The organism is Streptomyces sp. CB01635, assembly GCF_002803065.1.
Lineage (GTDB): Bacteria > Actinomycetota > Actinomycetes > Streptomycetales > Streptomycetaceae > Streptomyces.
Genome location: NZ_NNBL01000002.1, coordinates 627,252 through 681,979, shown reverse-complemented (window position 1 = coordinate 681,979; position 54,728 = coordinate 627,252). Strand labels below are relative to the sequence as shown.

At 71.5% G+C, this 54,728-nt stretch carries 56 protein-coding genes (1 of these 56 only partly in view); 23 read left to right on the top strand and 33 right to left on the bottom strand.

Annotated elements, in window-relative coordinates:
- Positions 1–143 precede the first annotated feature (143 nt).
- The 4 genes from CG723_RS07130 to CG723_RS07115 form a co-directional block, all read right to left on the bottom strand.
- Complete coding sequence (locus tag CG723_RS07130) at positions 144–2,135, bottom strand: TerD family protein (protein WP_100592370.1); 1,992 nt, start codon at positions 2,133–2,135, stop codon at positions 144–146.
- A gap of 48 nt (positions 2,136–2,183) precedes the next feature.
- Positions 2,184–2,786, bottom strand: coding sequence for a TerD family protein (locus tag CG723_RS07125; RefSeq protein ID WP_100592369.1), 603 nt, complete (start codon positions 2,784–2,786; stop codon positions 2,184–2,186).
- Positions 2,787–2,976: 190 nt separating this feature from the next.
- Positions 2,977–5,124, bottom strand: a complete 2,148-nt coding sequence (uvrB, locus tag CG723_RS07120; protein ID WP_100592368.1) for an excinuclease ABC subunit UvrB — start codon at positions 5,122–5,124, stop codon at positions 2,977–2,979.
- Positions 5,125–5,164: 40 nt separating this feature from the next.
- A complete protein-coding gene (locus CG723_RS07115; protein ID WP_100592367.1) occupies positions 5,165–5,971 on the bottom strand; it encodes an MHYT domain-containing protein in 807 nt (268 codons plus the stop codon).
- Positions 5,972–6,238: 267 nt separating this feature from the next.
- Here CG723_RS07115 and CG723_RS07110 point away from each other — a divergent pair, with 267 nt between their 5' ends.
- The 3 genes from CG723_RS07110 to CG723_RS07100 all read left to right on the top strand — a co-directional run bounded on the left by CG723_RS07110 (position 6,239) and on the right by CG723_RS07100 (position 9,169).
- Positions 6,239–7,114 carry a glycerophosphodiester phosphodiesterase gene (locus tag CG723_RS07110; RefSeq protein WP_100592366.1) on the top strand — a complete coding sequence of 292 codons (876 nt, stop codon included), beginning with the start codon at positions 6,239–6,241 and terminating at the stop codon, positions 7,112–7,114.
- A 73-nt stretch (positions 7,115–7,187) separates the two neighbouring features.
- A complete protein-coding gene (locus CG723_RS07105) occupies positions 7,188–7,787 on the top strand; it encodes a methylated-DNA--[protein]-cysteine S-methyltransferase (protein ID WP_100592612.1) in 600 nt (199 codons plus the stop codon).
- Positions 7,788–7,894: 107 nt separating this feature from the next.
- Positions 7,895–9,169, top strand: a complete 1,275-nt coding sequence (locus CG723_RS07100) for an MFS transporter (RefSeq protein WP_100592611.1) — start codon at positions 7,895–7,897, stop codon at positions 9,167–9,169.
- A gap of 68 nt (positions 9,170–9,237) precedes the next feature.
- Here the strand turns inward: CG723_RS07100 and CG723_RS07095 are convergent, their stop codons facing one another.
- Positions 9,238–9,603, bottom strand: a complete 366-nt coding sequence (locus CG723_RS07095; RefSeq protein ID WP_100592365.1) for a cupin domain-containing protein — start codon at positions 9,601–9,603, stop codon at positions 9,238–9,240.
- A 150-nt stretch (positions 9,604–9,753) separates the two neighbouring features.
- On the opposite strand from CG723_RS07095, the gene CG723_RS07090 reads away from it, so the two are divergent.
- Positions 9,754–10,053, top strand: coding sequence for a GlsB/YeaQ/YmgE family stress response membrane protein (locus CG723_RS07090; protein WP_100592364.1), 300 nt, complete (start codon positions 9,754–9,756; stop codon positions 10,051–10,053).
- A gap of 73 nt (positions 10,054–10,126) precedes the next feature.
- Here the strand turns inward: CG723_RS07090 and CG723_RS07085 are convergent, their stop codons facing one another.
- On the bottom strand, positions 10,127–10,561 hold the full coding sequence (locus CG723_RS07085; RefSeq protein WP_100592363.1) for a VOC family protein: 435 nt from the start codon (positions 10,559–10,561) through the stop codon (positions 10,127–10,129).
- Positions 10,562–10,702: 141 nt separating this feature from the next.
- On the opposite strand from CG723_RS07085, the gene CG723_RS07080 reads away from it, so the two are divergent.
- Together CG723_RS07080 and CG723_RS07075 are read left to right on the top strand one after the other, a co-directional pair.
- Entirely contained in the window at positions 10,703–11,608 is a 906-nt protein-coding gene (locus CG723_RS07080; protein WP_100592362.1) for a pseudouridine-5'-phosphate glycosidase, read from the top strand.
- Positions 11,605–12,504 carry a carbohydrate kinase family protein gene (locus CG723_RS07075; protein WP_100592361.1) on the top strand — a complete coding sequence of 300 codons (900 nt, stop codon included), beginning with the start codon at positions 11,605–11,607 and terminating at the stop codon, positions 12,502–12,504. Before CG723_RS07080 ends, CG723_RS07075 begins: the two co-directional genes overlap by 4 nt.
- A gap of 38 nt (positions 12,505–12,542) precedes the next feature.
- On the opposite strand, the gene CG723_RS07070 is transcribed toward CG723_RS07075, so the two are convergent.
- On the bottom strand, positions 12,543–13,340 hold the full coding sequence (locus CG723_RS07070) for a class I SAM-dependent methyltransferase (RefSeq protein ID WP_100592360.1): 798 nt from the start codon (positions 13,338–13,340) through the stop codon (positions 12,543–12,545).
- Between the two features lie 165 nt (positions 13,341–13,505).
- Here CG723_RS07070 and CG723_RS07065 point away from each other — a divergent pair, with 165 nt between their 5' ends.
- On the top strand, positions 13,506–14,651 hold the full coding sequence (locus tag CG723_RS07065) for a magnesium and cobalt transport protein CorA (RefSeq protein ID WP_100592359.1): 1,146 nt from the start codon (positions 13,506–13,508) through the stop codon (positions 14,649–14,651).
- A gap of 127 nt (positions 14,652–14,778) precedes the next feature.
- On the opposite strand, the gene CG723_RS07060 is transcribed toward CG723_RS07065, so the two are convergent.
- Together CG723_RS07060 and CG723_RS07055 are read right to left on the bottom strand one after the other, a co-directional pair.
- The gene (locus CG723_RS07060; protein ID WP_100592358.1) at positions 14,779–15,198 is read right to left on the bottom strand and encodes a CBS domain-containing protein; all 420 of its coding nucleotides are present in this window, start codon (positions 15,196–15,198) and stop codon (positions 14,779–14,781) included.
- A gap of 128 nt (positions 15,199–15,326) precedes the next feature.
- Positions 15,327–15,977, bottom strand: coding sequence for a uridine kinase (locus CG723_RS07055; protein WP_199841677.1), 651 nt, complete (start codon positions 15,975–15,977; stop codon positions 15,327–15,329).
- Between the two features lie 84 nt (positions 15,978–16,061).
- Between CG723_RS07055 and CG723_RS07050 the strand changes: the two genes are divergently transcribed.
- The 3 genes from CG723_RS07050 to CG723_RS07040 all read left to right on the top strand — a co-directional run bounded on the left by CG723_RS07050 (position 16,062) and on the right by CG723_RS07040 (position 18,945).
- Positions 16,062–16,784, top strand: coding sequence for a DUF2293 domain-containing protein (locus tag CG723_RS07050; RefSeq protein ID WP_100592356.1), 723 nt, complete (start codon positions 16,062–16,064; stop codon positions 16,782–16,784).
- A gap of 97 nt (positions 16,785–16,881) precedes the next feature.
- Positions 16,882–17,361 (top strand): anthrone oxygenase family protein, encoded by a 480-nt coding sequence (locus CG723_RS07045; RefSeq protein WP_100592355.1) that lies wholly within the window; start codon positions 16,882–16,884, stop codon positions 17,359–17,361.
- 93 nt (positions 17,362–17,454) lie between these two features.
- Complete coding sequence (locus CG723_RS07040; RefSeq protein ID WP_100592354.1) at positions 17,455–18,945, top strand: glutamate synthase subunit beta; 1,491 nt, start codon at positions 17,455–17,457, stop codon at positions 18,943–18,945.
- 27 nt (positions 18,946–18,972) lie between these two features.
- On the opposite strand, the gene CG723_RS07035 is transcribed toward CG723_RS07040, so the two are convergent.
- Positions 18,973–19,467 (bottom strand): carboxymuconolactone decarboxylase family protein, encoded by a 495-nt coding sequence (locus CG723_RS07035; protein ID WP_100592610.1) that lies wholly within the window; start codon positions 19,465–19,467, stop codon positions 18,973–18,975.
- Between the two features lie 47 nt (positions 19,468–19,514).
- Here CG723_RS07035 and pdxR point away from each other — a divergent pair, with 47 nt between their 5' ends.
- The gene (pdxR, locus tag CG723_RS07030; protein ID WP_100592353.1) at positions 19,515–20,936 is read left to right on the top strand and encodes a MocR-like pyridoxine biosynthesis transcription factor PdxR; all 1,422 of its coding nucleotides are present in this window, start codon (positions 19,515–19,517) and stop codon (positions 20,934–20,936) included.
- Positions 20,937–20,979: 43 nt separating this feature from the next.
- Here pdxR and CG723_RS07025 read toward each other — a convergent pair whose 3' ends face one another.
- Together CG723_RS07025 and CG723_RS07020 are read right to left on the bottom strand one after the other, a co-directional pair.
- Positions 20,980–21,252: a DUF397 domain-containing protein gene (locus tag CG723_RS07025; protein ID WP_100592352.1), complete on the bottom strand. Its 273-nt coding sequence runs from the start codon at positions 21,250–21,252 to the stop codon at positions 20,980–20,982.
- Positions 21,253–22,122, bottom strand: a complete 870-nt coding sequence (locus CG723_RS07020; protein WP_100592351.1) for a helix-turn-helix domain-containing protein — start codon at positions 22,120–22,122, stop codon at positions 21,253–21,255.
- A 321-nt stretch (positions 22,123–22,443) separates the two neighbouring features.
- Between CG723_RS07020 and CG723_RS07015 the strand changes: the two genes are divergently transcribed.
- Both CG723_RS07015 and CG723_RS07010 read left to right on the top strand, forming a co-directional pair.
- Positions 22,444–23,121 (top strand): ATP-binding protein, encoded by a 678-nt coding sequence (locus tag CG723_RS07015; RefSeq protein ID WP_442802527.1) that lies wholly within the window; start codon positions 22,444–22,446, stop codon positions 23,119–23,121.
- Positions 23,109–23,561 carry a hypothetical protein gene (locus tag CG723_RS07010; protein WP_100592349.1) on the top strand — a complete coding sequence of 151 codons (453 nt, stop codon included), beginning with the start codon at positions 23,109–23,111 and terminating at the stop codon, positions 23,559–23,561. Before CG723_RS07015 ends, CG723_RS07010 begins: the two co-directional genes overlap by 13 nt.
- 19 nt (positions 23,562–23,580) lie before the next feature.
- Here CG723_RS07010 and CG723_RS07005 read toward each other — a convergent pair whose 3' ends face one another.
- Both CG723_RS07005 and CG723_RS07000 read right to left on the bottom strand, forming a co-directional pair.
- Positions 23,581–23,760: a hypothetical protein gene (locus CG723_RS07005; RefSeq protein ID WP_199841676.1), complete on the bottom strand. Its 180-nt coding sequence runs from the start codon at positions 23,758–23,760 to the stop codon at positions 23,581–23,583.
- Between the two features lie 152 nt (positions 23,761–23,912).
- Positions 23,913–24,596 (bottom strand): DUF899 domain-containing protein, encoded by a 684-nt coding sequence (locus tag CG723_RS07000; RefSeq protein ID WP_100592348.1) that lies wholly within the window; start codon positions 24,594–24,596, stop codon positions 23,913–23,915.
- 211 nt (positions 24,597–24,807) lie between these two features.
- Here CG723_RS07000 and CG723_RS06995 point away from each other — a divergent pair, with 211 nt between their 5' ends.
- Positions 24,808–25,647, top strand: coding sequence for a S1 family peptidase (locus tag CG723_RS06995; RefSeq protein WP_100592347.1), 840 nt, complete (start codon positions 24,808–24,810; stop codon positions 25,645–25,647).
- 37 nt (positions 25,648–25,684) lie between these two features.
- Here the strand turns inward: CG723_RS06995 and CG723_RS06990 are convergent, their stop codons facing one another.
- Positions 25,685–27,535 (bottom strand): FUSC family protein, encoded by a 1,851-nt coding sequence (locus CG723_RS06990; RefSeq protein ID WP_100592346.1) that lies wholly within the window; start codon positions 27,533–27,535, stop codon positions 25,685–25,687.
- Between the two features lie 198 nt (positions 27,536–27,733).
- Here CG723_RS06990 and CG723_RS06985 point away from each other — a divergent pair, with 198 nt between their 5' ends.
- Positions 27,734–28,345, top strand: a complete 612-nt coding sequence (locus tag CG723_RS06985; protein ID WP_234374176.1) for a 2'-5' RNA ligase family protein — start codon at positions 27,734–27,736, stop codon at positions 28,343–28,345.
- On the opposite strand, the gene CG723_RS06980 is transcribed toward CG723_RS06985, so the two are convergent.
- The 3 genes from CG723_RS06980 to CG723_RS06970 form a co-directional block, all read right to left on the bottom strand.
- Positions 28,300–29,079: a nucleotidyltransferase family protein gene (locus tag CG723_RS06980; protein ID WP_234374175.1), complete on the bottom strand. Its 780-nt coding sequence runs from the start codon at positions 29,077–29,079 to the stop codon at positions 28,300–28,302. The genes CG723_RS06985 and CG723_RS06980 overlap by 46 nt on opposite strands.
- Before the next feature lie 61 nt (positions 29,080–29,140).
- The gene (locus tag CG723_RS06975) at positions 29,141–29,353 is read right to left on the bottom strand and encodes a DUF397 domain-containing protein (protein WP_100592343.1); all 213 of its coding nucleotides are present in this window, start codon (positions 29,351–29,353) and stop codon (positions 29,141–29,143) included.
- Entirely contained in the window at positions 29,350–30,180 is an 831-nt protein-coding gene (locus CG723_RS06970) for a helix-turn-helix domain-containing protein (RefSeq protein ID WP_100592342.1), read from the bottom strand. The genes CG723_RS06975 and CG723_RS06970 overlap by 4 nt, the downstream gene beginning before the upstream one ends.
- A gap of 267 nt (positions 30,181–30,447) precedes the next feature.
- Here CG723_RS06970 and CG723_RS06965 point away from each other — a divergent pair, with 267 nt between their 5' ends.
- Both CG723_RS06965 and CG723_RS06960 read left to right on the top strand, forming a co-directional pair.
- Positions 30,448–30,879 carry an ATP-binding protein gene (locus CG723_RS06965; RefSeq protein ID WP_199841675.1) on the top strand — a complete coding sequence of 144 codons (432 nt, stop codon included), beginning with the start codon at positions 30,448–30,450 and terminating at the stop codon, positions 30,877–30,879.
- A gap of 82 nt (positions 30,880–30,961) precedes the next feature.
- The gene (locus tag CG723_RS06960) at positions 30,962–31,375 is read left to right on the top strand and encodes a (2Fe-2S) ferredoxin domain-containing protein (RefSeq protein WP_100592340.1); all 414 of its coding nucleotides are present in this window, start codon (positions 30,962–30,964) and stop codon (positions 31,373–31,375) included.
- Between the two features lie 72 nt (positions 31,376–31,447).
- Here the strand turns inward: CG723_RS06960 and CG723_RS06955 are convergent, their stop codons facing one another.
- On the bottom strand, positions 31,448–32,980 hold the full coding sequence (locus CG723_RS06955) for a YfcC family protein (RefSeq protein ID WP_100592339.1): 1,533 nt from the start codon (positions 32,978–32,980) through the stop codon (positions 31,448–31,450).
- Positions 32,977–34,338 (bottom strand): M20/M25/M40 family metallo-hydrolase, encoded by a 1,362-nt coding sequence (locus CG723_RS06950; protein WP_100592338.1) that lies wholly within the window; start codon positions 34,336–34,338, stop codon positions 32,977–32,979. Before CG723_RS06950 ends, CG723_RS06955 begins: the two co-directional genes overlap by 4 nt.
- A 132-nt stretch (positions 34,339–34,470) precedes the next feature.
- On the opposite strand from CG723_RS06950, the gene CG723_RS06945 reads away from it, so the two are divergent.
- Positions 34,471–35,013 (top strand): RNA-binding S4 domain-containing protein, encoded by a 543-nt coding sequence (locus CG723_RS06945; RefSeq protein WP_100592337.1) that lies wholly within the window; start codon positions 34,471–34,473, stop codon positions 35,011–35,013.
- A gap of 38 nt (positions 35,014–35,051) precedes the next feature.
- On the opposite strand, the gene CG723_RS06940 is transcribed toward CG723_RS06945, so the two are convergent.
- The 3 genes from CG723_RS06940 to CG723_RS06930 all read right to left on the bottom strand — a co-directional run bounded on the left by CG723_RS06940 (position 35,052) and on the right by CG723_RS06930 (position 37,238).
- Entirely contained in the window at positions 35,052–35,510 is a 459-nt protein-coding gene (locus CG723_RS06940; RefSeq protein ID WP_100592336.1) for a DoxX family protein, read from the bottom strand.
- Positions 35,511–35,607: 97 nt separating this feature from the next.
- Positions 35,608–36,285 carry a class I SAM-dependent methyltransferase gene (locus CG723_RS06935; RefSeq protein ID WP_100592335.1) on the bottom strand — a complete coding sequence of 226 codons (678 nt, stop codon included), beginning with the start codon at positions 36,283–36,285 and terminating at the stop codon, positions 35,608–35,610.
- Positions 36,286–36,293: 8 nt separating this feature from the next.
- Positions 36,294–37,238 (bottom strand): acyltransferase domain-containing protein, encoded by a 945-nt coding sequence (locus CG723_RS06930; RefSeq protein ID WP_100592608.1) that lies wholly within the window; start codon positions 37,236–37,238, stop codon positions 36,294–36,296.
- Between the two features lie 248 nt (positions 37,239–37,486).
- Here CG723_RS06930 and CG723_RS06925 point away from each other — a divergent pair, with 248 nt between their 5' ends.
- Positions 37,487–37,783, top strand: a complete 297-nt coding sequence (locus CG723_RS06925) for a DUF6343 family protein (RefSeq protein WP_100592607.1) — start codon at positions 37,487–37,489, stop codon at positions 37,781–37,783.
- 29 nt (positions 37,784–37,812) lie between these two features.
- Here the strand turns inward: CG723_RS06925 and CG723_RS06920 are convergent, their stop codons facing one another.
- The 5 genes from CG723_RS06920 to CG723_RS06900 form a co-directional block, all read right to left on the bottom strand.
- Positions 37,813–38,181, bottom strand: a complete 369-nt coding sequence (locus CG723_RS06920; RefSeq protein ID WP_100592334.1) for a tetratricopeptide repeat protein — start codon at positions 38,179–38,181, stop codon at positions 37,813–37,815.
- A gap of 101 nt (positions 38,182–38,282) precedes the next feature.
- Entirely contained in the window at positions 38,283–38,666 is a 384-nt protein-coding gene (locus CG723_RS06915) for a DUF3592 domain-containing protein (protein WP_100592333.1), read from the bottom strand.
- A gap of 13 nt (positions 38,667–38,679) precedes the next feature.
- A complete protein-coding gene (gene coaE, locus CG723_RS06910) occupies positions 38,680–39,282 on the bottom strand; it encodes a dephospho-CoA kinase (protein WP_100592332.1) in 603 nt (200 codons plus the stop codon).
- Between the two features lie 41 nt (positions 39,283–39,323).
- A complete protein-coding gene (locus CG723_RS06905; RefSeq protein ID WP_100592331.1) occupies positions 39,324–40,262 on the bottom strand; it encodes a PAC2 family protein in 939 nt (312 codons plus the stop codon).
- 110 nt (positions 40,263–40,372) lie between these two features.
- Positions 40,373–41,983: a flavin monoamine oxidase family protein gene (locus tag CG723_RS06900; protein WP_100592330.1), complete on the bottom strand. Its 1,611-nt coding sequence runs from the start codon at positions 41,981–41,983 to the stop codon at positions 40,373–40,375.
- 216 nt (positions 41,984–42,199) lie between these two features.
- On the opposite strand from CG723_RS06900, the gene CG723_RS06895 reads away from it, so the two are divergent.
- Complete coding sequence (locus CG723_RS06895) at positions 42,200–43,165, top strand: right-handed parallel beta-helix repeat-containing protein (RefSeq protein ID WP_100592329.1); 966 nt, start codon at positions 42,200–42,202, stop codon at positions 43,163–43,165.
- A gap of 86 nt (positions 43,166–43,251) precedes the next feature.
- On the opposite strand, the gene rpsA is transcribed toward CG723_RS06895, so the two are convergent.
- Positions 43,252–44,760, bottom strand: coding sequence for a 30S ribosomal protein S1 (gene rpsA, locus CG723_RS06890; RefSeq protein WP_100592328.1), 1,509 nt, complete (start codon positions 44,758–44,760; stop codon positions 43,252–43,254).
- A 224-nt stretch (positions 44,761–44,984) separates the two neighbouring features.
- Between rpsA and CG723_RS06885 the strand changes: the two genes are divergently transcribed.
- Together CG723_RS06885 and hrpB are read left to right on the top strand one after the other, a co-directional pair.
- Positions 44,985–45,926, top strand: coding sequence for a class I SAM-dependent methyltransferase (locus CG723_RS06885; protein WP_234374173.1), 942 nt, complete (start codon positions 44,985–44,987; stop codon positions 45,924–45,926).
- 68 nt (positions 45,927–45,994) lie between these two features.
- Positions 45,995–48,538 carry an ATP-dependent helicase HrpB gene (gene hrpB, locus CG723_RS06880; protein ID WP_100592327.1) on the top strand — a complete coding sequence of 848 codons (2,544 nt, stop codon included), beginning with the start codon at positions 45,995–45,997 and terminating at the stop codon, positions 48,536–48,538.
- Here the strand turns inward: hrpB and CG723_RS06875 are convergent.
- The 3 genes from CG723_RS06875 to CG723_RS06870 form a co-directional block, all read right to left on the bottom strand.
- Positions 48,528–49,529: a DUF3068 domain-containing protein gene (locus CG723_RS06875; RefSeq protein ID WP_100592326.1), complete on the bottom strand. Its 1,002-nt coding sequence runs from the start codon at positions 49,527–49,529 to the stop codon at positions 48,528–48,530. The two genes, hrpB and CG723_RS06875, sit on opposite strands and share 11 nt — an antisense overlap.
- A gap of 21 nt (positions 49,530–49,550) precedes the next feature.
- Positions 49,551–49,685, bottom strand: a complete 135-nt coding sequence (locus CG723_RS45870; RefSeq protein ID WP_107489191.1) for an SPW_0924 family protein — start codon at positions 49,683–49,685, stop codon at positions 49,551–49,553.
- A 174-nt stretch (positions 49,686–49,859) separates the two neighbouring features.
- Positions 49,860–51,566, bottom strand: a complete 1,707-nt coding sequence (locus CG723_RS06870; protein WP_100592325.1) for a lytic transglycosylase domain-containing protein — start codon at positions 51,564–51,566, stop codon at positions 49,860–49,862.
- A 214-nt stretch (positions 51,567–51,780) separates the two neighbouring features.
- Here CG723_RS06870 and CG723_RS06865 point away from each other — a divergent pair, with 214 nt between their 5' ends.
- On the top strand, positions 51,781–52,680 hold the full coding sequence (locus CG723_RS06865; RefSeq protein ID WP_100592324.1) for a DUF4184 family protein: 900 nt from the start codon (positions 51,781–51,783) through the stop codon (positions 52,678–52,680).
- Positions 52,681–52,765: 85 nt separating this feature from the next.
- Here CG723_RS06865 and polA read toward each other — a convergent pair whose 3' ends face one another.
- A protein-coding gene (polA, locus tag CG723_RS06860; RefSeq protein WP_100592605.1) for a DNA polymerase I crosses the window boundary here: on the bottom strand, positions 52,766–54,728 show its 3' portion. It continues 764 nt past the right edge of the window; 1,963 of the gene's 2,727 nt are visible here — the last part of the coding sequence; the start codon falls outside the window, past its right edge; it ends in the stop codon at positions 52,766–52,768.

Below are 54,728 nucleotides of genomic sequence, written 5' to 3'. Positions count from 1 at the left end.
ACGCCCCGGGACCGGTGTCGGTCCGTATTGACGGGAACGCCGCGTTCGGGAGTACTCCCCTCCGCTCGTCGGAGCCTACGGGAAACACCCATGAAACGTAAAGGGTTCAGTAAAGATACGTTCAAAACCGGTGCTCAGAGGGGTCAGATGCCTTGCTCCCGTCGCGCTCTGGCGACCTCTTCGAGGACCTGCTCCAGGATCCGGCTGCCCGGCGGGACACTCGGCGGCTCGTACGTCCACGCGTGCCCCACCCAGGGGTCGGCGAGGTGGTCGTCGGGCACCGGCGTGAGGCGCAGCAGCGCGCGCCAGAGCGGGTCGAGGACCGGTCCGTACTCGGCGGCGTCCTCACGGTCGGCGACCATCAGGAGGTGGACGCCGACGGCGGGGCCCTCGTCGGCGAGGTAGCGCAGCCGGGTCACCGCGCGGTCGTCGAAGCCGTGCGGGAAGTCATTGACGATCAGCAGCTGCTCGGCGGTGTCCAGGTCGGGCGGCAGCGCGTCGGCCGCTCCGCCGCGGACCGCCATCTGCACGAGGTCCACGCGCTGGATGAGCCGCGCGAGCACCTCGGAGACGCCCGCCATCCCGGCGGCCGGCGGCCCGGCGAGCACCCCGGCCCGCACGAGCGGGGCGAGCGCCCCTGTGGCCGATCCGGCCGGGTCGATGACGTGCACGGCGAACTCGCCCGCCGGGTAGACCGCGAGGAGCCGCGCGGCATGCTCGACGGCGCTCCGCATGGCGCGGCGGCGCAGCTCGTCGGGCTCGGTGAGCGCGTCCGCCCCGGAGCGGCCGCTGTCGATCCACATGCCGCGCTCCAGCGGCAGCCGTACGAGCATCGGGATGCGCAGGCCGAGGCCGCGGGACTCGGGCAGCTGGAGGTCGCCCAGGCGCAGGGCCATCGGGATCTCCATGGGGCTGCGGTACGCGTGCCAGACCGGGTTGTCCCAGCCCGCGTAGGCCGGGGGCAGGGCGGGCTCGACGACGGCGGACTCGGCGGCCAGCTGGGCGAGGTCGCGGTCGAGTGCCTCTCGCGCCTGATCGACAAGTCGGCCGTGCTTGGTGCGGGCGGCCTCCCGCGCGGCGTCACCCTGGCCGCCGATCCTGCTGCGCGGGTCGGACAGGGCCTTGTCGAGCTCCTGCTCCATACGGGAGTCCGCGAAGTCGACGGCGCTGCGGTACGCGGCGACGCAGCGGGCGAGGTCCTCGAACATGCCCCACACCTGGTTGTAGAGCCGCTCGTCCATGGACCAGCCGGTCGCGTCTCCGGCGACGGGGACGGCGGGCTGCCCCGGCGCGCCGGGGGACGAGGTGGGCGCGGGGGCGGGTGGTGCGGGGGCCTGGCGGCCGGGGTGCGTGTAGTTGACCGGGCCCGTGCCGTCCGTCTGGGTGGAGGCGTGGGCCTGCGGCTGAGGCTCGTGCGTCGGCCGCGGGGCGGGGGGTGACTGGGGTTCGGGGGGCTGATGGGAGCGGGGCGGGGTGGTGCTCGGCAGCGCGGCGCCGGCGACGGACGCCCCCGCTCCGGTGTCCACCATGGCGCTCGCCCCGGAGGCCGCCGTCCGGGGCGGAGGCGGCGCCGCCGTACGCGCGAGGCCCCGCGCCACCGCTTCGCCGATCTCGCCGGCGAGAGCTCCCGCGTCGGGGAGCCCCTGGTCCGTCAGGAGTGCTCCGAGGCCGCCCGCGTACCCCTGGCCCACCGCGCGCACCTTCCACGCGCCCTGGCGGCGGTACAGCTCCAGGGCTACGACGGCGGACTCGGCGTCGAGGTCGGTGATGGTGTAGCTGGCCACCTCGGAGCCGTCGAGTCCGGTGACGGCGACGAAGGGGGCCGCGACGGCGCCGAAGCGGTCGGGGTCACCGGGTCCGGTGGGCAGCGCGAGCAGCACGCTGACGCGGTGGGCGGACTCGGGCACGGCGTCCAGGTCGACGGCGAGGCGATGGTCGGCCGCCGCCTGCCGAGGGACCTCGAGCCCCGGCAGCGCGGGGGCGCCGGGGTGCGCGACCCAGTCGCGGCCGTGCACCTTGCCCTGGTCGTCGCTGAGCGTCGCGCCCGCCACGATCGGCGCTCCCGCCGACACACGGATCTCCAGACGGTTCTGGGTGAGGGGGTGGTTCTGCCCCCGGACCAGCTCGGCCGTCATCGCCTTCTCCCCCTCGTCCCGTCCGTCTGCTCTCGCGTCCCCGCTACCTCACAGGCCCGGCAGGATCGCCGGCATGAGGTCCTGGAACGTGCGGCCGTTGGCCGGCGCGCCCAGGGCGGTCATCTGCCAGCCGGCGCCCGCGCGGTGCACCTTCGCCATGATCTGGGCGGTGTACTGGCCGCCGCCGTCGAGCGTGTAGCGGGCCAGCTCCTGGCCGTTGGTCTCGTCGACCAGGCGGCAGAACGCGTTCTGCACCTCCTGGAAGGTCTGGCCGGTGAACGAGTTCACCGTGAAGACGATCTGGTCGATGTGGACCGGGACGCGCTCGAGGTCGACGAGGATCGCCTCGTCGTCGCCGCCCTGGCCGGCGCCGCCGACGAGGTTGTCACCGGTGTGGCGCACGGAGCCGTCGTCGCTGACGAGGTGGCGGAAGAAGACGACGTCCACCGGCTGCTTGTCCGCGAACAGAACCGCCGAGGCGTCGAGGTCGATCTCCCGCGTGCGGGTCCCGAACAGGCCGCGGCGCGGGGCGGCCTGCCAGCCGAGTCCCATCCGGACGGCCGTGAGGTTGCCCCCGTCCTGCTTCTGCAGGCTGATCGCCTGGCCCTTGCTCAGGTTGACACCAGGACCCTTGGAAAAGTTGGCCGTCACGCGTCCGTCCCCTCTCGAACTGTGCTCTTCACCGCCCGTCCGGACGGTTGAGGGAACCCTACGCAGGGCCACTGACAACGCCGCACACGGACAAGGACTTTGTGTCGGTCTTGCAACACACCGTGCGGCATGCCGGATCCGTCCGGCATGCCGTGGGGCGTGCGGGGTGCCGTGAGGCGTGCGGGGTGCGTCAGGCCAGCCCGGCCTCCTTCATCTGGCGCAGCTCCCTCTTCATCTCCGACACCTCGTCACGCAGGCGCGCGGCGATCTCGAACTGGAGGTCCGCGGCGGCCGCACGCATCCGGTCGGTCATCTCCTCGATCTGCCCGGCGAGTTCGGCCGCGGGACGGTCGGTGGGCACCGTCTGCGCCGTCTTGCCCTTGGCGGCCTTGCCACCGGTCTTCTTGGCGCCGGCCTTGGCGAGCGCGGGCACGGGCGCCTTGGCACCCTTGCCGTCCTTAGCGCCCTTGCGATAGCCGGAGCCGAGGAGTTCCTCGGTGTCGACGTCCTCGCGCGCGATGGACGCGACGATGTCGTTGATCTTCTTACGGAGGGGCTGGGGGTCGATCCCCTTCTCCGTGTTGTACGCGATCTGCTTCTCCCGGCGGCGGTTGGTCTCGTCGATGGCCTTCTCCATCGCCGGGGTGATCTTGTCCGCGTACATATGGACCTGGCCGGACACGTTGCGCGCTGCGCGGCCGATGGTCTGGATCAGGGAGGTGCCGGAGCGCAGGAAGCCCTCCTTGTCGGCATCGAGGATCGCCACCAGGGAGACCTCGGGCAGGTCGAGGCCCTCACGGAGCAGGTTGATGCCGACGAGGACGTCGTACTCGCCCGCGCGCAGTTCGCGCAGCAGCTCGACGCGGCGCAGTGTGTCGACGTCGCTGTGCAGGTAACGCACCTGGATGCCCAGCTCCAGGAAGTACTCGGTGAGGTCCTCGGCCATCTTCTTGGTGAGCGTGGTGACGAGGACGCGCTCGTCCTTCTCGGTGCGCTTGCGGATCTCGTGCACCAGGTCGTCGATCTGGCCCTCGGTGGGCTTGACCACGACCTCGGGGTCGATGAGGCCCGTGGGGCGGATGATCTGCTCCACGAAGCCGTCGCCGCGCGCGAGCTCGTACTTGCCCGGAGTGGCCGACAGATAGACGGTCTGGCCGATGCGCTCCTGGAACTCCTCCCACTTCAGCGGGCGGTTGTCCAGGGCGGACGGGAGCCGGAAGCCGTGGTCGACGAGGGTGCGCTTGCGGGAGGCGTCGCCCTCGTACATGGCGCCGATCTGCGGCACGGTCACATGCGACTCGTCGATGACGAGGAGGAAGTCGTCCGGGAAGTAGTCGAGCAGCGTGTTCGGCGGGGAGCCGGGCGAGCGGCCGTCGAAGTGCATCGAGTAGTTCTCCACGCCGGAGCAGGAGCCGATCTGACGGAGCATCTCGAGGTCGTACGTGGTGCGCATGCGCAGCCGCTGGGCCTCGAGCATCTTGCCCTGCTTCTCCAGCTCCGCGAGGCGCTCCCCGAGCTCCTTCTCGATGTCGTTGGCCGCACGCTCCAGGCGCTCGGGGCCCGCCACATAGTGCGTGGCCGGGAAGACGTACAACGACTCGTCGTCGCTGATGACCTCGCCGGTGAGGGGGTGGAGGGTGGAGAGCGACTCGATCTCGTCGCCGAACATCTCGATGCGGACGGCGAGCTCCTCGTAGACCGGGAAGATCTCGATGGTGTCGCCGCGGACGCGGAATGTGCCGCGACTGAACGCCACGTCGTTGCGCGTGTACTGGATGTCGACGAAGCGGCGCAGCAGATCGTCCCGGTCGATCTCGTCGCCGACCTTGAGAGACACCATCCGGTCGACGTACTCCTGCGGCGTGCCCAGGCCGTAGATGCACGAGACGGAGGCGACCACGACGACGTCACGCCGGGTGAGCAGCGAGTTCGTCGCGGAGTGGCGCAGGCGCTCCACCTCCTCGTTGATCGAGGAGTCCTTCTCGATGTAGGTGTCCGACTGCGGGACGTACGCCTCGGGCTGGTAGTAGTCGTAGTACGAGACGAAGTACTCGACCGCATTGTTCGGCAGCAGCTCGCGGAACTCGTTGGCCAGCTGGGCGGCCAGCGTCTTGTTCGGCGCCATCACGAGAGTGGGGCGCTGGAGCTTCTCGATCATCCACGCGGTGGTGGCGGACTTACCTGTTCCGGTCGCACCGAGGAGGACGACATCCTTCTCACCTGCGGTGATGCGCCGCTCCAGGTCGGCGATGGCTGCCGGCTGGTCGCCGCTTGGCTGGTAGGGACTGACGACCTCGAAAGGCGCCACCGTGCGTTCGATCTTGGATACGGGCCGCATGGAATCCACCGTACGACCCCGCACTGACAACGGGGCCGGATCAGCCTGCCCGCCGCAGGGGGCGGACGGTCCGGCCCGCCCTGCTCGCGGCCTCGACGGCGTCCCTCCGGTCGGGCCTGCCCGTCATCATCATCGGGTCGAACACCACCACGACACCGGCCAGCAGCAGGAAGCACAGGGGGCCGATCATGAGCGGCGCGAGGAGTTCGGCGGGGGCGTCACCGGGAGGGGTGCCGCCGCTCGCGTGCGTGTGGACCCTGAGGGCGGCCATTCCGGTGTAGTGCATGCCGGTGACCGCGAGGCCCATGACGAGGCTCGCGCCGACGCTCCAGCTGAACCCCCTGACCTGGACCGCGGCCCAGAGCGCGGCGGTGGCGGCGGCCATGGCGATCACCACGGAGACGCCGACAGTGAAGGTGTTGTACTGGAGCGTCCCGTGCAGGCGCATGCCGGCCATGCCGAGGTAGTGCATCGACGCGACGCCCAGTCCGGTGACCGTGCCGCCGGTGAACAGGGCCGTCCCTGTAGCGCCCCGGTAGCCGACGATGAAGATCCCTATCCCGACCATGACGATGGCGACGCCCAGGCTCGCGAAGGTCGTCGGTTTGTCGTAGTGGATCGGGGTGCCCTGCACGCGGAAGCCCATCATCGCGATGAAGTGCATCGTCCAGATTCCGGACCCGATCGCCGCCGAGCCGAGCGCGAGCCAGCCGGGCCGCCAGGACTGGGTGACGAGCAGCGATCTGGTGGTGCAGCGCAGGCCCAGCGCCCCGCCGAGGCAGGCCATGAAGAACGCCACCAGCGGCGTGACCAGTCCATAGCTGAATCCGTCGACCGTGCCCTGCATCCGCTGCAGCCCTTCCGCCCTGATGTTTCTGATGTGTTCCGTTTGAGCCTCTGGCAACGGCTGCCGGAGCGACCGCGATTGGAGCAGAGATTAAGGCTCCCGCAGGAACGTCTGAACGATTTTCCGGCAAAGCCTCACGACACCCACCCTCGGGGTGCACGTCCTCCCACCACTCCGTTCAGTGTGTGGCCATCCTTCACCTGTCTTCCGTTGGCAACCGACTGTCACCGTCGTTCAGTCCTTGATCCCTCGACGCGAGGAGTACACGTGTCCGCACGCGCAGCCACCGCGACCGCCGCCCTGGTGGGATTCGTCGGCGTCCTGGTCCTCCCCACCACCGCCGAGGCGGCACAGAAGCACGGCGGCCCCGCCGTCGTCGCACACCGCGGCGCCTCCGGGTACGCGCCCGAGAACACCCTCAAGGCCATCGACAAGGCCGACAGGCTCGGCTTCGACTGGGTCGAGAACGACGTGCAGCGCACCAAGGACGGCCGGCTCGTCGTCATCCACGACACGAATCTGGCGCGCACCACGAACGTGGAGCAGGTCTTCCCCGGCCGCGCCCCGTACAACGTCCGCGACTTCACCGCCGCGGAGATCGCCGAGCTCGACGCCGGCGCCTGGAAGGGCGCCGAGTTCACCGGCGCCCATGTCCCGACCCTCACCCAGTACCTGGACCGGATCGACCACAACCACCAGAAGCTCCTCATGGAGATCAAGGCACCGGAACTCTACCCGGGCATCGAGAAGGACATCCTGCGCGTGCTCGGCAAGGAGGGCTGGCTCAACCGCGATCACGTCAGGAACCGCCTGGTGATCCAGAGCTTCAGCGCCGACAGCGTACGGACCGTGCACAAGCACCGCCCGGACATCACGACAGGTTTCCTCGGCACCCCCGCCAAGAGCGACCTGCCCCGGTACGCCCAGTTCGCCGACCGGATCAACCCCAGCAACGGGACGATCTCGGCCGGATACGTCGCCGCGGTGCACGCCTTCAGGGGCCCGCACGGCAAGCGCCTGAAGCTCTTCACCTGGACCGTGAACGACGCGGCGACCGCGCGGCGCGTGGCCGGCCTCGGCGTGGACGGCATCATCTCGAACTTCCCCGACGTCGTGCGCAAGGCGGTGGGCGGCGGCCGGTAGAGCGGACGACGGGCAGGGGGAGGCCGGCGGACGGCTCGGGCCGTTGTCAGTGGCTCCCCGTACGGTGGTCGGCATGAACGCCACTGGGCAGAGAGCCACTGGGGAAAGCACCGCCGGGGACAGGGCCGGAGACGGGGCCGGGCTCACGGCCGTCTGGGCCGTCGTCGGCACGGACATCGGGCCGCTGTTCCTCGCCGCGACGGACGCCGGCCTGGTGAATGTCGTCTTCCACGCCTCCCCCGCCGTGCGTGACTCCGCGGTCGAGCGGCTCGGTTCCCGGCTCGGGACCGAGCCGGTCGAGGCCCCGGACTCGCCGCTCCTGGCCGAGCCCATACGCCAGCTGAAGGCCTACTTCGCCGGTGAGCGACGCGACTTCGAGGTGCCGCTCGACTGGTCGCTGATCTCCGGGTTCAACCGACAGGTCCTGCGCGAGCTGGCGTCCGGCGTCCCGTTCGGCTCGGTCGTCGGTTACGGGGATCTGGCGGGCCGCGTCGGACAGCCGGGGGCGGCGCAGGCGGTGGGCATGGCCATGGGTGCCAATCCGCTGCCGGTCGTGGTGCCGTGCCACCGCGTAGTGGAGAGCGACGGCGGCATCGGCGGATTCGGCGGCGGCCTGGAGACGAAGCGGCAGTTGCTCGCGCTGGAGGGTGTCCTTCCGCAGCCGCTGTTCTGAGGCGCGGGAGCGGCTGTTTCGAGCCCCAGGCGCTGGTCGGCGCCAGGCCGCGCGGGGATGCCCGGTGTTCGAGGGTGGGTGCCGGCTGGCACACTGCGCCGGTGCTCATACCCGATTCCGCCGCGCGCCGCCGCCCTTCCGTCCCCCAGACGCCCCAGGACCTGGCCGGGCTGCGCCGCCGTGTCACCGCCGTACTCGTCGCGAGCCAGATACTCGGCGGGCTCGGCGTCGCCACCGGTATCGCGCTCGCCGCCGTGCTCGCCAAGCAGGTCAGCGGGGACGAGGCACTCTCAGGGCTCGCGCCGACCGCGACGGTCGCCGGGACCGCCCTGCTGTCCGTTCCGCTCGCCGCCCTGATGACGGTGCGGGGGCGCCGGCCCGGGCTCGTCCTCGCGTATCTGATCGGCGCGCTGGGGGCCGGGGTCGTCGTGCTGGCCGCCGCGGTGGGGAGCTTCCCGCTGCTGCTCATCGGCATGGCCGGGTTCGGCGCCGCCTCGTCGGCCAATCTCCAGGCGCGGTTCGCGGCCGCCGACCTGGCCGAGCCGCAGCATCGGGCGCGGGCGATCTCGAATGTCGTGTGGGCCACGACGATCGGCGCGGTGCTCGGGCCCAACATCGCGGCGCCCGCGGGCCGCAGCGTCGCCGGACTCGGCATCCCCGCGGCGGCGGGCCCCTTCCTGTGGGCGGCCGGGGTCTTCCTCGTCTCGGCCGTCATGGTGCAGCTCCTGCTGCGTCCCGACCCGCTCCTTACCGCCCGTGCCCTGGATCCCGAGGAGGAGAAGTCGGCCGGAGGGCGGTCGATCCGTGCCGGGTTCGCCGCAGTCGCCGCGTCGCCGCGCGCCCGGCTCGCCCTCGTGACCGTCGCCGTCTCGCACACCGCGATGGTGTCGATCATGTCGATGACGCCTGTCGACCTCGGCCATCACGGTGCGAGCATCGACCTCATCGGCCTGGTCATCAGCGGGCACATCGCGGGCATGTACGCGTTCTCGCCGGTGATGGGCCGGCTGTCGGACCGGCTCGGGCGGCTCTCCGTAATCGGCCTCGCCGTGGGCCTGCTCGCCTGCGCGGCGCTGCTCGCGGGCACGGCGGGCGGCAGCCACGGGCAGACCGCCGCGGGCCTGTTCGTCCTGGGGCTCGGCTGGTCCGCGGGCCTCGTCTCCGGTTCGGCCCTGCTGACCGACTCGGTGCCGCAGGCGGCGCGGGCCGCCGCGCAGGGCCTGTCCGACCTGACCATGAACACGGCGGCGGGCGTCGGCGGCGCGGCAGCGGGCCTGGTCGTGGCGACGGCGAGCTACGCCTGGCTCAATCTGGCCGCGGCCTGCCTCCTGCTGCCACTCGCCGCGCTCGCCCTCTTCAGCCGGCGGCCCTCGACGGCGTGATCAGGGCGGCGTGGCGGTGGTCGGTGATCGGTGATCGGTGATCGGTGATCGGGCCACCATGACGCCGGTCAGGGCAGCGTGATGTGGTACGCCTTCCGCAGGGTCTCGTGCACGGTCCACGTCGTACGGTCGCCCTCGCGCAATACGGCCGCGTCGCCGGGGCCCACCTCCAGCGTCTGCCCGCCCTCGACCTCGACCGTGGCGCGACCGGAGACGACCACGAACAGCTCGTTCGCCTCGGTGTCCGTCACCACGCCCGGCGTGATCTGCCAGATGCCCCGCAGCTGCTTGCCGTCGACGGACTCCCAGAGCACCTTGCCCGTGACGACAGGGGCGCCCGAGATGACCTGCTCAGGATCGAGGGGCTCCGGTTCGAGTTCAGCGTCCGGGATGTGTACGGCAAAAGAAGCAGTGGCCTGATCATTCGTGGTCATGAACGGTCACTCTAGGCAGCGCGGACCCCTCTGTTCACTGGACGACCCGTACCTCGGTCACGGCCCGGACTGGACGGCTCGTCAAGGGGAAGAGACGTTGAGACAACGTCCCGGGCGCCGCGTGCCCGGGTTCTAGGGAGTCGTGGGGACATGGAGATTTCCGGCGTCATCAGCGCGATCGTGATCGGCATCGTCATCGGCGTCCTGGGCCGGCTCGCCCTGCCGGGCCGTCAGCGCATCGGCATCCTGGCGACGGTCGTCGTCGGCATCGTGGCCGCGCTGCTCGGTTCGGCCATCGCCGCGGGCATCGGTGTCGCGGACACCAAGGGGGTCGACTGGGTGGAGTGGCTGATCCAGATCGGCCTGGCCGCCCTGGGCGTGGCCCTGCTCGACCGCGGCCGGACAGGCGGCCGGTCGCGCGGCCGTGCGTGGGGCCGCGCGCGCCGCTGAACCACAACCCCGGTACGGCCGGCCCCGTACAGCCAGCCCCTGTACGAGCAGCGCCGCGCCCGTATCCGGCCTTTCAGGCCTCTTCGTAGTAACGCGCTTCGAAGACGTTCCCGTCGGGGTCGCGGAAGTAGAAGCTGCGGACGGCCGGGCCGCGGGCGCCGTACGAGTGCCTGCCGTGGTCCGAGACCGGCACCTCGCGCTCCTCCAGACGGGCGCGCAGGCTGTCGTAGCCGCCTTCGGTCAGGGCGATGCACACGTGGTTGACCGGGTGGCCGGCGCTCTTGTCGCCGCCCGGCACCATGTTCATGCGGGCCGCCATGGGCAGCGGCGCGAGGTCGAGGATGGTCTCCTCGTTGAGCCGCACCGAGGGGAACGAGACCGTGCCCTCCTTGAACTCGGCGACCCTGAGGGGTTCGAGGCCGACGGCCTGCTCGTAGAAGTCCGCCGCGGCCACCGGGTCGCTGACCCAGAGCACGACATGGTCGAGGCGTGCCGTGTTGTCCGTCATGCGCTCAGGCTGCTCGGCCGGCCGCCGCGCCGCAAGTGTTTGCCGGTACACCGTGAATGTCTACCGTCGTGCCGCTGGGGTTTGGGCGTGCGCGCCGCCCGCCATGGATGAGGGGAGACCCGACAGGCAGGAGGCAGGCGCGTGGTGCTGGTGTCCGATGAGGTGCGGGAAGCGGTGGCGGCGGGCCGGCCGGTCGTGGCCCTGGAGTCGACGATCATCGCGCACGGGCTGCCGCGCCCGCGCAATCTGCGGGTGGCGCTCGAACTCGAAGAGCTCGTACGTGCCGAGGGAGCGGTCCCCGCGACGATCGCCGTTCTCGACGGAAACCCCCAGGTCGGCCTGGACAAGGGCCAGTTGGAGCGGGTCGCGACCCAGGACGGCGTCCGCAAGCTGAGTCACCGCGATCTGCCGCTCGCCGTGGCGACGGGTGCGAGCGGGGCGACGACCGTGTCGGCGACAGCGCTGCTCGCGGCGCGCGCGGGGGTACGGGTGTTCGCTACGGGTGGGCTGGGCGGGGTGCACCGGCGGTGGACTGAGACGCAGGACGAGTCGGCCGACCTCGGGCTGCTCGCGCGGACGCGGATCACCGTGGTGTGCGCGGGCGTCAAGTCGATCCTGGACGTACCGGCGACCCTTCAGCGCCTGGAGACCCTGGGAGTGTCGGTGGCCGGGTACGGGACCGGCCGCTTCCCCGGCTTCTATCTGTCCGACTCGGGCCATCCGGTGGACTGGACACTGCGCGATCCGGCCGAGGTGGCCGGGGTGATGCGGGCTCAGGACGCACTGGGCGGGCCCGAGACCGCGCTGATCGTGGCGAACCCGGTGCCCGAGGCGGAGCAGCTCGATCCCGCGCTCCACGCGCGCGTGCTGGACGATGCGCTGCACGCGTGCGACGCCGAGGGCGTCACGGGGCAGGCGGTCACGCCGTTCCTTCTGGACTACCTGGTACGGCACACGGACGGCGCCTCACTGGAGGCCAACCTCGCGGCGGTACGTGGCAACGTACAGCTCGCAGCGCGCATCGCGGCGGCCTGGGCGCGGCCGTGAGCGGAACACTCCTGGTCGTCGGGGACGTCGTCACGGACATCGTGGCCCGGCACGACGCCCCGCTCGCGGCGGGCACGGACACGGCGGCGGAGATCCGTACGCTGCCGGGGGGCGCGGGGGCGAACGTGGCGTGCTGGGCGGCCCATTCGGGCTGCCCGGACGTGGCGTTGCTCGGGCGGGTCGGCGCGGACTCGGCGGCCTGGCACGAGGAGGCGCTCACGCGCGCGAGGGTGCGTCCCCGGCTCGTCGTCGACCCGGAGGCGGCGACCGGCACGGTGATCGCGCTGGTCGACACGGGAGCCGGCGCAGAGCGGACGTTCCTCACGGACAGCGGGGCCTCGCTGCGTCTCTCCCCCGCCGACTGGTCCGCGGACCTGCTCGGCGGGGTCGCGTGGCTGCATCTGTCCGGGTATCTGTTCTTCTCCGCCGAGGGGCGCGGTTTGGTCGCGGCGGCCCTGGCCTCGGCACGCGCGCGTGGGGTGCCGGTGAGTATCGATCCCGCTTCGGCGGGCTTCCTCAGGGAGCTCGGGCCCGACCGGTTCCTGGCGCTCGCCAAGGGCGTGGACATCCTGCTGCCCAGCAGGGACGAGGCGGAGCTGCTGAGCGGCGTCGGAGACGCGGAGGTCGCGGCGGCGAAGCTCAGTGGATGGTTCCCGCTGGTCGTCGTCACGTCGGGGGTCGCGGGAGCGGTGGTGGCGCAGGACGGAACGGTACGCGCGCGCGTGCCGTCGCTGCCGGCGGTGGCGCGGGACTCGACGGGGGCGGGCGACGCGTTCACGGGCGCGTTCCTCGCCGCGTGGGTGCGGGGTGCCGGGCCACGGGAGGCGGCGACCGACGGTTGCCACGCGGGGGCGCTGGCAGTGGCGCGGGTGGGGGGCCGACCGCCGCAGCGCTGAGAGCGCCCCGGCCGCCCGCAAACGGGACGGCGGACGTCCTAGGCCCGCTTCCGTCCCCAGGCCGAGATCAGCGGCGCCGTCGCCAAGTCCATCGTGCCGGTCGCGACATCGGCCAGGTGGCGGTCGATCTCCTCGTCCGTGGCGTGGCCCGCGCGGACCAGGGACTCGCGGATCTGCTGGAACGTGGCCGTCTCCAGGGCTCCGCACGCCTCGGACGTCAGCGGGAAGTACGCGTCGGCCTCCACCTGGTGCAGGCCCGCCTCCCGCAGCAGCCTCAGCAGCCTGCGGCCGTACGACAGGTCGGCGCCGCGCTCCGCGAGCAGCTTGCGGAAGCCGCGGCGGAGCCGGTTCGCCAGCTCCTCGGCGGGGCCGTGCTCGTCGGGGCAGGCGAGCGGCTGGAGCGCGGGATCGGCGTCCTCGACTAGCAGCCGTCCGCCGGGCCGCAGCGCGCGCAGCATGGACTTCAACGCCCGCTCCCTGTCGGGCACATGGACCAGGACGAGCCGGGCGTGGACCAGGTCGAAGCCCTCGGCGGGCGGCTCGTCGGCGGCCACGTCGTGGCGGCGGACCTCGATGGGGGAACGGGCGGCGGACGTCTGCCACGAGGTGTCGATGTCGGTCGCGAGGACCCGGCCGGTCGGGCCGACCTTCTTGGCGAGCCAGGAGACCACGGAGGTACCGCCCGCGCCGACCTCCCAGCAGCGCCAGCCGGGGCCGATGCCCAACTGCTCGATGTGCCGGAACGTCGTGGGGTCGAAGAGGGTCGAGAAGGCGTCGAAGCGCCGGCCGGCCTCTTGCTGCTGGTTGTCCAGGAGATAGCCCTCGGGTCGCGTCATGGTGCGATCATCCCAGTTGTCCGGCCCGGTCCCGGGAAGCGGTTCCGCGCGTTCCGGAGGGGAACCTTCCGTTCCCCCAGGGGCCGTGGGCGTTGTCGCCGCGAGCTGGCAGACTGGCCCGCCGAGTCACCGAAACACGATGTCACCCCGCGCGAGGAGCCCCGCATGTCGATGGCAGGCAACCTGCGGAAGGTCGGAGATCTCCGAAAGGTGTCCGACCTGCGCAAGGTCGGACGCCTGAGAAGAGTGGCGCGCCTGGCCCGGCGGCACCCCCGCGTCGACCTGAGCCACCCCGCCCGCTCGCCGCTGGGTTCCGCGGTCGTCAAGTGCGTGACGTACCGGGACGGGGTCCGTGAGCAGGCCGGGCGCGATCTCGTGGACGCGGTCGACCGGGTCCGCAAGTCCGACGACGGCTTCGTCTGGCTGGGGCTGCACGAGCCGACGGAGCTGGAGTTCGCGGACATCGCCGAGCTGTTCGACCTGCACCCGCTGGCCGTCGAGGACGCGGTGCACGCGCACCAGCGGCCGAAGGTCGAGCGGTACGGCCAGACGCTGTTCGCCGTGTTCAAGACCGTCTGTTACGTGGAGCACGCGGAGCTGACCGCGACCAGCGAGGTCGTCGACACCGGCGAGATCATGGTGTTCATCGGCCGGGACTTCGTGATCACCGTGCGGCACGGGAGGCACGGCTCGCTGGGCCCGGTGCGCGAGGGCCTGGAGGCGGACCCGGAGCAGCTCGCCAAGGGCCCGGCCGCTGTGCTGCACGCGATCGCGGACCATGTGGTCGACGACTATCTCACCGTGATCGACGCCGTCCAGTCCGACATCGACCAGGTCGAGGCGGATGTGTTCGCCGAGGACGGGGCGCGTGCCGACCCGGGCCGGATCTACCAGCTCAAGCGCGAGCTGCTGGAGCTGAAGCGGGCCGTGGTGCCGCTCGCCCGGCCGATAGAGGAGCTCTCGGGCCGCCCCTTCCACGTGGTGGCGCCGGAGATACAGGCGTACTTCCGGGACGTCTCCGACCATCTACTGAGGGCCGCCGAGCAGATAGCGTCCTTCGACGAGCTGCTGAACTCGATCCTGCAGGCCCATCTCGCCCAGGTGACGGTGGCTCAGAACGAGGACATGCGCAAGATCACGGCCTGGGCCGCGGTCGTGGCCGTGCCGACCATGGGCTGCGGCGTGTACGGGATGAACTTCGACCATATGCCGGAGCTGCACTGGCAGTTCGGGTATCCGCTGTTCCTGGGCGTGATCGCGAGCATCTGTTTCGTCCTGCACCGCGCCTTCCGGCGCAACGGGTGGCTGTGACCCGTACCGCCGGGCACCAGTGTGCACTGTCCATGTCAACCAAGTGACCGAGGACGGACAGCGGGCCGTTCTCGGTGGCGGCGGGCAGCTCCTAGGGCAGCGGCCCGCCGGATCGTGATCTCAAAGGTCAGCTGCTGGCGTAGACGCTCTCGACCCAGGACGACATCTGGTCGTCGGACAGATGCGCCGCAAGGTCGGCCTCGCTGATCATGCCGACGAGGCGCTTGTTCTCGATAACGGGGAGCCGACGGATCTGGTGCCCCTGCATCTCCTGGAGGACCTCGTCGACATCGGCGCCCGAGTCGATCCAGCGGGGCGTCCCCTGGGCGAGGTCACCGGCGACGATCTTGGAAGGGTCGTGGCCCATGGCAACACAGCCGACCACGATGTCGCGGTCCGTGAGGATCCCGCAGAGGCGTTCGTTCTCGTCGCTGATGGGCAGCGCGCCCACGTTCAGCTGGCGCATGAGCTGGGCGGCGCGGTCCAGGGTCTCGTGAGCGGGGATCCACTGCGCACCGCGGTGCATGATGTCTCCGGCGGTGGTCATGAGTACCTCCCGGTGCCGGTGGCCGGCGCGGCACGGGAGGCGCCGCAGGTCCCGGCACCATCCATTCTCTCCGCGCTGCCCTGGGCCCGCACCTGGGTACGGGCCCGTACGGAAGCGGGAGCAACCTGTTACGAGGGCAACCCGCCCCAGGCCGGATGCCGGGGGTCGTCCGCCCGTACGACCACGTCCGCCGTGCCGGCCGGGTCGGTCTCGCTGTCGTAGCGCTCGAAGGCCGGCAGCGTCCACTGCTCGCCCTCGGGCGTACGGCGTCGCAGCGCGCCCGGCGACAGCTTGAGGTGCACGGTCAGGTCGAACGGGAACCAGTGCCCCATGAGCAGGGGCCCGTGCAGCAACAGGACGCCGCCGGGCGGCAGTTCGACGTAGGAGCTGCGCGTCGCGCGGTCGGCCGCCGGGTCCCACAGGTCCGGCAGGACGCGTCCTGTGCCGCCCGGTTCGAGCGGCCCGAAGACCTCGCGCCACAGCGCGGCCGTGTCGAACCAGCCGCTGTAGTAGGCCTCCACGTCCTCGCGCCCGTACTCGAAGCGCAATGAGGCGGGCCGCAGGAAGCCGCCCGTGTCCACGGCGAGCGAAGGGCGTCCGCGCACCCGCAGCGCCTCCCCGACCAGTGCGGCGAGGTCACCCGGGCGGGCGGCCGGCGGACCGTCGACGGCGATACGGGGCCACGGACTCCCGTCGCCCGGCTTCAGTTCGAGCAGCCTCTCGGCGAGGGCGTCGCCGAGCCGTTCCCAGGTGATCGCTTCGAGTCGCACGCGCCTCATGATGCCTCGCACGCCGGAGGGGAGCCGAGGGGGACCCGTACCCCGGCGACGCGTTCTCGCCCGCGCGCGGGGAATGAACCGCGTATGACCGCCAAGGCCCGGCCCGACCGGGCCCCCCAACGCCGGACTCCCCCGCCGCACACCGGCACCGGCGGGCCGGTCGTCGTGCAGCCGCTGAAGCGCCGGCAGTGCGCGGAGTGTCACCGGGCGCCGCTGGACCTGCTGACCCTGGAGGACGGGGCGCCGCGCTGTCTGGACTGCGCGGACCTCGGGCACCTCGTGTATCTGCCGCGCGGCGACTGGGCCCTCACCCGCCGTGCCAGGGAAGGGAGTTCGCTGTCGGCGGTGGTCGTGCGTTTCCATCGGCGGCGCGGCCGTTACGAGCGCCAGGGCGTTCTCGTGGAGGAGGCGGCGCTGGCCCGCGCCGAGGAGCGGTGTCTGGCGGACGCGGATGCGCGGGCGAGGCGCCGGGCGCGGGACGCGGCGCGCAGGGCGGCACAGGACGTGTCGTTCACAGCCGCGTTCGCGCGGGAGATCCTGCGGCTCTTCCCCGGCTGCCCGCCGGACCGGGCGGAGGCCATCGCGGCCCACGCGTCCCTGCGCGGCAGTGGCCGGGTGGGGCGCAGCGCGGCGGGCCGCGCCCTGTCCCGGGCCGCGGTGACGGCGGCGGTGCGGGCGGCGGTGCGGCACACGGAGACCGCGTACGACGCGCTGCTGATGAGCGGGGTGCGGCGGGGCGAGGCCAGACGGAGTATCGGGGTGCAGGTGGAAGCCGTACTCGCTGTATGGCGCGCGGGGGAATCGTGAGAAGCGTGGATGCCACATGGTGGCGGCCGTCTCGTCCGTGCGGCAGGATCTTGACCGGACCGCGAGGCCAACGGCATCGTCGGCAGGGGGAGTTGTGATGATCGAGGGACCGTACTTCGTGCTCACCGTCCTGGGTGCGCTCGCCTGCGGGGTGTCGGCGGGCGTCTTCATCGCGTTCTCGACCTTCGTGATGAAGGGGCTCGCGGCGCTCCCGCCCGCGCAGGGCATCGCGGCGATGCAGGCGATCAACGTGGTCGCGGTCAGCCCGGCGTTCATGGTGGTGTTCCTGGGGGCCGCGGCGCTGTGCGTGGTGCTTGCCGTCGTGACGTTCGTGCTCTGGCCGGAGCAGGGCACCGTGGAGCTGCTGCTCGGCAGCGCGTTCCAGCTCGCGGGCGCGTTCGGCGTGACCGTCGCCGCGAACGTCCCGCGCAACGACGCGCTCGCGAAGCTCGCCCCCGAGGCGCCGGACAGCGAGGGACCGTGGCGCAGGTACGTGTCCGAGTGGCTGATGTGGAACCACATCAGGGGTGGTGCGTCGCTGGCCGCTTCGGCCTCGTTCGTCCTCGCCCTGACCTGAGCCTTCGCGTCCTGCCGCACCCCCGCCGGCGCCCCTGCGCACCAAAGGAAACGGACGTATCGTGGCGAGAAGGACACGGCAAGGGAGACGGCCATGGCCGACCCCAAGGGCTTTCTCACCACCCCCCGGGAGGACTGGCCACGCCGCCCTGTCGGCGAGCGGGTCCAGGACTGGGACGAGGTGTACGTCCCCGGGGCGCTCCTGCCGATCGTCGAGGCGCAGGCCGACCGCTGCATGGACTGTGGCGTCCCGTTCTGTCACGAGGCGTGCCCGCTCGGCAACCTGATCCCGGACTGGAACGACCTCGTGTCGCGGGACGACTGGCGGGCGGCGAGCGACCGGCTGCACGCCACGAACAACTTTCCCGAGTTCACCGGGCGCCTGTGCCCCGCGCCGTGCGAGGCGGGCTGCGTCCTGGCGATCAACCAGCCGGCCGTGACCATCAAGAACGTCGAGGTCGCCATCGCCGACCGCGCCTGGCAGGACGGCCTCGCGCCACCCAAGCCACCCGAACGACTGTCCGGCCGCACGGTCGCCGTGGTCGGCTCGGGCCCGGCGGGGCTCGCGGCCGCCCAGCAGCTCACGCGCGCGGGGCACACGGTCGCGGTCTTCGAGCGGGACGACCGGCCGGGCGGACTGATGCGGTACGGCATCCCCGCTTTCAAGATGGAGAAGCACCATCTGGACCGCAGGCTGGCGCAGTTGAGGGACGAGGGGGTGCGTTTCCGTACGTCGACGGAGGTGGGCCGTGACATCGGTGCCGCCGAGCTGCGGTCCCGCTACGACGCGGTGGTCCTCGCGGTCGGCGCCACGGCCTGGCGCGAACTGCACGTGCCGGGGCGGGAGTTGGACGGGATCGTGCAGGCGATGGAGTATCTGCCGCTGGCCAACCGCGTGTGCCAGGGAGACCTCGACGTCTCTCCCCTGTCGGCCGCGGGCAAGCACGTCGTGATCGTCGGCGGCGGCGACACCGGCGCCGACTGCCTGGGCACGGCGGTGCGCGAGGGCGCCGCGTCCGTCACGCAGCTGGACATCTACGGGCAGCCGGGCGCCGAACGCGACGAGCTGGCCGAGCCCTGGCCGACGTATCCGAAGATCTACCGGATGTCCGCCGCCCACGAGGAGGCCGGGGAGCTGCGGACCGCGCCCGCGGCGGATGCCGACGCGCGCCTCTTCGCGGCGTCCACGCTGCGCTTCGAGGGGGACGAGTGGGGCCGGGTGAGGGCGTTGCATCTCGTCGAGGTCGACGAGGCGCGGCGGCCCCGGGAGGACACGTCCCGGGAGCTGCCCGCCGATCTGGTGCTGCTCGCCCTCGGCTTCTCGGGGCCCGAGCGCGGGGCGGGCGGCCCGGTCGGCCAGCTCGGACTGGCCGTGGAGGACCGCGGCACGCTCACCCGCGACGCGCGCTTCACGACCTCGGTGCCCGGCGTGTTCGCGGCCGGGGACGCGGCCCGTGGCCAGTCGCTCATCGTGTGGGCGATCGCCGAGGGCCGCTCGGCCGCCGCCGCGGTGGACCACTGGCTGACCGGCTCGACGCGGCTGCCCGCGCCGATCGGGCCGTACGACCGTCCGATGACGGCCTGAGCCCGCCGCCGGCTCAGCGCTCGTCGTTCACTTGCGCTCGTCGGTGCCCGCGACCTTGGCGGTCGACAGGGCGATCCGGTTCCAGGTGTTGATCGTGAGGATCAGGGACAGGACGTGGGCCAGCTCCTGCTCGTCGAACTGGGCGGCGGCCTCGGCGTAGACGTCGTCGGGGACGCCGCCGTCGGCGACGAGCGTGACGGCCTCGGTGAGCGCGAGCGCCGCGCGCTCCCGGGCGCTGAAGAAGTGCCGGGCCTCGCGCCACACGGCCACCATGTGCAGCCGGTCCTCGCTCTCGCCGGCCTTGCGCGCGTCGTTGGTGTGCATGTGGAGGCAGTACGCGCAGTGGTTGAGGTGCGAGGCGCGGATCTGGATCAGCTCGACCAGGGCCGGGTCGAGGCCCTCGCGTGCGGCGGCGTCGAAGCCGATGAGGGAGCGGAAGACCTTGGGCGCGGCCTTGGCGAAGTCGATGCGGCCGGCGGAGTGGGAGTGGGTGTTCGCTGCGGTGATCGTGTTCGTCGTCATGACCATGAATCTACGGGCCGGATAGACCTCTTGTAGGGTGCATTTCCATGGCAGATTCATGGGTCAATTCTGCGGAGCGCATCGGCGCCGACCTGCATCTGGACCTGTCCGGGGCGGGTAGCCGCAGGGCCGCTCTCATCGGGGCGCTGCGCGACGCCGTCCGCTCGGGGCGGCTCGCTCCGGGCACCCGGCTGCCGCCCTACCGTTCGCTCGCCGCCGACCTCGGCGTCGCCCGCAACACGGTCGCCGACGCGTACGCGGAACTCGTCGCCGAGGGCTGGCTGACCGCGCGGCAGGGCTCGGGGACGCGTGTCGCCGAGCGGGCCGGGCCGCCCGCGCCCGGCCGCGTCCCGAAGAAGGGTCCGGTCCGCGCACACGGGCCACGCCACGACCTCCGCCAGGGCACGCCCGACGCGTCGTCGTTCCCGCGCGCGGAGTGGGCGGCCGCCTACCGGCGTGCGCTCCAGGCCGCACCGAACGAGGCGTTCGGGCCGGGCGATCCGCAGGGCCGCTTCGAGCTGCGGGAGGCGCTCACGGAGTATCTGGCCCGCGCGCGCGGCGTGCGCACGGAGCCGGACCGCATCGTGATCTGCTCCGGCTTCGCGCACGCCCTGCGGCTTCTGTTCGACGGCCGGGTGCTGCGCGGACCGCTCGCCGTGGAGTCGTACGGACTCGGCTTCCACCGCGAGATCCTGACAGCGGCGGGAGTGCGGACGCTTCCTCTGACGCTCGACGAACACGGCGCGCGCGTCGGGGAGCTGACGGCCGGCGCGCGCCGGGCGCGGGCGGCGCTGCTCACGCCCGCGCACCAGTTCCCCACGGGCGGCCCGCTGCACGCGGAGCGGCGTGCGGCGGCCGTCGACTGGGCACGCGCGCGTGGCGGGCTGATCGTGGAGGACGACTACGACGGCGAGTTCCGCTACGACCGCAGGCCCGTCGGCGCGGTGCAGGGCCTCGACCCCGAACGGGTGGTCTATGTCGGCTCGGTGAGCAAGAGCCTGTCACCGGCGCTGCGGCTCGGCTGGATGGTGCTGCCGCGGGAGCTGGTGGGGGATGTTGTCGCGGTGAAGGGCGAGCGGGAGGCGTGGGCGAGCGTGCCGGACCAGCTGGCGCTCGCGGACTTCCTGGTCTCGGGGGCGTACGACCGGCATGTGCGGCGGATGCGGCAGCGGTACCGGGGGCGGCGCGACCGGCTGGTGGAGGCGCTCGCCCAGCGGGCGCCCGGGGTGGCTGCCACCGGGATCGCGGCCGGGCTGCACGCGGTGCTGCGGCTGCCTCCGGGGACCGAGCGGTCCGTGGTCAAGGCCGCCACGTGGGGCGGTGTCGCCCTCGAGGGCCTCGCGGAGTTCCGTCATCCGCAGGCGACGATGCCGCACGCGGACGGGCTGGTGGTGGGGTACTCGACGCCGTCGGACCATGCCTACGGCGCCGCGCTGGACGCCCTGTGCGGGGTGCTGCCACCGGACTGAGACCCCACCTCGGGGTTCCGGCTCGCGCACCCGTCCGCTCCGCTCACGAAAGCAGGAAATCCGCCGCCCCGGCCTTCGCGCCCTCGATGAACGCGGTGATCTCGCCCGGGGTGTAGATCAGGGCGGGGCCGTCCGGGTCGGCCGACTGGCGCATCGCGACCCGGCCGTCGGCCAGCTTCATCGCTTCCACGCAGTTGCCCCCGTTGCCGCCGCTCCAGGGCTTGTGCCAGCCCTCGTTGCCGAGTTCGCGGGCGGGCATCCCGTTGTAGATGACCTTCCCGTCGACCCCTCGTATGCGGGCCTTGATCCGATCCATTCACAGCTCCTTGCGGAGATCCCGGAGGATGTCCTTTGTGCGATGTGCCGTCGCGGCATGTGCCGCCATGCGGTCCATGACCTCCAGGTGGGTGGCCACCTCGGGGCGCGCGTCGAGATAGACGGCGCCGGTCAGGTACTCGCTGTAGACCATGTCCGGCAGTTCTGACATGGCAAATCGGAACAACACGAAGGGGCCGTACGTGCCGGGGTGCGGGCCGGCGGCGAACTCGGCGATCTGCAGCGTCACGTTGGCCAGCTCCGTGACCTCGAGGAGCCGGTCGATCTGACCGCGCATCACGTCGGGGCCGCCGACCGGGCGCCGCAGCGCGGTCTCGTCCATGACCATCCACAGGCGCGGGGCCTCCTCGCGGGTGATCAGCTCCTGGCGCTGCATCCGGAGCGCGACATGCCGCTCGACGACGTCGGGGTCCTCGGCGAGGGCGCGGCCGACGGCTCCGGAGCGCAGCACTCCACGCGCGTAGTCCTCGGTCTGCAGGAGCCCGGGAACGAAGTGGGGCTCGTACGACCGAATGAGGCTGGCGGCGCCCTCCAGGCTCACGTACATCGAGAACCAGCCGGGCAGGATGTCGTGGAACCGCTGCCACCAGCCGGGTTTGTTGGCCTCTTCGGCGAGCGTGACGAAGGCATCCGCCTCTTCGTCGGTGACGCCGTAGGACTTCAGCAGGAGCTGGAGATACGGGATCTTCAGGCCGACCTCGGCCATCTCCATGCGGCGGACCGTGGCGGGGGCGACGCGCAGGACCTTCGCGGCCTCCTCGCGCTTGAGCCCGGCGCGTTCGCGCAGATCCTGGAGGCGCCGGCCGAGGACGACCTGGCCAACGGTCGGAGCGGACCGCGGTTCGCTCACGCCCCCTACCTCCCAGTCGTCCCTGTGGTCCTGTTGCGGTCGCGCGTGTGGTCGCGCTCCCAGAGGGAAGCCGGGCTGCCCCAGCACCCGGCCATTCCGGGCAACTTCCCTGAAATCAACGGCATTTGCGCCATGGCGGGCGCCGTACGGCACACCGCCGTCAGCAGTGTGCCATGGCTCGGCGCCCAAGCACACTGCACTCTGCACTTTTCAGAGTGGCTCTTGCCAAGTGTTCACGACGGGGAGATAGTGGCAAGCGTGACTCCGTCCGTGCCGTTAGGAACAGAAGTCGGCGAAGCTACACTCGGTGACGAAACCGATGTGTGCTCCGGTACCGCGTCCGCGCGCCGCCGCAGCAGCTTCGAACTGGCTCCCCACCCGGGTTCTGCCGCTCAGGCCCGGAAGCTGACGCGCGCCCACCTCAGCGGCTGGGCAGTGTGCGATGACACCTGCGACGCGGCCGCCCTGGTCATCTCCGAACTGGTCACGAACGCGATCATCCACACGGCGAGCAGCCGCATAGTGTGCGAGCTCCACGACAGTGACGACCGGGTGCGGATAGCTGTGCGTGACGAGGGCTGGGCCCCCGGCGAGCCGCATCCCGCCCGCCGTGTCGCGCCGGAGGAGGAGCACGGCCGTGGCCTGCTGCTCGTGGCCGCGGTGAGTACCGCGTGGGGCGCGCAGGAGACCGGCCCCGGACTCCTCGTGTGGGCCGAGCTCGCACGCGACGCGGACAGCGCGCACGACACGGGCGCCGCCGGCCCCGAAGGACAGCCGGCCGTCGCCGGACCCCGTGGCATTCCCGGGCCGCAACACAGCAGTGAACCGCACACCGGCGGAGCGCCTCACTCCCCCGACACGGGACCGGGCACCGAACAAGGCCCGGCCTTCGACACAGAGCAGTTCGAGTCAGAGTTCGAGACGGGGTGCGGCACCGGCTTCGGCCCGGCCGACGGCCCTGGTACGGGGACGGGGGCGGGAGCCGGATGGGTGTGGTGACGACGCGCACGATGGATCTCGACTCGCTGGTCCGGTTCTCCCGGCAGCGGCAGGTCCTGCGGACCGCCCCGCTCAGACTCGCCGTCCCCGACGGCATGACCGCGCCGCTCGGCTGCGACGCCGTCGCGGTCCCCGAGGCCTGCGGGCGCGCCATGGTCGCGCGGCTCCCGCGCATGGGCTGCGTGTACGCCGACGGTGACCGCTGGTGGTGGATCGTTCCCTCGGACTCGGATGTCGCCCTGGAGTGGCCGGCCCCGGCCAGTTACACGACCGGCGCGCTGGTTCCGGACGCGCGGCGCGCGCCCGGACTCATCCACCGGCCCGACGGCAGCGTCCCGTACACCCCGCCGATCCCGCTCTATCTCGCGCTGTGCCGGGTCACCGGCACGACGCCCGCCTGGTCCCGTTCGATCGGCGCGGGCGCGGCCGACGCGGCCTGAACCGCACGCTCCACCCGGATCAGCCCGCGACAACCTCCGCGCGCGGAACGATCACCAGGAAGGCGTCCGTCGCGAGGTCCATGACGACCTCCGCGGGCTGACCCTCCATTCGCCGGTCGCGCGCGAACTCCTCGGCCGGCCACGACCCGCGCGGTCCCCCCGCGGGAAAGCGTTCAAGCACCACTCGTCCGTCGATCATCGTGCACCCCTGCCCCCGTCGTCGTACGTGCGCTGTCGCGCGTCCTTACGGAGAAGAACGCCCGCGAGGCGCCCGGGGGCTCGCAACATGACGACAATGAAACCGAGTTGAGACGCACAGCGCCGCCACGCAAGGAGCACATAGCCGCCGCGTCAGTCCAGATACTCGTCGTGGTAGCGGACCCGCGCGCTGCCCGCCGGGGCTCCGAGCGCCGACGCCCGCCCTTGCGGCTCCTCCCACTCCTCCTGCCGGCCGAGCGCGGTCAGATCGAGCAGGCTGTTGATGGAGCCGATGCCGTCGAGGCCACGGCCCGTCGTGGAGTACGTGTGGTAGACCCGGTCGCCGTCGCGCAGGAAGCAGCTGAGCCCGGGCAGGTCGCGGGGATCCTCGCCGGACGCGAAGCCGAAGTCCTGGTTGAAGTCACTCGTGGCCGACGAGTACCAGGGCATGGTCCAGCCCATGCGGGCCTTGAACGGCAGGAGTCTGGTGAACGGGGCACGCGACACGGCCGCGAACTCCGTGTCCCTGGCGCGCAGATGGGAGAGGTGGCCGATCTGGTCGAGGAACGCGGAGCAGTTGGGGCAGCCCGCGTCCTGGTCCGGGCCGAACATGAAGTGGTAGACGATGAGCTGGGAGCGGCCCTCGAACAGGTCGAGGAGCTCCGCCTTGCCGTCGGGCCCCTCGAAGACGTACAGCTTCTCGACCTCCACCATGGGCAGTTCGCGGCGCCGGGCGTTGAGCGCGTCGCGGGCGCGGGTCGCCGCCTTCTCCCTGGCGAGCAGTTCTTGGCGCGCGCCGAGCCACTCCTCGCGGGTGACGACGTTCGGCAGCCCCATGGGTCCTCCTCGGGTCGGTACTCCTCGGGTGGTTGACCGGGGGTCATCGCGGAACTCATCGCTCTGCGACAGAAAACTTCTGCACTTCTTTCGGGGGATCCGTTGTGTTCGCTGAGCATGCACTGTTGTCCGCTGACGCCGACACCACCACAATGCACATGTCAAAACCGGTAGTTGACGGTTTCAGGAAGCAACGGGAGAGGACCCCCACATGAACAAGCCTCTCGTCGGTGCGGTGTTCGGCCTGCTCCTCATAGGAGCAACAGCCGCGCCCGCCACGGCAGTCGGAGCCCAGCACGAGGCCAAGGCCAAGGCAAAGGCGGTCACCTTCGCCGGGACGGTGGCGCTCAGCAACTGCTCCGGGTCGGTCGTCCGCGTGCCGGACTCCCAGCCCACGGACCCGGCCCTGGTCATGTCCAACGGGCACTGCCTCGAGAGCGGTTTCCCCGGCCCGGGCGAGGTCGTCGTCGACCAGCCGTCGTCCCGCACCTTCAGCCTGCTCAACTCCGCGGGCAGCAAGGTCGCGACGCTGCGCGCGGACAAGATCGCGTACGGCACGATGACGGACACGGACGTCTCGCTCTACCAACTCACCAGCACCTACGAGCAGATCGAGAGCTCGTACGGCATCAAGGCCCTCGAACTGTCGGCCTCGCACCCCACGGCGGGCACGGCCATCACGGTCGTCTCCGGCTACTGGAAGAAGACCTACAGCTGCAACATCGACGGCTTCGCGTACCGCCTCAAGGAGGGCGAGTGGACCTGGAAGGACTCGGTCCGCTACACCTCCACGTGCAACACGATCGGCGGCACCTCGGGCTCCCCCGTCGTCGACCAGGCGTCCGGCAAGGTCGTCGCGGTCAACAACACGGGCAACGAGGACGGCGCCCGCTGCACGGACAACAACCCGTGCGAGGTCGACGAGAACGGCACCGTCACGGTCCGCAAGGGCATCAACTACGCGCAGGAGACGTACGGGATCGTGCCGTGCGTCGGGATCGGCAACAAGATCGACCTGAGCGCGGCGGGCTGTGAGCTGCCCAAGCCGTGACACCACTTCCTGACGGCGCCACCTCGAACTGCCCTTTCTAGGAGGCGAGTTCCGCGAGCAGCGCGTCGATCCGTTCGGCGTGCTGCTCCGGGACGCGGCCCGTGTCGTCGAGGTGCACGGCACAGGACGTGGTCGTGTCGACGAGGGCTTCGAGGGCGACGGCGACGTCTTCCGTGCCGGCCGTGTGGCGGGCGAGCGGGGGAAGTTCGGCAGCGGCGAGGTCGATCGCGGTGCGCGCCTCGGCGAGCGCACGGTACGCCTCGCGGCGCAGGGTCCAGCGTCCGGCGCGGTCGTCGGATCCGCTGAGCACATGAAGTACGTAGGCGTGCGCGGCCTCGCCGGCGGTGGTCAGGCGCGTACGGACGGCGCCGCCGCGGCCCGGCACGGGAAGCGGCAGGTGACCCACGCACAGCACGATCGCGCACGCGAGGAGCGTCTCCCCGATCCTGGCCAGGGCCATCTGCGGCTCCCCGCCCACCATCACGAGGGACAGCACGAAGACGGTCACGACGGCGGTCTGGGCGGCGAAGTGCCGGGTGGCCACGGGGATCAGCGCGCCGCCGAGGGCCACCAGTGCGACGGGCCCCGCCGGGCTCGGCAGCAGCGCGGCGAGGCCCGCGAAGAGGGCCGCGCCGACGACCGTCCCGAGTGCCCGGCACAGCACGCGCGAGGCGAGCGGCCCGAGGTCCGGCTTGACGAGGAAGACGGCGGTCGCGGGCAGCCAGTACCAGTGTGCGTTGTGCAGGAGCTGCGCGACGGCAACGCCTGCCCCGAAGCAGAGCGCCACGCGGATCCCGTACTCGCGCCCGGCGGGGCCGACGGCTCTGCGCAGGGCGGTGACGGGGGTGCGGGGGCGGGTGTGCAGCGGAGCCGCACCGGCGCCGCGCCAGGTCCTCACGCGTACGTTCGGTCGCGCGTGCGACGACCGGTCGTGGTCCCGTACCGGACCGTCGAACGCCACGGCCGCGTGCAGCAGTGCCTCGTCCAGCGCGCGCAGGGCCGCGTCGGAGCGGGCGGGCGCGGGCAGCGGGCCGCACGGCTGCGCGGAGCGCACGGCGTCGGCGAGGCGCCACAGGCCCTCGGACGCGCGGGCCGGGAGGGGGCCGCCCGCCCAGGCGAGGGCCGTGGCCGCCTCGCCGAGCGGCAGGGCGGCGGCGTACTGCGCGTGGAGGCGGCGTTCTTCGCGGGAGCCTGCGAACCGGCGCAGGCGCGGTCCGGACAGGGCGTCCTGCGCGTGGTCGAGCGCGGCGGTCAGGGCGGCGCGATGTGCGGTGGCCCGGGGTGTGCCCGCCGCGTCGACGAGCCCGGCGACGGCCGCGTACACCTGGGCGACGGCGGCGCGTTCACCGTCGAACCGGTACGCCCCTGCCCCACCCGGCGACGGCAGCACGCTCCGCAGGACGAGGAGCCAGCCCGCGCCCGCGAGGAACAGCAGCGCTCGCTGCGGGCCGGACTCGGGCAGCGGCATGCCCGCGCCGATCGCGACGGCGACGAGGAGTTGCGTTCCGCAGGCGGACGCGACGGGCCCGACGGCGCTGACGGCGCCGCCCGCGAACCCGAGCAGCGCGAACACACCGATCAGCGTGGCGGGACCGGCAAGCGCGCCGAGCCAGGTGCCGAGGGCGAGCCCGCCCGCACCGACCAGGGCGGGCACCCCGATCCGGGACACCGCCGCGCGGCGGCTGCCGGGCCGGTCGTTGATCCCGGCGAGCATCGCGCCGAGCGCGGCGAGCACTCCGGCGGAGGGGCGCCCGGCGAGCAGGGCCGCCACGAGGAGCGGCCCGGCGGCGAGGGCGCCGCGTACGACGGCGCTCCACGGGACGGGTCCGCGCTGGGCGCGCAGCGCGTGGCCGAGCCAGGGCGGAAGGGGGCGGGGGGTGGTGCGCACGGTGCTCCTGTCGGCGACGGCGGTCCGGGGCGGGGGTGTGCCGCGGGACGACGTCGGCCTGGGCTGATGCCTCGACGCTAGGTGGCGTATTTGGAGGGAAAGGTACGTGCGCGTTTCATCGATGTGACGATGTGCGGGACTTCTCGGATCTGGCCCGCTGCAGGTCACCGGGGTGGCAGCGTGACAGGATGGCGCGCCGTGAGCAGCGAGGACGGCTGGCCGGACGTGCCCGGCGACACGGCCCTGACGATCCGGATCCCGGAGGCGGACGCCTTCGTACGGGCGCCGTTCCCGGCCCACATCACGGTGCTGTACCCGTTCCTCCCCGCCGCGCGGATCACGCCGGAGGTCCACGCCGAGCTGGCGGCGCTGTTCGCCGACCGGGCCCCGTTCGTCCTGACGTTCGCCGAGTTCCGTCGGTACCCGGGTGTCCTCTATCTCCCGCCCGCTCCCGATCACCCCGTCCGCGCCCTGACGAGGGCGGTGCGGGAGCGCTGGCCGGAGGCGGTGCCCTACCGGGGTGTGTTCGGGCCGGAGGGTCTGGATCCCCACCTCACGCTGGCGAACGACGAAGGGCCGGAGACGTACGAGAGGGCGTACGACGCGCTGGAGCGGGAACTGCGACCGATGCTTCCGGTGACCGCGCGCGTCGACTCGGTGCGCCTGATCGTGACGGACGGGCGGGCGTGGGAGGACAGCGCGGTGTACGACCTGGGGCGCTCGCCTGCACCTCCTGCACCTCCTACTCAACCTGCTCCGCCGGCTCAGGTCCTGCGCGCGGCGTCGACGGCGCTCTCCAGGAGGACCTGAGTCCGATCGACCACGTCCGTCAGGTCGCCCGATGCCCCCGCGAGCAGGCTGTGGACGCCCAGCAGGCCCGCGCGCTCCAGGAGCCGCTTCTCGTTGGTGACCCACTCACCGCGGGCGGCGAGGACGGCGTGCGCGGCCGACATCGCTGCCACGGCGACCGCGCCGTGGACCTCGGCCCTTCCGCCCGTGGGCGCGTTGTTGGCCCTCGCGTAGTGCAGCGTGCCGGAGGCCCGGCTCCACCACATCTCGGGGGCGGCCTTGCGCAGGGCCTCGGGGTAGCGGTCCGGGCGGGGCGCCGTGCCGCGCAGCACTTGGTTGACGGCGAGTTCCGCGACGACGAGGTAGGTCGGGATCCCGGCCAGATGGAACATCAGCGGCTCCCAGCGGACCCGTCCCCGCCCGGCCTCGGCCAACTCCCGTTCCACCACGTCGAGATCCCGGTAGTGAACGTCGGCACGCCGCCCGTCGACGGTGAGCCACGCCCCGCCGTTGAAGACCCCGCCGCCCCACCCACCGATCTCGGACACCTCCCCTTCCCACCCGACGCCCCGCAGGTCGTCCGGCTGGAAATCACCCCGGTAGTAGATCGCGAAGTCCCAGTCGCTGTCGGGCCGTTGAGTTCCCTGGGCCCGCGAACCGCCGAGCGCGACGGCCCGCACACCAGGAAGCGCGGCGAGCCGCTCGGCGACATGATCGGGGAAGACGTCATCGGTCATGGCAGGAGCGACAGACATGAGGGCACGCTATCCAAGGCGCGGGCAGCCGGGCGACTGAGTAAAAGGACGTAGAGACGCCTTACGCGGTGTGCCGGGCGGCAAACCCGACGAACTCGGTCCAGGCGGTCGCCGTCAGGCTCACTATGGGGCCCGCCTCGTCCTTCGAGTCACGGACATGCGTGAGGCCCAGCCGGGACGCGACCTCGACACACTCGCCGCCGTTCCCGGCGCTGTAACTGCTTTTGAACCAAGTCAGCTCATCACTGTTCGGCCCGGCCACTGCCCCGCTCATCTCTCTCCCAACAACTTCTCGATCAACGAAAGCGATTCGGCCGGTGTGAGCGCCTGCGCACGGAGACTCCCGTACGCAGCCTCGATCTCCCGGACCTTTCCCCGCTCCGTATGGACGCGGCTGTCACCCTGGACCTCCGTGTAGGCGATCCTCCGCCCATCTCTGGTCTCCATCAAGGTGAACGGGCCTGCCAGTCCCGCATGTTCCAAGCGCGAGAGCGGCATCACCTGAATCTCGACGTTCCGCTTCTCACTGGCCAGAAGGAACTGCTCCAGCTGACCGCGCCAAACGACCTCCCCGCCAAGAGGACGGTGCAGTACAGCCTCCTCGATCACGAAACTCATGTGAGGCGCCGGGCGCCTGGCGAAGATCTCCTGCCGCGCCAGTCGAGCCGCTACTCGCTGTTCGATGAGCACTTCATCAAGCAGAGGCCGCCACATCGCGAAGACCGCCCGCGCGTACTCCTCTGTCTGCAACAGCCCCGGAGCAGCCTGGGGCGCGTACACATGCGACTCGACCGCATGCGCCTCATGCTGTGCCGCATCCCTGAAGAACGCCGGATACTGCGCCCGAGCCACCTCCTCCTTCCCCGCCCTCAACACCCCACCCGCGTCCAGCACTTCATCAGCGAGGTCGATGAACTTGGGCGGCGGAATCCTCCTCCCCTGCTCGAACGACGCGATCGTCGACGCCGAGTACCCCGTCCGCGCCCCCAGATCCGCCCGGTCCAACCCCGCCCGCTCCCGGCACAGCTTCACCTGACGCCCGAACACATGCAGAATCCCCGCCCCGAACTCGTGCTCCCCCTCCACCTGCTGGCCCTCCACGCCCGGCACCTCCCGTACGTCCCACCGCCGCCACCGAACACCACGCAACCGCCACTGCAACCGCTCCCGCGGCCAACGCGCCGCGCGGAAGACCGGTCACGCCTCGCCGCGCGTACAACGGCGCGCCGGCCGCGTACAACGACCACCGGTCAGCGCGTCGCGCCTGTTCAAAGCTACGCATGGGACAGGACCGTTGACGGTATGAAGGCTGTAACTCCCCCACAAGGGCATATGCCCCAACGCGTCGCGCCCGTACACGAGTTCGCCATGCGGTTCACTTCGACCCCACGCGGTGCACGACTCGCCCGCCGTCTCATCTCCCACCGCCTGAACGACTGGGGCCACCCCTACACCTCGCCCACCAACGAGACCGTCACCCTCATCACCGCGGAGCTGACCGCGAACGCGGTCCGGCACGGCCACGTCCCCGGCCGCGACTTCCACCTCCGCCTCGCCGAGGCCGAGGGCGCCTTACGGGTCGAAGTCACCGACACCCGCGCCGAGAGGCTCCCCGTCACGGGAACGCCGGATCCGGACGGCGAGTCGGGCCGCGGCCTGCTCCTCGTCGACGCGCTCGCGGACGACTGGGGCGTCGTTCCTCGCCCGTCCGCCCCCGGCAAGACAGTGTGGGCCGAACTTCATCTGCGCAGCTCAGAGCGGCCTTCTGTGGGCTGCGGGCCTCATCCCTCAGCACCCTGACGGCCGTGACGGACGCACATGACGGAGAATCTCTTCCGTATCTGTACGCGGGAGTTCTGTGCCCGCCCGGACAAGGAGTTCTGTGCCTACCCGGACACCGATAGGCGCCGCCCGTACCCGCCCCTGCACCCTCGTGGTGTGCCGGGGCTGCTGCTGCGGCAATGCGGCGAAGTACCCCGGCTACGACCACGCCTGGCAGTTGGAGCGGCTGCGGGCCGCGGCCGACTCGTCCGGCGGGCGGGTCGCGGTGCGGGTGACGGACTGTCTGGGCCCGTGCGACCAGGCGAACGTCATGGTCGTGCAGCCTTCGGGCGAGGGCCGGCGGCGCGGCGGGCGCCCCGCATGGGTGGGCTGGTCGATGGGGGACGACGCGACGGACGAGATCCTGCGCTGGGCCGAGGCGGGCGGTCCAGGGATCGCCCCGGCCCCGGCCGCTCTGGAGCTCCAGTTCATCGAGACCCCGGGCGAACGGACCCGCCGCCGCACCCGCCGCTGACGGCGTACGCCTGACGGTCGACCGCCGACGCCGACCACTACGGCTGACCGCTGTCGGCGCGCCGCACACCCCTCACGTCCACGCCGCACCCGCCGCCACGAACCCGCAGATCAGCACGAACAGAATCGCCAGCAGCGGCCAGATGAAGCGGAGGTACTTGTCGTAGCCGACCTTGGCGAGAGCCACGCCGCCGATCGTCACGGCCGTGGTCGGCACCCACAGGTTCATCCAGCCGCTGGCGGCCTGCCATGCGGTGACGACGACCGCGCGCGAGACGCCCGCGAAGTCGGCGAGCGGCGCGAGGATCGGCATGGCGAGGGTGGCGTGGCCCGAGGTCGAGGGGATCAGGAAGGCGAGCGGCAGGTTCACGACGAAGACGATGATCGCGAAGACGCCGGACGAGGTGCCCTTCACGACGCCCTCGATGGAGTGCAGGACCGTGTCGGTGATCTTCGAGTTGTTCATGATCACGGTGACGCCGCGGGCGAGCAGGATGACGAGCGCGGGTGAGATGAAGTCGGCCGCGCCCTGGATGATCGTCGAGCTGAGCTTCTGCTCCCCCATCCGCGCCACGATGCCGACGAGCACGGCCGCGACCAGGAACAGGGCGGCCAACTGCGGGAAGGACCAGCCGAGTTCGAACCCGTACGGGATCGCGTCGGCCTTCCCGGTGAGGGCGCTCGACCATGGCACGACCGAGAAGATCATGAAGGCGAACACGAGGGCGGTGACGGTGAGGACCGCCTTGTGCAGGCCGGTCAGCTCCGGCACCTCGACCGCGTGGGCCTCGGCCTGCGCCTGCTCCCGGTCCCCCGGCAGGAACCCTGACAGGGAGCGCTCGGGGTCCTTCTCCACGCGCTTCGCGTAGCGGATGACGTAGGCGACGGTGACGGCGGTCAGCGCGATCCACATGATGAAGCGCAGGATGATGCCGTCGCCGAGCGAGATGTCGGCGGCGGAGGAGGCGACGCCGGTGGCGAACGGGTTGACCGTCGAGCACATCACCCCGACCCCCGCGCCGAGGATGATCGCGCCGACGGCGGTCATCCGGTCGTAGCCGAGCGCGAGCATCAGCGGCACGATCAGGCCGTAGAACCCGAGGGTCTCCTCGGCGAAGCCCTCGACGGTGCCGAGGACCGAGAAGACCACCATGACGCCCGCGATGAGCAGCGCGCCCCGGTCGCGCAGCCGGTGGGCGAGCCGGCCGATGCCGCGGTCGAGGGCGCCGGTCGCGAAGACGACGGTGATGAAGGCGCCGATGGCGAGCACGAAGAGGAAGACGCCCGCGCTGCCGTACAGGTCACCGGTGTTGTCCGGGGCGACCACGGCGGTCTTGGGGTCCAGGATGCCGTAGAGGCCGTTGACCGGGGACAGGAACAGGTCGTCGAGGCGGTCGACGATGGACTGCCCGGAGTCGACGCGGTGGTACGTGCCCTGGATGGGGGCGCCCGAGTCGTTGCGGTCGTACTGGCCCGAGGGGACGAGGAAGGCGAGCGCCCAGACGGCGATCGTGACGATCGCGAGGACGGTCAGGGCGCTCGGGAAGGTGAACTTGCGTTTCGGCCGGGGCTGTCGGGGTGTTTCCGTGTCGGTGGGAGCGCTCATGAGGCGGTTCCGGCGCGGAAGTCGGCGGCGTACTCGCGGACGAACGCGCACATCGCGACGACGGTGCTGCGCAGCTCGGAGAACAGGACGCGCTCGTTGGGGGCGTGCAGATTGCACATGCTGTCCTGGGCGCCGAAGAGGAGGACCTCGGCTCCGGGGGCGGCCTTCGCGAGGCCGTTGACGAGCGGGATGGAGCCGCCGGTCGCGACATAGGAGGCGTCCGAGCCCCAGGCCTCCTTGAGCGCGGTGAGCGCGGCGCGGTAGGCGGGGCCGCCGGTCGCGGCCTCGTAGCCGGGGCCGGTGTCGCCGGGGGTGATGGCGAGCGGGATACCGAAGGGCTTGAGGGTGCTCAGGTGGTCGACGAGCCTGGCCTGCGCCTCCTTCGGGTCCTGGAGCGGGTGGAAGCGAAGGTTGAGCTTGGCGCGGGCGTAGGGCACGACGGCGGACGCGGCGTGTTCGACGGCGGGGGCGTCGAGGCCGATGACGGTGATCGCGGGGCCGCTCCACAGGCGCTCACCGAGGGTGCCGCTGCCGATGAGCGGCAGGCCGTCCTCGACGCCGGCGAGGGAGCGGAACTCGTCCTCTGTGTAGCTCGTGCCGGTCCACTCGTCGCGGCGCAGTCCCTCGACGGCGACGTCCCCGTGCACGTCGTGCAGGGTGGCAAGGGCCTTGAGCAGGACGAGCAGGGCGTCGGGTGCCGCGCCGCCGAACTCGCCGCTGTGGCGCGGCTCTTCGAGGGTGCGGACCTCGACGACGACCTCGGACGCGCCGCGCAGACCCGTGGTGAGGGTGGGGGTGCCGGGGCGGAGGTTGCCGAGGTCGGCGATGACCATGGCGTCACAGGCGAACCGCTCGGGGTCGGTGGGCGGGTAGTCGTCGAAGGGGCTGCCGTACTCCTCCTGCCCCTCGAAGACGATCTTGACGCCGACGGGCGGGCGGCCCTTGAAGGCCCGCAGCATGCCCAGGTGGGCGATGACGTTCGACTTGTCGTCGGCGATGCCGCGCGCCCGCAGTCCGCCCTCGACGGGGGTCGGATCGAAGGGCGGGGACTTCCAGAGCTTCTCGTCGCCGGGCGGCTGGACGTCGTAGTGCGAGTAGAGCAGGACGGTGGGCGCGTCGGGGGTCGGCGGCGGGATCTCGCCGAAGATGACGGGGGCGGTGTCGGGCAGATCGATCCGCTCGACGCGCTCGACACCGGCGTCCCTGAGCAGCCCGACCAGCAGGTCGTGCGCCTCTCGCACGGGCTCGGCCGGGAAGCCGGGGAAGGCGATCGACGGGATGGCGGCGAGCCGCTCCAGATCGGCGCGGAGTCCGCCCATCAGGCCGTCGACTTCGGCTTGCAGGTCCCTGGCGTCCATGGCGTCCAAACCCCTCGCTGTCCGGTGGCTGCCCTTGCAATGCATGGCATTTTGTCCGGATTATCCGTCGGGGTGAGGTGTGGCGTCCGGGTGACTCGCCGGATCGGGGCAATCCGGGACTAAGGTCGAGGCATGGCTTCGGATACTGCTTCGGATTCCGGTTCGGGTACTCGTTCCGGTACTGGTTCGGGTACTGGCTCGGATGCGGCTTCGAGCGCGGTGGACGCGGCGCGGGCGGCCGCACCCGGTGCCGGTGAGAGCGTGCGGATCGACAGCTGGATCTGGTCCGTGCGGCTGGCCAAGACGCGCTCGGCGGGCGCGACGGCGTGCCGGGGCGGGCATGTGAAGGTCAACGGCGATCGCGTGAAGGCCGCCTACAACGTGCGCGTGGGCGACGAGGTGCGGGTCCGGCAGGCCGGCGGGCACGAGCGGGTCGTGATCGTGAAGCGCCTGATCCGCAAGCGCGTGGGCGCCCCGGTCGCCGTCGAGTGTTACGTGGACAACAGCCCGCCGCCCCCGCCGCGCGCCGCCGTCGCCCCCGTGGCCATCCGTGACCGCGGCGCGGGGCGCCCGACGAAGCGGGACCGCAGGGACATGGACCGGCTGCGCGCGACCTTCGGCGCGGGCCCCGTACCCCCGGCGCAGGATCACGCGGACGGACGCGAAAAAGGCTGACCCCGTACGTCGACGGGGTCAGCCTCCGGCCGCGCGGGTCACGCCCGGCGCTTGACCAGGCGGACCAGATCCGCGTTGCTCCGGCGCCGTGTCCACGCGAGGAGCGCCAGCGGGACGATCAGGATGAGCGGCGTCGCCGCGTTCTCCCCGTCGAAGTAGGACATCTGCACGACGAACGCGCCGGCCATCAGCGCGCTCAGCGCGATCGGGGCGACTCCGGAGAGCACCGGCACCAACAGGGCGATTCCTCCCGCCAGTTCGAGAACGCCGATGATGTACATCGCCGCGCTCCCCCACCCGATCGTGTCGAACGACTCGACCGCCGACGGGTGCGCGATCAGCTTGGGCAGAGCGCTCGCGACGCCGTAGAACAGCGCGAGCAGCACCGTGAGCGTGCGCAGCGCGATGCGGGCGGCGCGAGCCCTGCCGGCGGCCGGGGCGGCGGGGACGGAGGCGGCGGAAGCCGCGGTCGTGACGGGGGCGGTGGTCTCGGACATGGGGTGCTCCTCGGTGAGTCGGCGCCGGGCCTTGCTGTCCGGCTGTCACAGAGATAGACGGCGGCACCCCATGCAACTCATCGGTCGCCCGGCGCCTTTATGCAGGCACCGCCCGCACCCACACCTGGTCGTCCGTGAGATACCGGTCGACCTTCAACCCGGCCTGGGCCAGCGCCTCTTCGAACTGTTCCTGCGTCAGGGGCCGCGCCAGGAACGTGTGCGTCCAGGCCGCGTCGGGGAACTCGTACTCCGCACGCACCGAGTTCACCCCGTCCCCGACAGGGTCCGCGGACACGATGCGGACCGTGAAACCGCTCGGGTCCACGCGCTCGCGCGGCAGGTTCGTGTGATAGTCCGGGCCCTCGCGCTGGATCAACACGCAGCCTCTGTCGGCGACATGACGCCGACAGGTGTCGAGCAGCCCCTGCCGTACCGCCACATCCCCGGCGTGCACGAGGAACGACGCGAGCAGCACCACGTCGAACGTCCCGCCCGCGTCCAGCGACTCGACCGGCGAACAGATCGTCCGCGCCCCGCGCACCCGCTCCAGCATCTCGGCGGACTCGTCCACGGCCGTGACCGTGAAGCCGCGCTCGACGAGGGGGTGCGTCATCCGGCCGACACCGCTGCCCAGTTCGAGAATGCTCGCTCCCGCGGGCACGGCCGCGGCGATGATGTCGGGCTCGTCCCCTACGGGCAGGCGCGCGTACAGATCGACCGCGCAGCCGTCCGGCGTGATGGCGCCGGGTCCCGTCCCTCCGTATCCCTCACGCATCTCAAGGCTCATGCCCCTTCAACGAGCCGTCCTGGGGCGGCAGTTCCCGACCACGGCAACGGGAACCAGCCATGCCCTCCGTACCAGTGCCCGCCGCTCCGCAGATGGTCGCCGACGGCCCGCTCGACGCTCGTGCGGCGCGGCAGTTCACCGATGGGGAGACGGGGGTCGCCGAAGACGAAGCCGACCGGGCCCTCGTCGTCCGGTTCCGTGTCCTCCCAGGACGTACGGAACCGTTCCTGGAAGCGCACCAGGTTGGAGTCCTTCGGCAGCTGGTCCTTCAGCTGGGCGTCGAGGAGCCAGGAGTGGCAGACCGCGGTTTCGTAGCGCTCCCCGGGGTAGTGGCGCGCGAAGAACTCCCTGGCCAGAGCGAGGGACCGGTCGCACGCGCGCGGGGACAGCGGGCCCCGGAAGTCGGGGATATGGAGGTTCATGCACAGGTCGTCCGCCGTCACCGGCAGGCCCGTGGCGGCGGCCGCGCCTGCCGAGCGCCCGCCGAGCAGGGCCCGCTGGTACTGGAGCCGGCCCAGTTGGTAGAGCTCCCCATGGAAGTGCAGGCCGAGCCAGGCGACCGCGTGAATGCCGCAACTGCCGTACCGCCTGCGGTGGACGGCCATGTGGCGCCCCAGGTCGGCGAGGGTGCGCCGCGAGACGTCGTCCGGCACCCCGAGACCGCGGTGGTACGCGCGCGTGGCGGGCAGCGCCGCCACGTAGACGTACACGGAGAAGCAGCGTTCGAGGAGGTCACCTCCGTCGGGCGGGGACGGGAAGGGAGGGCTTCCGCCGACCGTGCCCATGTCCCGGGTGACGGCGTCCACGGCCCGTTCCAGGAGATCCCGCACTCCGGGATCGTCGGCCACGCGGGGGCGCAGCGCGACGAGTTCGTTGATGTCCTCGTGGGCGACCCCGAGGTCGAGGAGGACCTCGGGCAGGTCCTCCGAGTCGGGGATCACCGCCTCCGCCCGCTCCTGTCCGTCGAGCGCCTCCATCCATCCCGCGAGCCGCTCGCCGCTCTTCCGCCCGTCCAGCACGCGTCCTCCCCTCCGCCGGCCGAACCCCGGCGGCCGAACTCCGCCGACCGGAAACCACCTCACCTTTTCAGGGAACGGTGCGCCGCGCGAGGGTGCGGACGTACCCGACGCCTGCGCGCGTGAAGAGGCACCCTGGAGGGGGTACCTCTTCACGGGCGGAGGTGGTGACGATGCGTACGGGCAGTGAACCCGTGACCGCGCGCAGTGCCCTGCGCGCCCGGCTGTGGCTCAGCATCTGGGGTCTGGCCTGGACGATCTTCGGCACGGTCGCGTTCATCCTCACGGACCGCCCGTGGTGGGCGTTCGCGTGCGGTGTGCTGTGGCTGATCGTGACCGTCGACCTGTTCGTGATCACCCGCCACATCCGGCAGGGCCCGCACTACCAGCCGGGCCCCGACGTACCGCCCTACGATCCCCCCGACGTACCGCCCGTACCGCCCTACAATCCCCCGGACGACAAGCCCTAGACCGCCCTGGAACTCCCTAGGGCCTCGCCTTACGGAGCGTCGTCGAAAGCGGCCGCGGCCACGTAGTCCGGCTGCGGATCGAGCGCCGCTGCCAGCCGGAAATGGCGCCGTGCCTGGTCCGGCCGCGCGGCACGCTGATAGGTGCGGGCGAGCGCGAAGTGCGCGAACGCGTTGTCCGGCTCGCGCTCCAGGACGATGGTGAATTCCAGCTCGGCCGCGCGCAGTTGGGCCGAAGCGAAGAACGCACGGGCCCGCAGCAGCCGCGCCGCCGTGTTCTCGGGGTGGGCCGCGATGACCGGGTCGAGCAGTTTCACCGCGCCTCGCGGGTCACGCGCCGCGAGCAGTTGCTCAGCGGCGCGGAAGTCGATGACGTGCGTCTCCGGGTTGGAGTGGGGCACAGCTGTCTCCCTCCTTCTCATCCACGTCAACGGCGTGGACTGTCGGCCCTATTCCTCCCCCGTAACACCCTGACGTACGTACGTCCGACCGAGTCGAAGGCTCAGCGTCCGGTCACCGCGAGTACCGCGCCGAGCACGGCCAGCGCCACTCCCGCGGCCACGAACACCCAGTCGAGGGCAGGCCGCTCGCCGCCGATGAGCACGGTCTCGCGCGGGTCGTCGACGTCGTACGCGATACCGACCAGGCCACCCGGCGTCAGCGGCAGCCGCCGGGTGGGCGGTGCGGGGGACGGCACCTCGACGACGCGGCCGTCGTGTGTCTCGAACTGCAGCAGGGGCCGCTCGGAACCGGCCTGCGGGGGTTTCACGAGTGCCTGCGTGACGCGACCGGCCTCGCTGATCCGCCGGGTCCGGCGCAGCCCGTACGCCCCGGCGAGGATCGCCACCAGGCCGCCGAGGAAGGTGAACGCCGCCAGTACGACCACGCCCGTCCCCCTTCTAGGCCGCGGCCGCCCGCTGCGCGAGGTCCGCCCAGACGGCGTCGACCCGCCGGTGCAGCTCGTCGAGCGGTACGTCGTTGTCGATCACGATGTCGGCGATCTCCAGACGCTTGTCGCGGGTGGCCTGGGCGGCCATGCGGGCGCGGGCGTCCTCCTCGCTCATGCCGCGCAGGCGCACGAGGCGGTCGAGCTGGGTCTCGGGGCTCGCGTCGACGACGACCACGAGGTCGTACAGCGGCGCCAGGCCGTTCTCGGCGAGCAGCGGTACGTCGTGCACGACGACGGAGTCACCGGTGGCGGCGGCTTCGAGTTCGGCGGAGCGGGCGCCGACGAGCGGGTGCACGATCGAGTTGAGGACCGCGAGGCGGTCCGCGTCGGCGAAGACGATCGCGCCGAGCGCCGGCCGGTCCAGCGAGCCGTCCGTGGCGAGCACCTCGCTTCCGAACGCCTCGACGACCGCGGCGAGTCCGGGAGTTCCGGGCTCCACGACCTCCCGCGCGATGCGGTCCGCGTCGATCAGTACGGCCCCGTGCTCCACGAGCAGCCGGGACACCTCGCTCTTGCCGGCGCCGATTCCGCCGGTCAGACCCACCTTCAGCATGCGGGCAGCTTAGGCGAGGGCCCCATGGCTGACCACAGCCCCTATGCGTCGCCCTCGCGTTCGGCCAGGAACTTCTCGAACTCGAGGCCGATCTCGTCGGCGGACGGGATGTCGGTCGGTTCGGCCAGCATGTTCCCGCGGCTCTCGGCGCCCGCGGCCGCGTCGTACTGGTGCTCAAGTCCCTGGACGAGCGAGACGAGTTCCTCGTCGCCCTCCTGGATCTGCCGGTCGATCTCCGTCTGCGTGCGGTGCGCCTCCGTGCGCAGCCCGTGCGCCACCGAGGGCAGCACCAGGCCGGTCGCCGCCGTGATGGCTTCGAGGACGGTCAACGCGGCGTCGGGGTACGGCGAGCGCGCGATGTAGTGCGGGACGTGCGCGGCGACACCGAGTACGTCGTGTCCGGCCTCCATCAGGCGGTACTCCACGAGGGACTCCGCGCTGCCGGGGACCTGCGCCTCGTCGAAGGGGCTGCGGTGGCCGGGGACGAGCTCGGTCCGGTTGCCGTGCGGTGTGAGGCCGACGGGCCGTGTGTGCGGGACGCCCATCGGGATTCCGTGGAAGTTGACCGCGAGGCGCACGCCGAGCCGCTCGACGATCTCCTTCACGGCGGCCGCGAAACGCTCCCACTCGACGTCGGGCTCGGGGCCGGAGAGCAGCAGGAAGGGCGCGCCCGTGGCGTCCTGGACGAGCCGCACCTCAAGGGCGGGCACGTCGTAGTCCGTCCAGCGGTCGCGCCGGAAGGTGAGCAGCGGGCGGCGGGCCCGGTAGTCGACGAGCCGGTCGTGGTCGAACCGCGCCACGACCTGGTGGGGCAGCGAGTCGAGGACCCGGTCCACGATCTGTTCGCCGGTCTCACCCGCGTCGATGTATCCGTCGAAGTGGTAGAGCATGACCAGTCCGGCCGACTCCTGGGCGAGCGCCATGTCCACCACGGCCAGGCCCTTCGGCTCCCATGCGTACAAACCCTGCGGATCAAGCACTGTGACCGCTCCTCGCCTCTCCCCGTGTCTCTCCTGCAGAAGAACGTGCGGCGGGGCGCGGGCATTCCCTCCCGCGCCCCTTCACAACGGGCTCATACCTGCTTTTCGCCTCAGGCGGACAGCACGCGCGCGTGGAGCTTGGTGACGGCCCGGCGCGCGGAGGTGAACGCTCCGTGCTGCCAGGCGTCGGTGTAGCTGAGCCAGTCCCCCGCGAAGTAGACGCGGCCCGTGGGCTCGTTGAGGGGCTGGTAGCGGGGGTCGTCGGGGCCGCCGGGCGTGTCGTGCCAGGCGGCTTCCAGGTGCGGGGTCTGGCGCCAGTGGTGCGAGAAGGAGGTGGCAAGTTCGGTGCGGTACTTCTCGCCGTAGATCTTCACCCCGGCGGCCACGGCCCGCTTCTCCCGCTCACCCGGCGTGAGCTTCGCGTACGCGTCGGCGTCTGTGTCGTAGTTGTAGTAGCCGACGAGTACACCGCGCTCGCCGTGGAAGCCGTAGGACGGGTGCCAGATGTGCGTGACGTCGAGGTCGGTCTCGGTGATGCCGCCGTAGATCTTGTGGTCGAGCTCCCACCAGCGGGACCGGTACTCAAGGCCGATCTTGCCCGCGGACTGCGGGGTGATGGCCTCCAGGGCGGACTGCACGCCGGAGCCGAGGTTGTGCGGGATCCTGGCGAGGATGTTGGGCGGCAGTGCGCCGACGCAGTAGTCGGCCTCGATGGCCTGGGTCCTGCCGCCCTGGGTGTATGTGACGGTCACCCCACCGGCCGTCTGCGTGATCCTGCTGACGACAGCGCCCGTACGCACCTTGTGCGCGCCGATCGCCCGCGTCAGGGCCTTGGGTATCTGGTCCATGCCGCCCACGGGCTGGAACATCAGCATGGCCTGGTCGAAGCCGAACTCGAAGGAGAAGTACCGCCCGACGCCACTGGCGAACACGTCGGACGCGGACGGCACGTCGCCGAGCAGCACGCCGGGAGTCCCGGTGGCTGCCGGGACCGTCGTGTAGCCGCGGCGCTCCCCGCCCCCGTAGGTGAGCTTGTCGCCGAGGTCCCCGAAGTCCTTGAGGAACTCCATGAGGCGGTCCTGGTCGGACGCGGTGAGGTCCTTGTCGAGAGCACCCTTGTCCGTGGCCTTGGCCAGCAACTCCGCTACGTAGCCGTACACATCGGCCTTGGCGGTGCGGTAGCGCACGGGTGCGGTCATGCCGGCGGACTCGTTGTAGAGGTACGCGTCGGCGTTCGTGTTCGTGAACACCTCGACGGGTACGCCGAGTTCGCGGCAGTAGTCGAGGGTGACCATCCACTGCGGCAGCCGCGCGGGCCCGGCGTTGAGGTACTGCCCCTGGGAGAAGCGCGCGGTCTGCCGGTTGCCGTACAGGTCGACGGTGCTGTCGCCGCCGCGCACCGTGAAGTTGCGGCCGCCGGTGCGGTCCCTGGCCTCCAGGACCGTACAGTCGTAGCCCGCCTTGCCGAGCTCGTACGCCGTCGCGAGCCCGGCGATGCCGCCGCCCACGACGACGACCTTGGCGGCGCCGCGTCCGGTGAGCGTGAAGTCGCCCGACTTCGGTGCGCTGTAGGCCTGTTCGCGGGAGGCGGCCTGTGCGGTGGGGGCGAGACCGAGGGCGCCCATGGTGGCGAACATCGCGCCCGCACCGCCGGTCACCCCTACGTTGCGCAGGAAGGCCCGGCGGCTCGTGCCCGTCTCCGGTCGCTGCTGTACTGCCATGCTGACGGCTCCCCTCACGATCTTGAGTGATCCGGGGATCCTGGCAACGGCCTGTTACGGCACGGGAGTTACTCGTGTATCCGCCACGTTTCCCTCCGCGCACACACCCCTGGTCCAGACCTTGACGCAGTCGCGCCACGCCCTTACGTTCATATCTGCACCCAGAGTTCACGTACAAGAACCCTTTTGCACGAACCGACGGGAAGGCACCCCCACATGCGCATCCGTTCCGCGCTCCTGCCCGCACTGACCACAGCCGCGCTCGTCGCGGGCGGCGCCACGGCCCTCGCGACGCCCGCCGCCGGAGCCGCCCAGGTCATCGAGGTCTCCACTGCGGCGCAGCTCAAGTCGGCGCTCACCGCGGCCGCCCCCGGCGACACGATCCATCTCGCCGACGGCACGTACACGGGCAACTTCAAGACGTCGATCGCCGGGAGTTCCGGCTCGCGCATCACCCTGACCGGCTCCGCGAAGGCGGTCCTCACGGCGGGCGGCGGCTACGGCCTGCATCTGAACGGCGCCTCGTACTGGACGGTCCAGGGCATCACCGTCACCGGCGGCCAGAAGGGCATCATGATCGACTCGGCGAAGGGCGTCGTCGTCGACACGGTCACCGTCCACGGGCTCGACATGGAGGGCGTCCACTTCCGCAACTCCAGCACGGACGGGACGATCAAGAACTCGCGGATCTACGACACCGGCAACGACGGCCGCGGCATGGGCGAGGGCGTCTACGTCGGCACAGCCGGCGGAACCTCGGACAAGAGTGACCGCATCCAGATCACCGGCAACACGATCGGCCCGGACGTCGGCGGCGAGAACGTCGACATCAAGGAGGGCACGACGGGCGCGCGGATCGTGGGCAACACGTTCGACGGCAGCGGCCTGACCGGGGCCAACTTCGACGACTCCTGGGTCGACGTGAAAGGTAACGACGTCCTGGTCGAGAACAACAAGGGCAGCGCCACGACGAACACCGGCTACGAGACACACACCCAGCAGTCCGGCTGGGGCTGCGGCACGGTCTTCCGCTCCAACACGTCGGACCTGCGCGGCGCGACGGGCGACAAGCAACTGGCGATCAACGTGACGAACGCCGGCGGAAGCTGCGTGACGACGGTCTACAGCAGCAACACGGTCACCGGCGGCAAGGGCCTGACGAACGTACCGGTCACTCCGTAGGAAACGTCGGCGGACACAGAGAAGCGGGCCCGCACCCAAGGGGTGCGGGCCCGCTCAACTACTTACCGGAACCCGGAGGGTTCAGGTCAGCTCTGACCACCGGCCAGCTTCTCACGGAGCGCAGCGAGCGCCTCGTCCGAAGCAAGCGCGCCGGAGCTGTCGTCCGACTCCGAGGAGTACGAACCGCCGCCGCCGCCACCGGACGCAGCCGGGGCGCCGGCCGGAGCGGCAGCACCCTCGGCCTCGGCCTGGGCGTCGGCCTCGCGGGACTTGATGACCTGAGCCTGGTGCTGCTCGAAGCGCTGCTGCGCCTCGGCGTACTGGGTCTCCCAGGCCTCGCGCTGGGTCTCGTAGCCCTCGAGCCAGTCGTTGGTCTCGGGGTCGAAGCCCTCGGGGTAGATGTAGTTGCCCTGGTCGTCGTACGACGCGGCCATGCCGTACAGGGTCGGGTCGAACTCGACCGTCGACGGGTCGGCACCGAAGGCCTCGTTGGCCTGCTTCAGCGAGAGGCTGATGCGGCGACGCTCGAGGTCGATGTCGATGACCTTGACGAAGATCTCGTCGTTGACCTGGACGACCTGCTCCGGGATCTCCACGTGGCGCTCGGCCAGCTCGGAGATGTGGACCAGACCCTCGATGCCCTCGTCCACGCGGACGAACGCACCGAACGGAACCAGCTTCGTGACCTTGCCGGGGACGACCTGGCCGATCTGGTGCGTACGGGCGAACTGCTGCCACGGGTCTTCCTGCGTCGCCTTCAGCGACAGGGAGACACGCTCGCGGTCCATGTCGACGTCGAGAACCTCGACGGTGACTTCCTGGCCGACCTCGACAACCTCGGACGGGTGGTCGATGTGCTTCCAGGAGAGCTCGGAGACGTGCACGAGACCGTCGACGCCACCCAGGTCCACGAAGGCACCGAAGTTGACGATCGAGGAAACGACGCCGGAGCGGACCTGACCCTTCTGGAGGGTCGTGAGGAACGTCTGGCGGACCTCGGACTGGGTCTGCTCGAGCCAGGCACGGCGGGACAGGACCACGTTGTTGCGGTTCTTGTCCAGCTCGATGATCTTGGCCTCGAGCTCCTTGCCCACGTAGGGCTGGAGGTCGCGGACACGGCGCATCTCGACGAGGGAAGCCGGCAGGAAGCCACGGAGGCCGATGTCGAGGATGAGTCCACCCTTGACGACCTCGATGACGGTACCGGTGACGATGCCGTCTTCTTCCTTGATCTTCTCGATCGTGCCCCAGGCACGCTCGTACTGAGCGCGCTTCTTGGACAGGATCAGACGGCCTTCCTTGTCCTCCTTCTGGAGAACCAGGGCCTCGATCTCGTCGCCGACCTTGACGACCTCGTTCGGGTCGACATCGTGCTTGATCGAGAGCTCACGGCTCGGGATCACGCCTTCGGTCTTGTAACCGATGTCGAGCAGGACCTCGTCCCGGTCGACCTTCACGATGACGCCGTCGACGATGTCGCCGTCGTTGAAGTACTTGATCGTCTCGTCGATCGCGGCGAGGAAGGCTTCCTCGTTACCGATGTCGTTGACCGCTACCTGCGGGGTGGTGGCGGTGGTCTCGGTGCTGCTCGTCATGTGGGTAAGGGCTCCGGTACGGACATTGAAGTCGTAGGTACTGCTACGCCGGGAGCCCGTGATCGCACTGCAGAAGGCCGGACAGCTCAGGAAGCGCCACTCCCGGAGGGGGCGCCTCGATTACCGAGGGGACATACATACAGATGCGAGCGCAGCCTGCTATGTCTGAGGAGCGCAGGCTCGCAGCGCAACTTGTAGCATACGGGGGCAGCCGGACAGGGTCAATGCGCGAAGGCGCACACCCGGGGCGAAATTCGCATACCCGGCACAAAACCTGTCGCACGAGGCCACATGGGCCGCTCGGCACTCTGCCGCGACGGGTTGAACGGAAGAGTACGACTAGGGAGCCCATCATCCAAGAGCCCGAACCGTTCGAGCCCGAAGCCACCCGGCGCGACGCCGATGTCACGGAGAGTTCCCGCGCCAATCGTGGCTGGTGGGACAAGAACGCGGACGACTACCAGGTCGAGCACGGCACGTTCCTCGGGGACGACCGCTTCGTGTGGGGGCCCGAGGGTCTCGACGAGGTGGAGGCCGAGCTGCTCGGCCCGCCGGAGGACCTGAAGGACAAGGTCGTCCTGGAGATCGGCGCGGGCGCGGCGCAGTGCTCGCGCTGGCTCGCCGCGCAGGGCGCGCACCCCGTCGCGCTCGACCTCTCGCACCGGCAGCTCCAGCACGCGCTGCGCATCGACGGCGGCGCGGTGCCGCTGGTGGAGGCGGACGCGGGCGCGCTGCCGTTCGCGGACGGCTCGTTCGACCTGGCCTGCTCGGCGTACGGCGCGCTCCCCTTTGTCGCCGATCCGGTGCGGGTGCTCCGGGATGTGCACCGGGTGCTGCGGCCCGGCGGCCGGTTCGTGTTCTCGGTGACGCATCCGATCCGCTGGGCGTTCCCGGACGAGCCGGGTCCGGAGGGCCTCTCCGTAGCGGCCTCCTACTTCGACCGCACCCCTTATGTGGAGCAGGACGACGAAGGGCGCGCCGTATATGTGGAGCACCACAGGACGGTCGGTGACCGGGTGCGGGACATCGTGGCCGGCGGGTTCCGTCTGGTGGACCTCGTCGAGCCGCAGTGGCCGGCATGGAACACGCAGGAGTGGGGCGGCTGGTCCCCGCTGCGCGGAAATCTGATCCCGGGGACGGCGATCTTCGTCTGCGAGCGAGGCTAGACGGGGGCATCCCCGGCCGAAGTCCCCCAGCCTTCGGCCGGGGATGCTCCCGGGGAGAGACTGAGCATGTGATCCGTAACGACGCTCTGGACCTGCCTGTACGCAGTGCGCTGCCCGGCCTGCGCGATGCCCTCGACGGGCCCGCGGCGCCGGGCAGCGCCGTTCTCGTGGCGCCGCCGGGGACCGGCAAGACGACCCTGGTGCCGCTGGTGCTCGCCGGGCTCGTCGGTGACGGGCCCGCGCGGCGTGTCGTCGTCGCGGAGCCGCGGCGCATCGCGGCGCGGGCCGCGGCGCGGCGGATGGCGTGGCTGCTCGGCGAGAAGGCCGGCGAGCGCGTCGGCTACACGGTGCGCGGTGAGCGGGTGATGGGGCGTCACGCGCGCGTGGAGGTCGTCACGACGGGTGTGCTCCTGCAACGGCTCCAGCGCGACCAGGAGCTGGCGGGCGTGGATGTCGTCATGCTCGACGAGGTCCACGAGCGGCATCTGGACGCGGACACGGTCGCGGCGTTCCTGTGCGACGTGCGCGAGGCGCTGCGGCCCGAGCTTCGACTGGTGGCGGCGTCGGCGACGACGGACGCGCAGGGGTGGGCGCGGCTGCTCGGCGGGGCGCCCGTCGTCGAAGCCGAGGGAATCTCGTATCCCGTGGAGACGGTGTGGGCGCCGCCCGCACGTCCGGTGCGGCCGCCGCACGGGATGCGGGTGGATCCGGCGTTGCTCACGCACGTGGCGGCGGTGGTGCGGCGCGCGCTGCGGGAGCAGAGCGGGGATGTGCTGTGTTTCCTGCCGGGGGTCGGTGAGATCGCGTGCGTGGCCGGGCAGTTGGGCGGGCCGGGTGATGTGGATGTGCTTCAGGTGCACGGGCGGGCGCCGGCCGCGGTGCAGGACGCGGTGCTCTCGCCTGGTGCGCGGCGGCGGGTGGTGCTCGCGACGTCCGTGGCCGAGTCGTCGCTGACGGTTCCGGGTGTCCGGGCCGTCGTGGACTCTGGGCTCGCGCGGGAGCCGCGGGTGGACCACGCGCGCGGGCTGAGCGCCCTGACGACCGTACGGGCCTCGCAGGCGGCGGGGCGGCAGCGGGCGGGGCGTGCCGGGCGTGAGGCTCCCGGCGTGGTGTACCGGTGCTGGACGGAGGCGGAGGACGTGCGGCTGCCTCGGTTCCCCGCGCCGGAGATCAAGGTGGCGGACCTGACGGCGTTCGCGTTGCAGGCGGCGTGCTGGGGCGATCCGGACGCCTCGGGCCTCGCGCTCCTGGACGCTCCGCCGGCCGGGGCGATGGCGGCGGCCCGGTCCGTCCTGACGGCGATCGGGGCGGTCGGGGCGGACTCGGGCCGGGCCACGGAGCGCGGCGCGCGCCTCGCGGGCCTCGGCCTGCATCCGCGCCTGGCCCGCGCCCTCCTCGACGCGACCCCGCTGGTGGGCGCTCGTCGCGCGGCCGAGGTGGTCGCCCTCCTGAGCGAGGAGCCGCCCCGCGACTACGGCGACGATCTGGCCGCCGCGTGGCGCACCGCGCGCCGGGGCGCCGACGCGTACGCCGCGCGCTGGAAGACGGAGGTACGGCGGCTCACGGGGGCGGCAGGGGCCGGACCGGAGCGAACCGCCGGGCAGACCCCGGTGCACGAGGCCGGGACCGGGGACCTGTCCGAGGACCGGGTCGCCGGCATCGTCGCCGCGCTCGCCTTCCCCGAGCGAGTGGGGCGTGGGCGCGACGGCGAGTATCTGATGGTGTCCGGTACCCGGGCCGCGCTCGCGGAGGGGTCACGGCTGCGGGGCGCGCCGTGGATCGCCGTCGCGGTCGCCGACCGGCCCGTGGGCGCCGGGCACGCGCGCGTGCGGCTCGCCGCGGTCGTCGACGAGGAGGTCGCGCTGCGTGCCGCGGCGCCGCTGCGTACCGAGGGGGACGAAGTGGCGTGGGCCGACGGGGAGTTGGTGGCGCGGCATGTCGAGCGGCTCGGCGCGGTGGAACTCGCCGTGCGCCCGCTGAAGGAGGCCGCCCCCGCTCTCGTACGGGAGGCGTTGAGGGAAGGGCTGAGGCGGGAGGGGTTCTCTCTGCTGCGGTGGTCCCGGGAGGCCGGGGAGCTGCGGGAGCGGCTCGCGTTCCTGCACCGGACGCTGGGCACGCCCTGGCCCGCCGTGTCGGACGACGCGCTGCACGCGCGCGTGGACGAGTGGCTGGAGCCGGAGCTCGGCAAGGCGCGGCGCCGGTCCGATCTGGGCCGGATCGACGCGGGCCAGGCGCTGCGGCGGCTGCTCCCCTGGGCGAGCGGTGACGCGGCCCGCCTCGACGAGCTGGCGCCGGAGCGTCTTGAGGTGCCGAGCGGGTCCAGGATCCGGATCGACTACGCGAACCCCGAACAGCCCGTACTGGCCGTGAAGGTGCAGGAGATGTTCGGGCTGCACGAGTCGCCGCGCGTGGCCGGTGTGCCGGTCCTGGTGCATCTGCTGTCCCCGGCGGGGCGGCCCGCGGCCGTGACCGCGGATCTCGCCTCCTTCTGGCGCGAGGGGTACCGGGCGGTGCGCGCCGAACTGCGCGGCCGGTACCCGAAGCATCCGTGGCCGGAGGATCCGGCGGGCGCGGTCGCGACGCGGCACACGAGCGCGCGGCTCAGGCGCTGACGGGTTCCGGCTCGTGCTCCGGGGCGGCCTCGGGCTCGCCCGGGCGGCGGCTGCGGGCCTCCAGCCACAGGGAGAGCGCGAGCAGGAGCAGGCCGAGGACGAGGAAGCCCCACGGCAGGTACGAGGTGAGCAGGACGACCAGGACGCGGTTGGACTTGACGAGGTCGACCGTCGACTTGATGTAGTCCTCGCGCATCTTCACGTGCCCGGCGAAGACCGTCACCTTGTCGCGGCCTCCCAGGAGCGTGCCACCGCGGAGTTCGTTGTTCTGGATCTCCTCGCCATAGACGGGGGCGCCGGTGACCGGCTCGACCCAGAACTTGCGGACCGTGCTGTACCAGCGGGTGGTGCCGGTCTTGGCGACGGACTCCGGTGTGATGCCCTTGACCGGCATCGTCTTGGGGAGGGGAACCTTCGTCCAGGGGATGGTCTGTTCGAAGTAGTAGACCTTCACGCCGCGGAACGTCTGGGTCCCCTTGTAGTGGATGGGCCGGGTGATGCGGGCCTGGGCGTCGTAGTACTCGTAGTCCCGCTTCTCCGTGAGGAAGGGCCACTTGAACTCGATGCCGTCGCGCCTGACCTTGTCGCCGTCGACCGTCTCGGCGTACTTGCCCGTGGGGTGGACGGGCGCCTGGCTGTGGGCGTCGAAGACATAGCGTTCGGGGACCTGGGAGACCATCTTGCCGTCGGGTCCGACGACGTAGGAGAGGGAGTCCCAGACGACGACGTCGCGGCCCGCGCTCTTCTCGACCTCTTCGGAGGCCTCCACGTTGCCCTTGAGCGTCTGGACGATCGTGACCTTGGGGACCTTCTTCGCCTGCATCGAGCCGTAGTCGAGGAGGGTCGGGTTCTTCGCCTCCAGGACGGCGTTCTGGTACTGGCCGGCCGGGATCTTCGCGAGGCGCGGGAACGCGTACCAGCGCATCAGCGGGGACATCGCCGTGCAGAACACGGCGAGGGCGAGCAGGATCAGGCTGGCCTTGCGGCGCATCGCGGCGGCCTCCTCGGCGGGTCAGGGGTGCTTGGGGACGGTGGTCAGCAGCGGTTTGGGCGAGGTCTCGCCGGGCGGGGAGCCGATCGCCGAGATCGTGATGACGAGGGCGAGCGCCACGGCAAGACCGGTCGCGGCGGCGATCAGGGCACGCATGCAGCCTCCCGGCGGATCACCGGATCTGAAATCTGATAGGTCGTCAGGGCTGGGGCACCGTAGCAACGCGCGGCCGAGATGAGAACACGTTGTACAACAGCGCCGCCCCCTCGGCCGGAGAACGGCGAGGGGGCGGCGCGGGTGCTGCTGGATACGGCGTGTGCCGTAGGGGAGTTACGCCGACGGCGAGGCCGAGGGACTGGCCGTGGCGGCGGCCGCGGTGACCTTCAGTTCGATGGTGAGGGTCGCGCCGCCGGTGGTGTCGATGCGGAGCAGGAACGTGCCGGTGGCGTCGTCCGCGTAGATCCTCGGCAGCTGGAGGCGGCCGTCGCCGTCGGTCTTGAGGCCCTTGAGGGTGCGGATCGCCTTGCCGTCCGCGTCCTTGAAGTAGGGGCCCTTGTCGTTCTCGGTCGCGTCGTCCTTGGACTTGATCAGCGTGGCCGTGGTGGCGACCCCGTCGGCGGCGGCGTCCTTGTACGTGGCCCTGACCTGGACCGGGTCGGCGAACTGGCCGCCGGCCTCGCAGGTCAGTTCCTTGTCGTCGGTCCTGGTGAGGGTGTCCGCCTGGCGCGCCGAGACGGTCGCCGTGTAGTCGAGGCCGGGCAGCTTGCGGTCGACGACGGTGGCGCGGACGGTGAACTCGCCGGTGTCCTCGCCCGCCCTCAGCGGCGGCGCGGTGGCCTTGCCGGTGCTGTCGGTGACGACGGTGACGGTCTTGAAGCCGCCGCTGAAGGCCAGATCCGTGTCGCCGACGACGGTGAGCTTCACCTTGATCGTGCCGACGCCCTTGCCCGCGGCGTTCTCCGTGCGGACGGCGACGCGTTCGGCGAAGGCGTCACCGGCGGTCGCGGCGAGTTTGCCCGTACCGGCGTCCTCGATGTGCGCGACCGTCTCGACGGGCGTGGGCGGTGTGGGGCTCGTGGAGCCTCCGCCGCCCGGCTTCGACGGGTCGGTGCTCGGACTGCCGCCGGGCTTGGACGGCTTGGGCGGCTTGGAGGTGCCGGGGGACGGACTGGTCGTGCCGGGGCTGCTCGGCGAGGGCGAGGGGCTGGGTCCGCCGTCGCTGCGGTCACCGGGCTGCACTCCGGTGCCGTCCGGGACCTCGTGGGTGCCCTTGCGGTAGAACTCCAGCCACGACAGGACCGTGTTGAGGTACTCCTGCGAGTGGTTGTAGCTGAGGATCGCCGCGTTCAGGCCGCCGCTCTGGGAAAGATCGCGGTCGCCGCGGCACAGGTAGTGCCCGGCGGCGAGGGCGGCGTCGTAGATGTTGTTGGGGTCCTTCTTGCCGTCGCCGTTGCCGTCGCGGCCGGACCACTCCCAGGTCGACGGGATGAACTGCATGGGGCCGACAGCCCGGTCGTGCGTCGTGTCGTTGTCGTAGGCGCCGTTGTCCGTGTCGGTGATCCTCGCGAAGCCGTTGCCGTCGAGGGGCGGGCCGAGGATCGCCTTGAGCGTGGTGCCGTTCGCGTCGACGTTGCCGCCACGGGCCTGGCCCGACTCCACCTTGCCGATCGCGGCGAGGAGCTGCCAGGGGAGGTTGCAGCCCGGCTTGGTCGCGGCGAGCTCCGCCTCGGCCTTCTTGTACGCGTCGAGGACGGTGGCGGGGATGCCGGCCTCGCTCGCACCCGTGCCGCCGGGGGCGCCAGGGCCCGTACTGGGCGGCGCGGTGGGGCTGTTGAGGTGCGGCAGTTCGGTGTAGTAGGGCGAGTTGCCCGTCGCCGTGTCACCGGGCGGGGGCGTCACGTCGGCGGTGGACTGCCCGCCGTTCTGCGTGTTGGTGAAGCCGGGAGCCTGGGACGCGGAGAGTGCCGCCACGGCGGCAGCCGCCACAGCGGTCGTCATCGCCGACCTGCGCAACCGCTTACCGAATAGCGCCGCCATGCCGTGAGCCCCTCCGATTGCCGACCGATACCGTGTCCGTCCACGCTCCCCAGCGTGGAGTGACCCAGGCGACACTACGACAACTTCCAGCGCGCAGACACCTGTTCGTGCCCGATTTTTGCCGGTTGGCCATGTACGGGTTACCGCGATCGCCACGGCCATACTGAGCGGCACCGCGTACGCACCGCATCAAGAACCGTCCGAGGGGGACCTCTTGCCGTTCACGATCAGCCATGCAGCGGCCGTGCTGCCGGCCGTCCGCCGTGACGGCACGGGGCGCGGCGCGCTCGTGCCGTCGCTGCTGGTGGCGGGCTCGTTCGCGCCCGACGTGACGTACTTCGCGGCGAGTGCGGTGCCGGGGGCGATGGAGTTCGGGGACTTCACCCACTCCTTCCCGGGCGTCTTCACGATCGACGTGGCCATCGCTGCGGTACTGGTCGGCGTGTGGCGCCTGCTGCGGGAGCCGGTGATCGCGCTGCTGCCGGGGCGGGTGCGGGGGCGGGTTCTTGTGGTGGCGCGGGGTGCGGGCGGCGCTCGGGACGGTTTCGCGTCGGGTGGCTTCGCGTCCGGCGCTTTCGCGTGGGAGCGGCGGCCGGTGGCCGCGGTGTGGTGGTGGTACGTGTCCGCCGTCCTCGGCGCGGCGACGCACGTGGTGTGGGACGCGTTCACGCATCTCGACCGGTGGGGCATGCGCGTGTTCCCGGTCCTCGGCGAGAAGATCGCCGGCTCCCCTCTCTACTGGTACGCGCAGTACGGGGGTTCGGCGGTCGCGCTCGTCGCGATCGCGCTCTTCGTGGTGTCGGCGGTGCGCCGTGTCCCCTCGTCGGCCGCCGCCGACGCCCGCGCCGCGCTGCCTCAGCTCTCGATGAGCGAGCGGTGGGTGGCGGCGCTGGTGATCGGCGGGTGCGTGGCGGTGGCCGCGGGGGTACGGACGGTGCGCTGGTGGACGTACTGGCGTGCCGCCGCCAAGCCGTGGGAGATCATCCCGACCCTGTGCTTCGGCGGGGGCGCGGGCCTCGTACTCGGCCTGGTCGTCTACGCGCTTCTCGTGCGGGGGCGTCGAGGAGCGGCCGATCGCGGGGAGGCGCCGGCTCCGGTGACACAAGAACGGTGAACAGGGTCGTGAACCAGGAAAGGGGCGGAGCCCATTGGCCCCGCCCCTTGACCGGACTCCCGTCCGGACTCCCGTCCGCCGGAGGCTAGTGCGCCGCGGACTCCCAGTCCGGGCCCACGCCCACCGACACGTCCAGCGGCGCCCGCAGTTGCACGGCCCCGGCCATCTCGCGGCGGACCAGCTCCTCCGCCGCCGCGGCCTCGCCCGGGGCGATCTCCAGGACGATTTCGTCATGGACCTGGAGCAGCAGCCGGGACTTGAGCTTCGCGCCCTTGAGCGCCTTGTCCACGTTCAGCATGGCGATCTTGACGATGTCGGCGGCCGTGCCCTGAATGGGCGCGTTGAGCGCCATGCGCTCGGCCATCTCACGGCGCTGGCGGTTGTCGCTGTTGAGGTCCGGCAGATACCGGCGGCGGCCGAGCATCGTCTCGGTGTAGCCCGTGGCGCGCGCCTCGTCGACGACGCGGCGCAGATAGTCGCGCACGCCGCCGAACCGCTCGAAGTACGTGTCCATGAGGACCCGCGCCTCGCCCGGCTCGATGTTCAGCTGCCCGGACAGGCCGAACGCGGACAGGCCGTAGGCGAGCCCGTACGACATGGCCTTGATCTTGCGGCGCATCTCCGCGTCGACGGCGGACCGCTCGACGCCGAAGACCTGCGCGCCAACCGTGGTGTGCAGGTCCTCGCCGGAGGTGAACGCCTCGAGGAGGCCCTCGTCCTCGGAGAGGTGCGCCATGACGCGCAGCTCGATCTGGCTGTAGTCCGCGGTCATGAGCGACTCGAAGCCCTCCCCGACGACGAAGCCGCGGCGGATGGCGCGGCCCTCGTCGGTGCGGACCGGGATGTTCTGCAGGTTCGGGTCGGTAGAGGAGAGCCTGCCGGTCGCGGCCACGGTCTGGTTGAACGTCGTGTGGATGCGGCCGTCCGCGGCGATCGTCTTGATGAGGCCCTCGACGGTGACGCGCAGCTTCGCCTGCTCGCGGTGGCGCAGCATGATCACGGGGAGTTCGTGGTCGGTCTGCGTGGCCAGCCAGGCGAGCGCGTCCGCGTCCGTCGTGTACCCGGTCTTCGTCTTCTTCGTCTTGGGCAGGTCGAGCTCGCCGAAGAAGACTTCCTGGAGCTGCTTGGGCGAGCCGAGGTTGAACTCGTGGCCCACGGAGGCGTGCGCCTCCTTCACCGCCTGCTGGACGGCGCCCGCGAACATCTGCTCCATGGCCTCCAGGTGGGCGCGGTCGGCGGCGATGCCGTGCCGCTCCATGCGGGCGAGGAGCGTGGACGTGGGCAGCTCGACGTCCTTGAGGAGATCCGCCGCACCGACTTCCCGGAGCTTCCCGCCGAAGGCCTCGCCGAGGTCGAGGATCGCGCGGGCGTGCACCATGAGCGCGTCGGCCTCGGCCTGGTCGTCGTCCTCCGTACCGAAGGCGAGCTGTCCGTCGGCCGCCGCCGGGGCGAGCTCACGGCCGAGGTACTCCAGGGTCAGGGCGTCGAGCGCGAAGGAGCGGCGGCCGGGCTTGACCAGGTACGCGGCGAGCGCCGTGTCCATGGTGACGCCGTCCACGGTCCAGCCGTGCTCGGCGAAGACCCGCATGACGCTCTTCGCGTTGTGCAGGACCTTGGGCTTCGCGGCGTCGGCGAGCCAGGCCGCGAACGCGTTCTCGTCGGCCTCGTCGAGCTGGGTGGGGTCGAACCAGGCGGCGGCTCCCCCGGCGCCGGCGAGCGCCACCTCGGTGACGGATCCCGTGCCGAGCGTCCAGGTGTCGACCGTGGCGAGGCCGAGGACCGCGTCGCCGTGCTCGGCGAGCCACGGGGTCACCTCGCCCGCGCCGAGCACCGAGCCGTCGACGTCGACGCCCGGCTCGGCGGGCGCCTGTTCGGCCTGCTCGGCGCCCGGGTCGACGGCGAGGAGCCGCTCGCGCAGCGACGGGTTACGGATCTCCAGGGTGTCGAGGACCATCGCGAGGGCCGTGCGGTCGTACGCGGCGCGCTCCAGGTCGTCGACCGTCATGGGGAGCTCGACGTCGCGCACCATCTCGGTGAGCCGGCGGTTC

What these genes read in the sequence shown, in the direction of transcription:
- CG723_RS07045 (WP_100592355.1), top strand. Translation starts at nt 16,882, where the DNA reads ATGATCGAGGGACCGTACTTCGTGCTCACCGTCCTGGGTGCGCTCGCC.
- CG723_RS07115 (WP_100592367.1), bottom strand. Translation starts at nt 5,971, where the DNA reads ATGCAGGGCACGGTCGACGGATTCAGCTATGGACTGGTCACGCCGCTG.
- CG723_RS06935 (WP_100592335.1), bottom strand. Translation starts at nt 36,285, where the DNA reads ATGCGTGAGGGATACGGAGGGACGGGACCCGGCGCCATCACGCCGGAC.
- CG723_RS06965 (WP_199841675.1), top strand. Translation starts at nt 30,448, where the DNA reads ATGCGGTTCACTTCGACCCCACGCGGTGCACGACTCGCCCGCCGTCTC.
- CG723_RS06870 (WP_100592325.1), bottom strand. Translation starts at nt 51,566, where the DNA reads ATGGCGGCGCTATTCGGTAAGCGGTTGCGCAGGTCGGCGATGACGACC.
- CG723_RS06995 (WP_100592347.1), top strand. Translation starts at nt 24,808, where the DNA reads ATGAACAAGCCTCTCGTCGGTGCGGTGTTCGGCCTGCTCCTCATAGGA.
- CG723_RS07090 (WP_100592364.1), top strand. Translation starts at nt 9,754, where the DNA reads ATGGAGATTTCCGGCGTCATCAGCGCGATCGTGATCGGCATCGTCATC.
- rpsA (WP_100592328.1), bottom strand. Translation starts at nt 44,760, where the DNA reads ATGACGAGCAGCACCGAGACCACCGCCACCACCCCGCAGGTAGCGGTC.
- pdxR (WP_100592353.1), top strand. Translation starts at nt 19,515, where the DNA reads ATGGCAGATTCATGGGTCAATTCTGCGGAGCGCATCGGCGCCGACCTG.
- CG723_RS07000 (WP_100592348.1), bottom strand. Translation starts at nt 24,596, where the DNA reads ATGGGGCTGCCGAACGTCGTCACCCGCGAGGAGTGGCTCGGCGCGCGC.
- CG723_RS07005 (WP_199841676.1), bottom strand. Translation starts at nt 23,760, where the DNA reads ATGATCGACGGACGAGTGGTGCTTGAACGCTTTCCCGCGGGGGGACCG.
- uvrB (WP_100592368.1), bottom strand. Translation starts at nt 5,124, where the DNA reads ATGCGGCCCGTATCCAAGATCGAACGCACGGTGGCGCCTTTCGAGGTC.
- CG723_RS06940 (WP_100592336.1), bottom strand. Translation starts at nt 35,510, where the DNA reads ATGTCCGAGACCACCGCCCCCGTCACGACCGCGGCTTCCGCCGCCTCC.
- coaE (WP_100592332.1), bottom strand. Translation starts at nt 39,282, where the DNA reads ATGCTGAAGGTGGGTCTGACCGGCGGAATCGGCGCCGGCAAGAGCGAG.
- CG723_RS06980 (WP_234374175.1), bottom strand. Translation starts at nt 29,079, where the DNA reads ATGTCTGTCGCTCCTGCCATGACCGATGACGTCTTCCCCGATCATGTC.
- CG723_RS07095 (WP_100592365.1), bottom strand. Translation starts at nt 9,603, where the DNA reads ATGACCACGAATGATCAGGCCACTGCTTCTTTTGCCGTACACATCCCG.
- CG723_RS06875 (WP_100592326.1), bottom strand. Translation starts at nt 49,529, where the DNA reads ATGCGCCGCAAGGCCAGCCTGATCCTGCTCGCCCTCGCCGTGTTCTGC.
- CG723_RS06895 (WP_100592329.1), top strand. Translation starts at nt 42,200, where the DNA reads ATGCGCATCCGTTCCGCGCTCCTGCCCGCACTGACCACAGCCGCGCTC.
- CG723_RS07040 (WP_100592354.1), top strand. Translation starts at nt 17,455, where the DNA reads ATGGCCGACCCCAAGGGCTTTCTCACCACCCCCCGGGAGGACTGGCCA.
- CG723_RS07010 (WP_100592349.1), top strand. Translation starts at nt 23,109, where the DNA reads ATGGGTGTGGTGACGACGCGCACGATGGATCTCGACTCGCTGGTCCGG.
- CG723_RS06900 (WP_100592330.1), bottom strand. Translation starts at nt 41,983, where the DNA reads ATGGCAGTACAGCAGCGACCGGAGACGGGCACGAGCCGCCGGGCCTTC.
- CG723_RS45870 (WP_107489191.1), bottom strand. Translation starts at nt 49,685, where the DNA reads ATGCGTGCCCTGATCGCCGCCGCGACCGGTCTTGCCGTGGCGCTCGCC.
- CG723_RS06925 (WP_100592607.1), top strand. Translation starts at nt 37,487, where the DNA reads ATGCGTACGGGCAGTGAACCCGTGACCGCGCGCAGTGCCCTGCGCGCC.
- CG723_RS06955 (WP_100592339.1), bottom strand. Translation starts at nt 32,980, where the DNA reads ATGAGCGCTCCCACCGACACGGAAACACCCCGACAGCCCCGGCCGAAA.
- CG723_RS07130 (WP_100592370.1), bottom strand. Translation starts at nt 2,135, where the DNA reads ATGACGGCCGAGCTGGTCCGGGGGCAGAACCACCCCCTCACCCAGAAC.
- CG723_RS06950 (WP_100592338.1), bottom strand. Translation starts at nt 34,338, where the DNA reads ATGGACGCCAGGGACCTGCAAGCCGAAGTCGACGGCCTGATGGGCGGA.
- CG723_RS07070 (WP_100592360.1), bottom strand. Translation starts at nt 13,340, where the DNA reads ATGACGCGACCCGAGGGCTATCTCCTGGACAACCAGCAGCAAGAGGCC.
- CG723_RS07085 (WP_100592363.1), bottom strand. Translation starts at nt 10,561, where the DNA reads ATGACGGACAACACGGCACGCCTCGACCATGTCGTGCTCTGGGTCAGC.
- CG723_RS07025 (WP_100592352.1), bottom strand. Translation starts at nt 21,252, where the DNA reads ATGGATCGGATCAAGGCCCGCATACGAGGGGTCGACGGGAAGGTCATC.
- CG723_RS07035 (WP_100592610.1), bottom strand. Translation starts at nt 19,467, where the DNA reads ATGACGACGAACACGATCACCGCAGCGAACACCCACTCCCACTCCGCC.
- CG723_RS06945 (WP_100592337.1), top strand. Translation starts at nt 34,471, where the DNA reads ATGGCTTCGGATACTGCTTCGGATTCCGGTTCGGGTACTCGTTCCGGT.
- CG723_RS07060 (WP_100592358.1), bottom strand. Translation starts at nt 15,198, where the DNA reads ATGACCACCGCCGGAGACATCATGCACCGCGGTGCGCAGTGGATCCCC.
- CG723_RS07055 (WP_199841677.1), bottom strand. Translation starts at nt 15,977, where the DNA reads ATGAGGCGCGTGCGACTCGAAGCGATCACCTGGGAACGGCTCGGCGAC.
- CG723_RS06975 (WP_100592343.1), bottom strand. Translation starts at nt 29,353, where the DNA reads ATGAGCGGGGCAGTGGCCGGGCCGAACAGTGATGAGCTGACTTGGTTC.
- CG723_RS07050 (WP_100592356.1), top strand. Translation starts at nt 16,062, where the DNA reads ATGACCGCCAAGGCCCGGCCCGACCGGGCCCCCCAACGCCGGACTCCC.
- CG723_RS07065 (WP_100592359.1), top strand. Translation starts at nt 13,506, where the DNA reads ATGTCGATGGCAGGCAACCTGCGGAAGGTCGGAGATCTCCGAAAGGTG.
- CG723_RS07105 (WP_100592612.1), top strand. Translation starts at nt 7,188, where the DNA reads ATGAACGCCACTGGGCAGAGAGCCACTGGGGAAAGCACCGCCGGGGAC.
- CG723_RS06885 (WP_234374173.1), top strand. Translation starts at nt 44,985, where the DNA reads ATGCGCGAAGGCGCACACCCGGGGCGAAATTCGCATACCCGGCACAAA.